The 54,641-nt window shown below is 33.5% G+C and carries 73 protein-coding genes and 3 tRNA genes (2 of these 76 running past the window's edge); 30 read left to right on the top strand and 46 right to left on the bottom strand.

Going from position 1 to position 54,641, the window contains the following annotated elements:
• The 6 genes from C6989_RS03395 to C6989_RS03375 form a co-directional block, all read right to left on the bottom strand.
• On the bottom strand, positions 1-391 hold the 5' end (the start) of the coding sequence (locus C6989_RS03395; RefSeq protein WP_182126353.1) for a metal ABC transporter solute-binding protein, Zn/Mn family. It extends 851 nt beyond the left edge of the window; 391 of the gene's 1,242 nt are visible here — the first part of the coding sequence; the start codon lies at positions 389-391; its stop codon lies beyond the left edge, outside the window.
• A gap of 429 nt (positions 392-820) precedes the next feature.
• Positions 821-1,924 carry a nucleotidyl transferase AbiEii/AbiGii toxin family protein gene (locus tag C6989_RS03390; RefSeq protein ID WP_182126352.1) on the bottom strand — a complete coding sequence of 368 codons (1,104 nt, stop codon included), beginning with the start codon at positions 1,922-1,924 and terminating at the stop codon, positions 821-823.
• The gene (locus tag C6989_RS03385; RefSeq protein ID WP_182126351.1) at positions 1,921-2,556 is read right to left on the bottom strand and encodes a type IV toxin-antitoxin system AbiEi family antitoxin domain-containing protein; all 636 of its coding nucleotides are present in this window, start codon (positions 2,554-2,556) and stop codon (positions 1,921-1,923) included. Before C6989_RS03385 ends, C6989_RS03390 begins: the two co-directional genes overlap by 4 nt.
• 237 nt (positions 2,557-2,793) lie before the next feature.
• Positions 2,794-2,916 (bottom strand): hypothetical protein, encoded by a 123-nt coding sequence (locus tag C6989_RS10175; protein WP_255464624.1) that lies wholly within the window; start codon positions 2,914-2,916, stop codon positions 2,794-2,796.
• Between the two features lie 30 nt (positions 2,917-2,946).
• A complete protein-coding gene (locus C6989_RS03380) occupies positions 2,947-3,273 on the bottom strand; it encodes a hypothetical protein (protein ID WP_182126350.1) in 327 nt (108 codons plus the stop codon).
• 16 nt (positions 3,274-3,289) lie between these two features.
• On the bottom strand, positions 3,290-3,850 hold the full coding sequence (locus tag C6989_RS03375) for a hypothetical protein (protein WP_182126349.1): 561 nt from the start codon (positions 3,848-3,850) through the stop codon (positions 3,290-3,292).
• Between the two features lie 134 nt (positions 3,851-3,984).
• On the opposite strand from C6989_RS03375, the gene C6989_RS03370 reads away from it, so the two are divergent.
• Positions 3,985-4,134 carry an AbrB/MazE/SpoVT family DNA-binding domain-containing protein gene (locus tag C6989_RS03370; RefSeq protein ID WP_182126348.1) on the top strand — a complete coding sequence of 50 codons (150 nt, stop codon included), beginning with the start codon at positions 3,985-3,987 and terminating at the stop codon, positions 4,132-4,134.
• 12 nt (positions 4,135-4,146) lie between these two features.
• Here C6989_RS03370 and C6989_RS03365 read toward each other — a convergent pair whose 3' ends face one another.
• Positions 4,147-4,665 carry a hypothetical protein gene (locus C6989_RS03365; protein WP_182126347.1) on the bottom strand — a complete coding sequence of 173 codons (519 nt, stop codon included), beginning with the start codon at positions 4,663-4,665 and terminating at the stop codon, positions 4,147-4,149.
• Positions 4,666-5,241: a hypothetical protein gene (locus tag C6989_RS03360; protein ID WP_220462856.1), complete on the bottom strand. Its 576-nt coding sequence runs from the start codon at positions 5,239-5,241 to the stop codon at positions 4,666-4,668. It abuts the gene before it with no gap.
• 463 nt (positions 5,242-5,704) lie between these two features.
• Between C6989_RS03360 and C6989_RS03355 the strand changes: the two genes are divergently transcribed.
• Positions 5,705-6,535, top strand: a complete 831-nt coding sequence (locus C6989_RS03355; protein WP_182126345.1) for a hypothetical protein — start codon at positions 5,705-5,707, stop codon at positions 6,533-6,535.
• Here the strand turns inward: C6989_RS03355 and C6989_RS03350 are convergent.
• Together C6989_RS03350 and C6989_RS03345 are read right to left on the bottom strand one after the other, a co-directional pair.
• The gene (locus tag C6989_RS03350) at positions 6,532-7,695 is read right to left on the bottom strand and encodes a site-specific integrase (RefSeq protein ID WP_182126344.1); all 1,164 of its coding nucleotides are present in this window, start codon (positions 7,693-7,695) and stop codon (positions 6,532-6,534) included. The genes C6989_RS03355 and C6989_RS03350 overlap by 4 nt on opposite strands.
• 44 nt (positions 7,696-7,739) lie before the next feature.
• A tRNA-Val gene (locus C6989_RS03345) sits at positions 7,740-7,814 on the bottom strand.
• A 79-nt stretch (positions 7,815-7,893) separates the two neighbouring features.
• On the opposite strand from C6989_RS03345, the gene C6989_RS03340 reads away from it, so the two are divergent.
• Entirely contained in the window at positions 7,894-8,916 is a 1,023-nt protein-coding gene (locus tag C6989_RS03340; protein ID WP_182126343.1) for a glycosyltransferase, read from the top strand.
• A gap of 16 nt (positions 8,917-8,932) precedes the next feature.
• Entirely contained in the window at positions 8,933-10,348 is a 1,416-nt protein-coding gene (locus tag C6989_RS03335) for an amino acid kinase family protein (RefSeq protein ID WP_182126342.1), read from the top strand.
• Positions 10,349-10,496: 148 nt separating this feature from the next.
• On the opposite strand, the gene C6989_RS03330 is transcribed toward C6989_RS03335, so the two are convergent.
• Positions 10,497-10,703, bottom strand: coding sequence for a hypothetical protein (locus C6989_RS03330; RefSeq protein ID WP_182126341.1), 207 nt, complete (start codon positions 10,701-10,703; stop codon positions 10,497-10,499).
• Positions 10,704-10,798: 95 nt separating this feature from the next.
• Here C6989_RS03330 and C6989_RS03325 point away from each other — a divergent pair, with 95 nt between their 5' ends.
• The 3 genes from C6989_RS03325 to C6989_RS03315 are packed head-to-tail and all read left to right on the top strand — an operon-like array spanning position 10,799 to position 12,508.
• Entirely contained in the window at positions 10,799-11,713 is a 915-nt protein-coding gene (locus C6989_RS03325) for a branched-chain amino acid transaminase (protein WP_182126340.1), read from the top strand.
• 40 nt (positions 11,714-11,753) lie between these two features.
• Positions 11,754-11,915, top strand: coding sequence for a hypothetical protein (locus C6989_RS03320; protein ID WP_182126339.1), 162 nt, complete (start codon positions 11,754-11,756; stop codon positions 11,913-11,915).
• 38 nt (positions 11,916-11,953) lie between these two features.
• On the top strand, positions 11,954-12,508 hold the full coding sequence (locus C6989_RS03315; RefSeq protein ID WP_182126338.1) for a class I SAM-dependent methyltransferase: 555 nt from the start codon (positions 11,954-11,956) through the stop codon (positions 12,506-12,508).
• A gap of 43 nt (positions 12,509-12,551) precedes the next feature.
• On the opposite strand, the gene C6989_RS03310 is transcribed toward C6989_RS03315, so the two are convergent.
• Together C6989_RS03310 and C6989_RS03305 are read right to left on the bottom strand one after the other, a co-directional pair.
• A tRNA-Lys gene (locus tag C6989_RS03310) sits at positions 12,552-12,625 on the bottom strand.
• Between the two features lie 65 nt (positions 12,626-12,690).
• Positions 12,691-13,287, bottom strand: coding sequence for an SRPBCC family protein (locus C6989_RS03305; RefSeq protein WP_148702717.1), 597 nt, complete (start codon positions 13,285-13,287; stop codon positions 12,691-12,693).
• Between the two features lie 95 nt (positions 13,288-13,382).
• Here C6989_RS03305 and C6989_RS03300 point away from each other — a divergent pair, with 95 nt between their 5' ends.
• Entirely contained in the window at positions 13,383-13,904 is a 522-nt protein-coding gene (locus tag C6989_RS03300; protein ID WP_182126337.1) for a hypothetical protein, read from the top strand.
• On the opposite strand, the gene C6989_RS03295 is transcribed toward C6989_RS03300, so the two are convergent.
• Genes C6989_RS03295 through C6989_RS03270 form a run of 6 tightly spaced genes read right to left on the bottom strand, consistent with a single transcriptional unit; the run spans position 13,894 to position 18,252 of the window.
• Positions 13,894-14,337, bottom strand: coding sequence for a COX15/CtaA family protein (locus C6989_RS03295; RefSeq protein WP_182126336.1), 444 nt, complete (start codon positions 14,335-14,337; stop codon positions 13,894-13,896). The two genes, C6989_RS03300 and C6989_RS03295, sit on opposite strands and share 11 nt — an antisense overlap.
• A 2-nt stretch (positions 14,338-14,339) precedes the next feature.
• On the bottom strand, positions 14,340-15,302 hold the full coding sequence (locus tag C6989_RS03290) for a plastocyanin/azurin family copper-binding protein (protein ID WP_148702714.1): 963 nt from the start codon (positions 15,300-15,302) through the stop codon (positions 14,340-14,342).
• 12 nt (positions 15,303-15,314) lie between these two features.
• Positions 15,315-16,841: a cytochrome c oxidase subunit I gene (locus C6989_RS03285; protein ID WP_148702713.1), complete on the bottom strand. Its 1,527-nt coding sequence runs from the start codon at positions 16,839-16,841 to the stop codon at positions 15,315-15,317.
• 37 nt (positions 16,842-16,878) lie between these two features.
• Positions 16,879-17,310 (bottom strand): cupredoxin domain-containing protein, encoded by a 432-nt coding sequence (locus tag C6989_RS03280; RefSeq protein WP_148702712.1) that lies wholly within the window; start codon positions 17,308-17,310, stop codon positions 16,879-16,881.
• Positions 17,311-17,312: 2 nt separating this feature from the next.
• Entirely contained in the window at positions 17,313-17,573 is a 261-nt protein-coding gene (locus C6989_RS03275) for a cytochrome c oxidase subunit II (protein ID WP_148702711.1), read from the bottom strand.
• A gap of 55 nt (positions 17,574-17,628) precedes the next feature.
• Positions 17,629-18,252, bottom strand: a complete 624-nt coding sequence (locus C6989_RS03270) for a histidine phosphatase family protein (RefSeq protein WP_182126335.1) — start codon at positions 18,250-18,252, stop codon at positions 17,629-17,631.
• Between the two features lie 50 nt (positions 18,253-18,302).
• On the opposite strand from C6989_RS03270, the gene npdG reads away from it, so the two are divergent.
• The 3 genes from npdG to C6989_RS03255 are packed head-to-tail and all read left to right on the top strand — an operon-like array spanning position 18,303 to position 19,608.
• On the top strand, positions 18,303-18,974 hold the full coding sequence (gene npdG / locus C6989_RS03265) for an NADPH-dependent F420 reductase (protein WP_182126334.1): 672 nt from the start codon (positions 18,303-18,305) through the stop codon (positions 18,972-18,974).
• 15 nt (positions 18,975-18,989) lie between these two features.
• Complete coding sequence (locus tag C6989_RS03260; RefSeq protein ID WP_182126599.1) at positions 18,990-19,223, top strand: hypothetical protein; 234 nt, start codon at positions 18,990-18,992, stop codon at positions 19,221-19,223.
• Positions 19,207-19,608 carry a pyridoxamine 5'-phosphate oxidase family protein gene (locus tag C6989_RS03255; protein WP_148702707.1) on the top strand — a complete coding sequence of 134 codons (402 nt, stop codon included), beginning with the start codon at positions 19,207-19,209 and terminating at the stop codon, positions 19,606-19,608. The genes C6989_RS03260 and C6989_RS03255 overlap by 17 nt, the downstream gene beginning before the upstream one ends.
• On the opposite strand, the gene C6989_RS03250 is transcribed toward C6989_RS03255, so the two are convergent.
• On the bottom strand, positions 19,602-20,777 hold the full coding sequence (locus C6989_RS03250) for an aminotransferase class I/II-fold pyridoxal phosphate-dependent enzyme (RefSeq protein WP_182126333.1): 1,176 nt from the start codon (positions 20,775-20,777) through the stop codon (positions 19,602-19,604). The two genes, C6989_RS03255 and C6989_RS03250, sit on opposite strands and share 7 nt — an antisense overlap.
• 44 nt (positions 20,778-20,821) lie before the next feature.
• Between C6989_RS03250 and C6989_RS03245 the strand changes: the two genes are divergently transcribed.
• Both C6989_RS03245 and C6989_RS03240 read left to right on the top strand, forming a co-directional pair.
• A tRNA-Arg gene (locus tag C6989_RS03245) sits at positions 20,822-20,896 on the top strand.
• Between the two features lie 42 nt (positions 20,897-20,938).
• Entirely contained in the window at positions 20,939-21,430 is a 492-nt protein-coding gene (locus C6989_RS03240) for a hypothetical protein (protein WP_148702705.1), read from the top strand.
• Here the strand turns inward: C6989_RS03240 and C6989_RS03235 are convergent.
• Positions 21,394-21,987, bottom strand: coding sequence for a hypothetical protein (locus C6989_RS03235; protein ID WP_182126332.1), 594 nt, complete (start codon positions 21,985-21,987; stop codon positions 21,394-21,396). The two genes, C6989_RS03240 and C6989_RS03235, sit on opposite strands and share 37 nt — an antisense overlap.
• A gap of 120 nt (positions 21,988-22,107) precedes the next feature.
• Here C6989_RS03235 and C6989_RS03230 point away from each other — a divergent pair, with 120 nt between their 5' ends.
• Positions 22,108-22,347, top strand: a complete 240-nt coding sequence (locus tag C6989_RS03230; RefSeq protein WP_148702703.1) for a hypothetical protein — start codon at positions 22,108-22,110, stop codon at positions 22,345-22,347.
• Between the two features lie 85 nt (positions 22,348-22,432).
• Here the strand turns inward: C6989_RS03230 and C6989_RS03225 are convergent, their stop codons facing one another.
• The 7 genes from C6989_RS03225 to C6989_RS03195 form a co-directional block, all read right to left on the bottom strand.
• Complete coding sequence (locus tag C6989_RS03225; protein ID WP_182126331.1) at positions 22,433-22,954, bottom strand: hypothetical protein; 522 nt, start codon at positions 22,952-22,954, stop codon at positions 22,433-22,435.
• Positions 22,951-23,220: a hypothetical protein gene (locus C6989_RS03220; protein ID WP_182126330.1), complete on the bottom strand. Its 270-nt coding sequence runs from the start codon at positions 23,218-23,220 to the stop codon at positions 22,951-22,953. Before C6989_RS03220 ends, C6989_RS03225 begins: the two co-directional genes overlap by 4 nt.
• Entirely contained in the window at positions 23,217-23,471 is a 255-nt protein-coding gene (locus C6989_RS03215) for a hypothetical protein (protein WP_182126329.1), read from the bottom strand. Before C6989_RS03215 ends, C6989_RS03220 begins: the two co-directional genes overlap by 4 nt.
• A gap of 272 nt (positions 23,472-23,743) precedes the next feature.
• Positions 23,744-24,799, bottom strand: coding sequence for a hypothetical protein (locus tag C6989_RS03210; protein WP_182126328.1), 1,056 nt, complete (start codon positions 24,797-24,799; stop codon positions 23,744-23,746).
• Positions 24,796-25,644, bottom strand: a complete 849-nt coding sequence (locus tag C6989_RS03205) for an ammonium transporter (RefSeq protein ID WP_182126327.1) — start codon at positions 25,642-25,644, stop codon at positions 24,796-24,798. Before C6989_RS03205 ends, C6989_RS03210 begins: the two co-directional genes overlap by 4 nt.
• 47 nt (positions 25,645-25,691) lie before the next feature.
• Positions 25,692-25,913 carry a hypothetical protein gene (locus C6989_RS03200; RefSeq protein ID WP_182126326.1) on the bottom strand — a complete coding sequence of 74 codons (222 nt, stop codon included), beginning with the start codon at positions 25,911-25,913 and terminating at the stop codon, positions 25,692-25,694.
• Positions 25,914-25,984: 71 nt separating this feature from the next.
• On the bottom strand, positions 25,985-27,343 hold the full coding sequence (locus C6989_RS03195) for a hypothetical protein (RefSeq protein WP_182126325.1): 1,359 nt from the start codon (positions 27,341-27,343) through the stop codon (positions 25,985-25,987).
• A gap of 128 nt (positions 27,344-27,471) precedes the next feature.
• Between C6989_RS03195 and C6989_RS03190 the strand changes: the two genes are divergently transcribed.
• Positions 27,472-28,119, top strand: a complete 648-nt coding sequence (locus C6989_RS03190) for an SDR family NAD(P)-dependent oxidoreductase (RefSeq protein WP_148702681.1) — start codon at positions 27,472-27,474, stop codon at positions 28,117-28,119.
• A gap of 2 nt (positions 28,120-28,121) precedes the next feature.
• Here C6989_RS03190 and C6989_RS03185 read toward each other — a convergent pair whose 3' ends face one another.
• From C6989_RS03185 to C6989_RS03175, 3 genes are all read right to left on the bottom strand, one after another.
• Positions 28,122-28,760: a PqqD family peptide modification chaperone gene (locus C6989_RS03185; RefSeq protein ID WP_148702680.1), complete on the bottom strand. Its 639-nt coding sequence runs from the start codon at positions 28,758-28,760 to the stop codon at positions 28,122-28,124.
• Between the two features lie 39 nt (positions 28,761-28,799).
• Positions 28,800-29,855: an S-methyl-5-thioribose-1-phosphate isomerase gene (gene mtnA / locus C6989_RS03180; RefSeq protein WP_182126324.1), complete on the bottom strand. Its 1,056-nt coding sequence runs from the start codon at positions 29,853-29,855 to the stop codon at positions 28,800-28,802.
• An 83-nt stretch (positions 29,856-29,938) separates the two neighbouring features.
• Positions 29,939-31,291, bottom strand: a complete 1,353-nt coding sequence (locus tag C6989_RS03175) for a tRNA(Ile)(2)-agmatinylcytidine synthase (RefSeq protein WP_182126323.1) — start codon at positions 31,289-31,291, stop codon at positions 29,939-29,941.
• Between the two features lie 57 nt (positions 31,292-31,348).
• Here C6989_RS03175 and dph2 point away from each other — a divergent pair, with 57 nt between their 5' ends.
• The gene (gene dph2 / locus C6989_RS03170; protein WP_182126322.1) at positions 31,349-32,344 is read left to right on the top strand and encodes a diphthamide biosynthesis enzyme Dph2; all 996 of its coding nucleotides are present in this window, start codon (positions 31,349-31,351) and stop codon (positions 32,342-32,344) included.
• On the opposite strand, the gene C6989_RS03165 is transcribed toward dph2, so the two are convergent.
• Together C6989_RS03165 and C6989_RS03160 are read right to left on the bottom strand one after the other, a co-directional pair.
• Positions 32,339-32,947 (bottom strand): tetratricopeptide repeat protein, encoded by a 609-nt coding sequence (locus C6989_RS03165; protein WP_148702676.1) that lies wholly within the window; start codon positions 32,945-32,947, stop codon positions 32,339-32,341. The genes dph2 and C6989_RS03165 overlap by 6 nt on opposite strands.
• The gene (locus tag C6989_RS03160) at positions 32,944-34,017 is read right to left on the bottom strand and encodes a zinc-binding dehydrogenase (RefSeq protein WP_182126321.1); all 1,074 of its coding nucleotides are present in this window, start codon (positions 34,015-34,017) and stop codon (positions 32,944-32,946) included. Before C6989_RS03160 ends, C6989_RS03165 begins: the two co-directional genes overlap by 4 nt.
• Positions 34,018-34,104: 87 nt before the next feature.
• Here C6989_RS03160 and C6989_RS03155 point away from each other — a divergent pair, with 87 nt between their 5' ends.
• The gene (locus C6989_RS03155; protein WP_148702674.1) at positions 34,105-34,656 is read left to right on the top strand and encodes an exosome complex RNA-binding protein Csl4; all 552 of its coding nucleotides are present in this window, start codon (positions 34,105-34,107) and stop codon (positions 34,654-34,656) included.
• Between the two features lie 2 nt (positions 34,657-34,658).
• Positions 34,659-35,474 carry a prephenate dehydratase gene (gene pheA / locus C6989_RS03150; RefSeq protein WP_148702673.1) on the top strand — a complete coding sequence of 272 codons (816 nt, stop codon included), beginning with the start codon at positions 34,659-34,661 and terminating at the stop codon, positions 35,472-35,474.
• Here pheA and C6989_RS03145 read toward each other — a convergent pair.
• From C6989_RS03145 to folP, 3 genes are read right to left on the bottom strand one after another with little or no spacing between them, the layout of a single operon-like run.
• Complete coding sequence (locus C6989_RS03145; RefSeq protein ID WP_182126320.1) at positions 35,471-35,938, bottom strand: hypothetical protein; 468 nt, start codon at positions 35,936-35,938, stop codon at positions 35,471-35,473. The two genes, pheA and C6989_RS03145, sit on opposite strands and share 4 nt — an antisense overlap.
• 35 nt (positions 35,939-35,973) lie before the next feature.
• A complete protein-coding gene (guaB, locus tag C6989_RS03140) occupies positions 35,974-37,404 on the bottom strand; it encodes an IMP dehydrogenase (protein ID WP_148702671.1) in 1,431 nt (476 codons plus the stop codon).
• Positions 37,405-37,449: 45 nt separating this feature from the next.
• Positions 37,450-38,301, bottom strand: a complete 852-nt coding sequence (gene folP / locus C6989_RS03135; protein ID WP_148702670.1) for a dihydropteroate synthase — start codon at positions 38,299-38,301, stop codon at positions 37,450-37,452.
• Positions 38,302-38,335: 34 nt separating this feature from the next.
• Between folP and C6989_RS03130 the strand changes: the two genes are divergently transcribed.
• From C6989_RS03130 to C6989_RS03110, 5 genes are read left to right on the top strand one after another with little or no spacing between them, the layout of a single operon-like run.
• Positions 38,336-39,067 (top strand): 6-hydroxymethylpterin diphosphokinase MptE-like protein, encoded by a 732-nt coding sequence (locus C6989_RS03130; RefSeq protein ID WP_148702669.1) that lies wholly within the window; start codon positions 38,336-38,338, stop codon positions 39,065-39,067.
• Between the two features lie 35 nt (positions 39,068-39,102).
• Positions 39,103-39,675 (top strand): hypothetical protein, encoded by a 573-nt coding sequence (locus C6989_RS03125; protein WP_148702668.1) that lies wholly within the window; start codon positions 39,103-39,105, stop codon positions 39,673-39,675.
• Positions 39,676-39,679: 4 nt separating this feature from the next.
• Positions 39,680-41,203: a glutamine-hydrolyzing GMP synthase gene (gene guaA, locus C6989_RS03120; RefSeq protein ID WP_182126319.1), complete on the top strand. Its 1,524-nt coding sequence runs from the start codon at positions 39,680-39,682 to the stop codon at positions 41,201-41,203.
• Entirely contained in the window at positions 41,204-41,566 is a 363-nt protein-coding gene (locus C6989_RS03115; RefSeq protein ID WP_182126318.1) for a hypothetical protein, read from the top strand.
• 15 nt (positions 41,567-41,581) lie between these two features.
• Positions 41,582-41,842, top strand: coding sequence for a DUF2024 family protein (locus C6989_RS03110; protein ID WP_148702665.1), 261 nt, complete (start codon positions 41,582-41,584; stop codon positions 41,840-41,842).
• Here the strand turns inward: C6989_RS03110 and C6989_RS03105 are convergent, their stop codons facing one another.
• Genes C6989_RS03105 through C6989_RS03095 form a run of 3 tightly spaced genes read right to left on the bottom strand, consistent with a single transcriptional unit; the run spans position 41,843 to position 46,138 of the window.
• Positions 41,843-42,712, bottom strand: coding sequence for an ROK family protein (locus tag C6989_RS03105; protein WP_220462855.1), 870 nt, complete (start codon positions 42,710-42,712; stop codon positions 41,843-41,845). It lies immediately after the preceding gene.
• Between the two features lie 37 nt (positions 42,713-42,749).
• Entirely contained in the window at positions 42,750-44,378 is a 1,629-nt protein-coding gene (gene thsB, locus C6989_RS03100) for a thermosome subunit beta (RefSeq protein ID WP_182126316.1), read from the bottom strand.
• A gap of 44 nt (positions 44,379-44,422) precedes the next feature.
• Complete coding sequence (locus C6989_RS03095) at positions 44,423-46,138, bottom strand: adenine deaminase (protein ID WP_182126586.1); 1,716 nt, start codon at positions 46,136-46,138, stop codon at positions 44,423-44,425.
• A gap of 118 nt (positions 46,139-46,256) precedes the next feature.
• Here C6989_RS03095 and C6989_RS03090 point away from each other — a divergent pair, with 118 nt between their 5' ends.
• Both C6989_RS03090 and C6989_RS03085 read left to right on the top strand, forming a co-directional pair.
• Positions 46,257-46,538, top strand: a complete 282-nt coding sequence (locus C6989_RS03090; RefSeq protein WP_012215962.1) for a 50S ribosomal protein L44e — start codon at positions 46,257-46,259, stop codon at positions 46,536-46,538.
• Positions 46,535-46,732 carry a 30S ribosomal protein S27e gene (locus C6989_RS03085; RefSeq protein WP_148702661.1) on the top strand — a complete coding sequence of 66 codons (198 nt, stop codon included), beginning with the start codon at positions 46,535-46,537 and terminating at the stop codon, positions 46,730-46,732. The genes C6989_RS03090 and C6989_RS03085 overlap by 4 nt, the downstream gene beginning before the upstream one ends.
• On the opposite strand, the gene C6989_RS03080 is transcribed toward C6989_RS03085, so the two are convergent.
• Genes C6989_RS03080 through cobD form a run of 5 tightly spaced genes read right to left on the bottom strand, consistent with a single transcriptional unit; the run spans position 46,715 to position 50,897 of the window.
• The gene (locus tag C6989_RS03080) at positions 46,715-47,299 is read right to left on the bottom strand and encodes an NTP transferase domain-containing protein (RefSeq protein ID WP_182126315.1); all 585 of its coding nucleotides are present in this window, start codon (positions 47,297-47,299) and stop codon (positions 46,715-46,717) included. The genes C6989_RS03085 and C6989_RS03080 overlap by 18 nt on opposite strands.
• Positions 47,296-48,021 (bottom strand): adenosylcobinamide-GDP ribazoletransferase, encoded by a 726-nt coding sequence (gene cobS, locus C6989_RS03075; RefSeq protein ID WP_148702659.1) that lies wholly within the window; start codon positions 48,019-48,021, stop codon positions 47,296-47,298. Before cobS ends, C6989_RS03080 begins: the two co-directional genes overlap by 4 nt.
• Complete coding sequence (locus C6989_RS03070) at positions 48,014-48,985, bottom strand: cobalamin biosynthesis protein (RefSeq protein ID WP_182126314.1); 972 nt, start codon at positions 48,983-48,985, stop codon at positions 48,014-48,016. The genes cobS and C6989_RS03070 overlap by 8 nt, the downstream gene beginning before the upstream one ends.
• Positions 48,982-49,821, bottom strand: coding sequence for a cobyric acid synthase (locus C6989_RS03065; RefSeq protein ID WP_182126313.1), 840 nt, complete (start codon positions 49,819-49,821; stop codon positions 48,982-48,984). Before C6989_RS03065 ends, C6989_RS03070 begins: the two co-directional genes overlap by 4 nt.
• Positions 49,818-50,897, bottom strand: coding sequence for a threonine-phosphate decarboxylase CobD (cobD, locus tag C6989_RS03060; protein WP_182126312.1), 1,080 nt, complete (start codon positions 50,895-50,897; stop codon positions 49,818-49,820). Before cobD ends, C6989_RS03065 begins: the two co-directional genes overlap by 4 nt.
• Before the next feature lie 83 nt (positions 50,898-50,980).
• Here cobD and asd point away from each other — a divergent pair, with 83 nt between their 5' ends.
• The 3 genes from asd (at position 50,981) to cyoE (ending at position 53,527) form a co-directional block, all read left to right on the top strand.
• The gene (asd, locus tag C6989_RS03055; RefSeq protein ID WP_148702656.1) at positions 50,981-52,057 is read left to right on the top strand and encodes an aspartate-semialdehyde dehydrogenase; all 1,077 of its coding nucleotides are present in this window, start codon (positions 50,981-50,983) and stop codon (positions 52,055-52,057) included.
• Between the two features lie 130 nt (positions 52,058-52,187).
• Positions 52,188-52,595 (top strand): Lrp/AsnC family transcriptional regulator, encoded by a 408-nt coding sequence (locus tag C6989_RS03050; protein ID WP_237087745.1) that lies wholly within the window; start codon positions 52,188-52,190, stop codon positions 52,593-52,595.
• Positions 52,595-53,527: a heme o synthase gene (gene cyoE, locus C6989_RS03045; RefSeq protein WP_237087700.1), complete on the top strand. Its 933-nt coding sequence runs from the start codon at positions 52,595-52,597 to the stop codon at positions 53,525-53,527. Before C6989_RS03050 ends, cyoE begins: the two co-directional genes overlap by 1 nt.
• Here cyoE and C6989_RS03040 read toward each other — a convergent pair.
• On the bottom strand, positions 53,522-53,731 hold the full coding sequence (locus C6989_RS03040; RefSeq protein WP_148702654.1) for a hypothetical protein: 210 nt from the start codon (positions 53,729-53,731) through the stop codon (positions 53,522-53,524). The two genes, cyoE and C6989_RS03040, sit on opposite strands and share 6 nt — an antisense overlap.
• A gap of 93 nt (positions 53,732-53,824) precedes the next feature.
• Here C6989_RS03040 and C6989_RS03035 point away from each other — a divergent pair, with 93 nt between their 5' ends.
• A complete protein-coding gene (locus tag C6989_RS03035) occupies positions 53,825-53,983 on the top strand; it encodes a hypothetical protein (RefSeq protein ID WP_182126311.1) in 159 nt (52 codons plus the stop codon).
• A 70-nt stretch (positions 53,984-54,053) separates the two neighbouring features.
• The gene (locus C6989_RS03030) at positions 54,054-54,542 is read left to right on the top strand and encodes a hypothetical protein (protein ID WP_148702653.1); all 489 of its coding nucleotides are present in this window, start codon (positions 54,054-54,056) and stop codon (positions 54,540-54,542) included.
• A 9-nt stretch (positions 54,543-54,551) separates the two neighbouring features.
• Here the strand turns inward: C6989_RS03030 and C6989_RS10300 are convergent, their stop codons facing one another.
• Positions 54,552-54,641: the 3' end of a DUF5679 domain-containing protein gene (locus C6989_RS10300; RefSeq protein WP_148704094.1), read on the bottom strand. 114 nt of this gene lie beyond the right edge of the window; the window shows 90 of its 204 coding nt (coding positions 115-204); its start codon lies off the right edge, out of view — the gene reads right to left on this strand; its stop codon occupies positions 54,552-54,554.

Raw genomic sequence — 54,641 nt, 5'->3', positions numbered from 1 at the left:
GTTTCTCTCCTTCAAGAAGGGTTATTCCCTCTGAGGAATCAACAAATATGATATGTGAAAAATCAGAGGATGATTTTATCTCATCAATGTATGGTTCAAAATCAGCACCATTGTAAATCAGCATATCTGCTTTTGTCAACTCTACAATTGTTTTTGGACTCAGATCAAATGCATGTGGATCTCCGTTTGTGGGAATAAGCGTCCTTACCTCTGCTGCATCTCCTGCAACGTTTTGAGCGAATTGTTGTAATGGATAAAATGTAGTGTATACTAGAAACTTGCCCTCAACTGGAACAACTTCATTTTGTGGTTCAGCAGAAACCAGAATCACCAAGATAATGACTGCAGCTGCAATTCCGCCTCCGATTGCTGCAATTTGTGGACCTTTCATGCCTGCAATGCTTGAAATGTTATTAATAAATCTGTAAATTCTTAATAACCCCTTATATTTCAAAAATAAAATTATTATTAAAAATTATTAAGAAGTTTAATAACTAATTTTTGCATATTAATAATAGTTGGAAATCCAATAAATACAGAAAATCTCAATACAATTCATGCCAAAGATTGTAAAATGTCCAAGCTGTGATTGCCACATTATTCTAAATGATCAGGGGCAAAAAGAGTTCTGCATCAAAGATTGTTCGAAGAAATAAAAAATCAGCTAACTAACCAAGTCTTCTAAATATTAGTTGAATCCAAAAAGACCTGAACCGTTTATGTAGCCAGAAAAAGATTTGAAAGAAGAATGGAGATGTAAAGAGAGAATAGTTTCTAAGTTATTTTATGATTTTAAAGATTAGATAATTACTGAAACAAACTAGAATGGAAACGCCTGCATCGTTCCTATCAATCCACACTTAGGACATTTCTCTTTACTCAAATCAATTTGATCAAATCTCTTATTTTCAGGATTTGGTAAATATACCGAGTGTGGAATATTGTATGCTCCATCGGCTCCACTACATACGGCAGAAATTGGAATAGAAAATTTGGGATCATGATATTCTTTTGGAATTACGGTATTGAGAAATTTTCCTAAATCTTTTGTAAAAGAATAAAATTTTTCTTTATCTATTTTTTGTAAAAGAAGATTTTCCTCTTCCCCTAATTCAAAGAAATTCTCACTTTCAAGCTGTTTCATTTTTTCTTTCATATTATCTCGGTATTTTTCATAATTTTCTAAAGCAAAATTGAATTTTTCAACAGACTCTTTTTTTACATCTTCAAGATTAACTGAAAATTTTTCACAGATGAAGAAAATATCTATAAAATCTCTTGCCTTAATTCCTTTTCTAGTCAAGATCGCTCTAATTTTTTCACATAAAATTTCTTTAGGATCATAAGTAGGAAATTCAATTTTTTTTAGATATTCAGAGTCCTCAAATAACGTTTTGAGACTTTCATTGGAATTAGTTCCCAAACTTTCTAATTCTTTAGAATGAGAAGAGAATAGGAGTTTTTCAACAAAATTAATCTGTACTTTCAAAAAAGATTCAATGTTTGTTATTTCTGAGGTATACCACAAATAAAAAGTACACATTTTGTTACTACCTCCTAATTCAACATAATGAGAATTGTCTTTTTCATATTTGAAATCCAAGCCTCTTTTTTGAGATATGTTTTCTAATATTTTGGCGGTTTTTGCTAGTAATTCAGATAAATTTTTTCGTATTTGTTTTCCAGATTTTCCTTGAAAAATACTTTGATCTTTCCAAGTAAAATCCATATCTTCAGAAAAACGGATGTAGTTAAGAAATGCCTTTACAAGACAGGTGCCCCCCTTAAACAAAAAATTTTGAATAAAAAATTCTTCGTTTGTTAAGTCTGTTAGTATTTCATGAAGGATTATGTCTTTTTCAATTAAAACTTGGTTTGTAATTTCGTAAGTTTGAGATATTTCTTGGATTAGTTGTTTTCTCAATTTTTTATTCTCCTTATTATGGCATGTACTGATTTTGGATAATGGATAGAGTATTTTTCTAATTTAGAATGAGATATTTCCTTGGACCATTCTGACACATCATAAGTAATTTTGTCAGATGATACTCCATTTGATTTCCATAGATATATGAAATCAAGAATCGTTTTTTCAGGATCAGAATATCTAACTCTTCTTCTATTTAGTATTCCAAAATTGAATAACGGTTTTGCTGTTTTAATGAATTTGAAATTATGTTCCATTATTTTCATGGGTTTCTCTCTAGATATCTTGTTGTTGATAACCTCATCAATTGTAAAGTGTTCATGAGTCATATTGTTTAGTTTTAATGCAGTATGTAATCCAAAATACCAATTTTTGATCTTTTTTAACTCTAATCCCTTTGCAACTAGTTCCAAGTGTGTATATCTAAGATAACCTTCTTTGATTTCTTCGGGGGTACGAATATGAAAAATTCCTTTGAAAATTCTTACAAAATATCCTCTTCTTTCATAATATCGGACTAGATTCTCATATTCAAAACCATGTTTTGTACAGTGTTTTTCTAGCTCTTCAGCAGTTATGAAATCCTTATTTTCCATTTTGAATTTTTTTAATAGGATTGTACTTTCCATGCTAATTATGACACATTATCGTATATAACATAATGTGTGCTATAATAGCACATTATCGTATATAATACAACGTGTTATGATAGAACAAAGGGGAAAAGTAAGCACCATCCACCTGGAGGAGGAGTTAGCAAATACATGTACAATACAGCAATAGATAGAATCTTTAGAGGCCTGAACCTTTCTTAGAGAATAAATTAGATTCAGAATAAAAGGGATTTGTTTTATTTTATTAATGATTTAATCTCCTGTTTTAAGTCCAACAAAATTCTCACAACTACAATACAAACATGGACGATGTCCTGAACCACTTTTAGGATGAGATTTTACATCATGAGGACATGCTTGACAAGTCATTGACATAATATTATCATATATTCAGCAAAATTATAACTATTTCTTTAAATTATTTTTTATAATTTCAATTAGTTCTTTTTTGTACTGCTCTCGTCCGGGTAATTTGTTTTCTTTACCCATTTTGTTTAGTCGTTTTTTCTCTTTTTCAAATAATCCTAACCTAACAAGATCTCGTCGTTTTCGCTTCAAAGCCCGATAATATGAAAAATATACAGAATCTAAAACCTCATTTTTTTTAAAGAATTTTACTACAGTCAACAAATCATAGATGTAGTCTTTACTTAATCCAAAATCACGAGATATAGCCTCAGTATAGTTTGTAATTTCATATTCATTCCATAATTTCTCATATTCAATAGACATGAATTAATTTTACACATCAATCATTAATTAGTTGTGTAAAGATAGCATTAATTTTATCTTCTAATTGTTTTGCCAATTCAGCATTATTTCCACTTTGTTCAGCATACACAAAATCACCAGTTTCCACATAAAGCGTAAAATTGCTAATAGATTTTTCCAAAACAGTCAAGTATTCTAACACATCATTACGTAATGGATGATATGTTTCATCCAAGTCAATATTTTGAATGTTTTCCTTATGACGCTTTGTGGCATCAAGATATTGTTCTAAATCATCTAGTACGATAATTTTTGTCTCTTCAAATAGGTTAGAATCAGAGTTAGCATCATCCAAGTATACGATACGCAAAAAATCAGAAGACGTATCTCCAAATTCCCGAGTATTTTCAAGAGCAAGTCCCCAATGCAACGACAACATAGTAAGATCAGCTATTTTTTCAGAATCCAAAGCATTGTGATTTTGAGCAAGATCAGAAATGACAGATTCAGATTCATCAGCAAGATAATTGGAGAAATTCACCAAAGCAAGGATTACAACAATTCCACTTAGAATTAATGTAAATTTTTGCACATTCATTCATGTACACCTTCAGATAGTGAATGATTTTTCAAATCAGGACTAGGAGTACGTCATGTCTATATAAGATCTATCTTGGTAATCTTGGTATTCATGGCTACATATAATGAATTGGTATCATGTTTATCTTATTTATGGGACAGATTCTTGGTGCAAGTAAAGTTACAGTTCGTTTCCAGGTTACAATTCCTGAAGATGCAAGAAAAATCATGAAGATAAAAGAAGGACAAACACTTGTCTTTGTTGAAGAAAACGGTAAGATAGTGGTCACAACGGAGATTTAGTTGCTTTACGGATTAATTATATTCTGAAGATTTTTGCAGAAAATGTTCCTCTGACATATCTCTCAGTATGTCTGCAAATGCACTTTGTGTAGGAAGCACTTTGGTTACCATAGAGTCTATGATGTGTTGTCTTTCCGAAGGATTCTTTGTTGCAAGAAGATTTTCTGCAGATAATTTGTGAAGGTATGCCAGTTCATGTTGGAATCCAATCATCATCTTAAGGAATCCCATCGATACAAAATCTCTCAAGTATTGGTAGAATTCAGACAGTTCTTGTGTTTCTTTTTTGTATCTATAGTATGTGCTTCTGCTTATTGTGATAGGAATTGCCTTTCCTGTGTTTTTATCAGTCATTGATACTCCTTTGGAATTTGTTTTGTTTCCCAATATGCCACTGTTGATGTATCTCAAAGACAGTTCAATTGGAAAATGAAATGATTCACATACCCAGATCATGTGCAGTATTCTTTGTTTTAGTTCGCTTTGTTTTTGTGTCTCATATTTCTTTGATTTTGGGCGTGATGATGACATTTATTGTATCATCTCCGTGTTGCCATTTCTCATACTTTCTAACAGTTTTAGAATATGGATTTTCTTGTTTCCAATTTCTTCTATACGCACGAATATGCTTCCATCTTGGAATTTCTTACTGTATGCTCTCGTTATTTTTCCTAATGCGTCCTCTAGAAGTATGTGGAACATTTCAGAGTTGTACGTTATTTTTCCGTCTTGGTTTTTGTGGTAATGCATTAGCATCCATTTTTCTATTGGGTCTATCTGTGCCCTATGTGATGATTGAATGCATAGAAAAGAGAGAATTTCTGAAATCAATTCAGACAGCCTTACAGCTCCTGCAGGTAGATAGGAAATTGGACAGTTACTGCATCCAATATCTATTGTGATTGTGTTTGGATATATGCTGAATTTTACTACGGAGGCGTAACCACTTTTCATCTCTAGTTTTATCATCTGGTTTTTTGTGTGTACAGGGTATCCTTGTTCTACTAGAAACTTGTGCAAGTTAGAAAATAAATGTATTTTTAGATCATGTAGAGATATTGGTGATTTTTCTGCATCTAGTATGTATTTTACTAGATTGACCCCCATACCCTTTGATTTGTTATCTTTGGATTTATGTAACATCTGATTTTTAATTGTGATAAAGATTGAAAAAAATATTGTACAAAATCTGTAGAGAATCATTGCAGAGGAACTCCTAATTTTTCATTTTGAGTTGTTGTGATTTTACTTATGATGTGTTTAGAGAAACAATCTAATCTTTCACAACTTTTACACACACTGTATGTTTTTTCCTTACCAGCTACTGAATACGTGATCAGGTATTCTGATTTTTTACCACAACATGAAAAATACTTAATCATTTTTTTCCACCCAAGAAATTTTTGATTATTCTTCTATAGTATAATGACCGAGGTATATCATCTCGTAATGTTTCAATTTTTTTGTACATAGTAATTGGGATTGAGATAGCAATTGTTATGGAATTTTTCATAAGAAGTATTGAGAATATTGGCTTTTATAGTCATAAGTTATAACTATTATAGAAATTATGCCTAAAAATCCAGATTGGATACCCAGTAGGCAGTCTACTAACATAATTTTAGACAGACTTCTACATGAAGGTCCATTATACACACCTGATCTAGATAAGCAATCAGAAAAAAACGAAATTGATTTTCAAGGTAATAGAGTAACAGGTAAAGAGACAAAAGAAAGAGTAAAGCATTCTACTTTACGAGGATTATTAGAGAAGTTAGAAAAAGAGATGAAAATTAAGCGTCTCAAATACAAAAAAAGAGCTAACAATAAAAAAGAAAGTGTCAAGTGGGATTTAACATTCATCGGGTTTTTGGATTGGATGGATAATGTCAATAAACAAACACATACTCGTGAAGAAATAAACAAGATCATACCATTGTGTGAAAAATGGATTCCATGGATTTATTCAAATTGGAATAATCTAATTGAGATATATGATGAAGTAAGTATGTTTGAATGCATAATTTCTAGTGCAAGACAGATCAATATAGATGATCAGTCATTTCTAGGAAAAAACATAACAGAGATAAAAATTCCAAATGACCATAGAATAGAAAAATCATCTGAGTTTGGTAATGTATTCATTCATTACAATTATGTATTAACTCTTAATTTCATTCATAAATTATTAGTTAGTTCAATACCACAGACAGAGCCAGAGGTAATGCCAAAACACAGAAATTCAATTATAAGATTATTACGATTAGTTAAGAAAAATGACAAATTGTGGTCATCATATAAAAAAAATATTAATACCACAATCAACATCTACACCCAAGAATTAATGGAATTGGAAAAAGTAGCAAACAAAATCAAAACAATAGAAACAAAACGGAATTAAGAATTTTGTTCCATTCTTTCTTTATCAGCCCATAATTCATCAATTTTTTGTTTGTATACTTCTAATTCGGATTTTTCTTTTTTCAATTTCTCATTTTCAAGCTTAATCTGTTCCTCTTCAGATATGGTGAGAAATGGTATAGCCTTTTGATATTCGGGAAATCGCTCAAAGTCTTCCTCTTGATATCTTTCATAGTGTTTTTCTAATCCTGTTTTGTGCCCCATCATGTCTTCTTTATCTAGATAATCTACTTTTGCACGCCTAAGCATGGTGTTGAAATATTTTCTAAATCCATGGTCAAGTTGCACTTCATGTCTTCTTTTTCCTGGAGGTAATGGGGGTCTAAGACCAATGTCAGTTACAATTTTGTCCATTCTTTTTCGAACTCCTTTCTGAGCAAGTCTACGAATCATAGGTGTTGCAACTGCTTTGATTAGAGGATCGTCAGGTTTTGGATATTCTCCAATGTCTGCTTTCCAGTTTTCCCGATAAATTTCTAGTGCTTTGCAAGCTTCTGGTGTGATGAATGTAAAATAACTTTCAGGATCTCCGCTATAGATTCTAAGGGCAGCACCTTTGTATGTTCCATTAGTGTTTTTGAAAAAGACAACATCTTTCCATGTAAAATAATCCCAAGATTCTAGTCTGAATCCACCTGATGAAAACATCAAAATCAAAACCTTGTCTGTAATGTTGTTAGAGACTTCAAGCATCTTTTGAATTTCTTCTTTAGTATATGCTCTGTCTTTTGATTTTGATTCCCTTCGTGGTAAAAGTTTGTTAAGAGATTTCCAATGAATTGGGACGGCATTTGCTTCAAGTAAAGCTTTGATTGGTTTGATATGGTTTGGAAGTGTCTGGGAACTAATCTCTCCCGATTCTACTCGTTTCTTGTCTTGTTTGATAAATTCAGCAATAATGTTTGAAGCTAATTCCATGTCTTTTCTTGCTAAATCTACAAAGTATTGAGCCAAAGTTTCAGGCTCTCGATTTTCAGGAGTTTTTCCAAGAGTTTCAGTGTAGAACTTGTTTGGAACAAGCTTGAGAAATGTGTAAAGTAGATTCTTGTATCTTCGCATTGTTGCAGGACTCCTGATAGAATCTAAGAATAATTGATAAGGTTCAGAACGAGATTTTACGTTATCCAAGGAAATTTCCATACTTTAGGTACAAGTGCGTCCTTTTTTAACCCCATGAAAGGATATGGGCCCACGGGGATTTGAACCCCGGATCTTCGCCGTGTAAGGGCGACGTCATAACCGACCTGGACTATGAGCCCAGAAACCAACGTAGTTAAAAACCATTTAAACTTTGAGAAAGGTCAGAATCTAGAAATTTGATAAAAAAATAGTAATTCCATGGTTCTTGTAGATTTTTTTTCTAGTCCAATAGGATTGGGTCATGTTACAAGAGATATTGCAATTGAAAATAATTTCCAAAACATTACAACAAATTTTGTTACAGGTAGCGGAGCAGCCAAAATTCTAAAAAAATTAGATATTCAAGTAGAAGATGTCTACAAACCACCTTCGTTTATTGTTGAAAATGGAACATTAAAAAATCCTGCAAAATGGCTTTGGAACTACTACAAATATTATAAAGATTGTAAAAGTATCTCAGAAAAAATTTTACAAAAAGATAATCCAAAATTGGTAATCAGCGATGAGGATTTTGCAGCATTGTCAATAGCTCAAGAAATGAAAATTCCAACTATTCTAATAACAGACATTTTAGAGACACATTTTACAAAAGGTTTGGCGTCATTGATTGAAAAAAAGATGAACAAATCAATGCAAGAAATTATAAAAAAATGTGAAATTGTGATTCTTCCTGAAATTGGGGATTCTAAAGATAACATACAAAGAGTGGGACCAATAGTAAGGAAAACAAATCACACTAGAGAACAATTAAGAGAAAAATTTTCTTTTGATAAAAAAACCATTGTAATTTCTATTGGAGGAACTGACGCAGGATTATTTTTAATTGAAAAGACATTAGAAGCCATTACAAAAATCAATTTCGATATAGAAGTTGTGCTAGTCTCTGGTCCATCTGTTAACAAAAATTATGAAAACATAAGAAATTTAGGATTCGTAGATAATTTACATGAGATAATTTACGCAGCTGATGTTTTAATTTCACTTGCAGGAAAATCAACAATTGATGAGGCTAATGCCTATGGCACGCCAGCAATATTCATTCCAATCAAAGGTCATTTTGAGCAAGAAGATAATGCCAGAGAGCAAGGTTTTACTTTTGAGGATATTAAAAGACTGGACAAACTAATTTTGGAGAAATTAGAGGAAAAAAGAAAACAGATCAATACTGAGGGTGCAAGAAAGGCTGCAAAAATCATTCAAAGCTTAATAGATAACTATTGATTTTTGATAAAGTGCTATGACAAAATTAGTAGTATCAAAGTTCGGGGGAAGTGCAATAGGCCCAGATGGAGAGTATATTCCAAAAATAATTCAAAGGATTGTTGATTTGAAAAAAGATTCCAAAGTAATTGCAGTTTTTTCAGCCCCACTAACAATGGACAATGGGAAAAAACGTTCTCTTACAGATGTAATATTAGAGCAAGGACGAAATGCCGCAAATGGCACTACACCGTCATTAGAAATTATCAGAACAACATATCAAAAAATTTTAGAATTAGTAAATTCAGAAAACAAAGAAAAATGTAAAGATGTAATTAATTTAAATTTAAAAAAAGCCCAAAAAGCATTAGATGAGGCACTTGAGAGCAAAGAATTCGTTGATGAGGTGCGTTCATGTGCTTTGGCTTTCTCAGGTGAGATTTTGATGTCTCATGTAATGAATTACATCCTAAGAAGTAATGGGATCAATGCTGAAACTGTAGATTTTGAAGATTGGCCTATCATCACAGATAATAATATTGAATCAACAAATTTTCTTACTTCAGAATCACGTACAAAAATGGAAAAAACTGGTGAACTAGTTGAACAAAATGAAGTAGTAACCATAGGAGGATTTATTGGGAAAACGGTAGATGGTGTCACCACCACTTATGAGCGTGGAGGTTCTGATCGTACTGCTGCAGATATAGGAATTTTATTTCATAAAAAATATGATACAAGCATAGATTTTGAAAAAGATAGTGCTGTAGTATCAGCTGATCCAAAAATTATAGAGTCGGGCCTAAGAGAAGTTCATCAATTATCATACAATGAAGCAAGACTTGCAGGAATGTTTGGAATGAAGATTTTAGATCCAATAGCAATCAAAGAAATTGTTGAAAATGGTGTAGATATGCCAATAACGGTTACTAACATGAATCATCCAAACAAAGTCACTACAATAAAAAGACTACTAGATGAGCAAAAAGGGCATCCTATCAAAATTGTTACAGGAAAAGAAAACTGTGCAATTTTTAGAATTGAGACTGCATCGATACAAAAATTGTTGACATCACTAGATAAGGATAAGCGCTACAGTGAATTCGTTATTTTGTCTCCATTTACAAAAGATGGAATAGAATTTTCAAGAATATTATTTTTAGATGGAGATTATGTAAAGAGAAATGAAAAATATTTACTTGGATTTGATTCTCTTGCAACAATAACATACAACAGAGGAGTTATCACACTAATTGGAGATGAGATGTGGCGTGTTCAACAAGTAGCATCTAGAACAAGTGCAAAGATTGGTGAAACAGGATTAAATATTTTGAACATGGATGCACAAGAAGAAACTTCACGAATAATTATTGTTGTAGAAGATGCTAAAGACAATATTAGAAAAGCAATAAGCGCAATACATCAAGAGATTTCAGAAATTAATTTTATTTAGTGTAAGTTTGGCGTACGGTTTTTACACCAGTAGCGCCATCGAGGGTTTGTTCTTGGACCATTATCTAGATTCAGTCCGGCGTTACCCTAAACACGCGATACTATATGTTGTATTTTCTAGTATTTAGAGCTGATCTATATAGATTAAATTACATACGCTCAGCAAAATACCATAGAATTATTCCAATTCCAAGAATTCCATACCACTTGAAGTTTTTCTTATTTGTGAAAATTGTTGGTGAGCCTAATTGTTCATCTCGGTATGTGGTTTGACGGATTTTTCTCATTTCAAATGCCTGACCAATTAATCCTATGATAAGCAGAGCAATTGCTATGTATCCCAAAGTCCATTCCATACCACAATTTCAAGTTAGTCAGATATGTAGTTTCTAATGCGAAAAATAGTATCAAAAAATAATTCTTTAAATTAGCATAGTTTTTTTCCTCTCCTATGAAGGAAGTTGGAAAAATATGGATGAATGGAAAATTAGTACCATTTAAGGATGCCAAAGTTCATGTTCTAACTCATGCATTACACTATTCTACATCAATTTTTGAGGGGATCAGATGTTATAACACACCAAATGGTTCTGCCATTTTTAGACTACCAGAACATGTAGATAGATTCTTCAAATCAGCAAAATTGTATTCAATGAAAATGCAGTTTTCAAAGAAAGAGATTTCTGATGGGATAATTAAAACAGTAAAAGCAAGTAAACTCAAAGAGTGTTACATTAGACCACTAGCATATTATGGCTATGGAACTATGGGTTTAACTCCAACACAAAATAAAGTAGATGCTTCTATTGCATGTTGGGAATGGAAGATGGGTGAATCAAAAGCTGGAAAGTTCTCAGGAGCAAAATGCAAGGTATCAAGTTGGATAAAAATTGATTCTAGATCCCAACCAATGCAAGCAAAAGCAGCATCAAATTATGCAAATGCTGCATTAGCAAGAATGGAAGCATTAGAAAATGGATATGATGAGGCAATTATGGTAAATAACCACGGAAAAATTGCGGAGGGCAGTGCAGAAAATATCTTTGTTGTAAAAGATGACATTATCCAAACTCCACCACTATCTGCTGGAGGGTTAGAGGGAATTACAAGAGATAGTGTAATACAAATTATTGAAGAAAATGGGGGATTCGTAATTGAGCGAGATCTAGAAAGAGATGATCTCTATACTGCTGATGAAATATTTATGACAGGCACTGCTGCGGAAGTAAAGTCTGTAACACAAATTGATAAAGTAAAAATTGGCAATGGTAGAATGGGACACATTACAAGAGCATTGCAAAAATCATTTACCGATGTAGTTATGGGTAAAGATGAAAGATTCTTACCTTGGTTGACGTATATCTAATTTCCACGAGGTTTTTTACCCACAAAAAAGCATAGATATTATGGATTCATGTGCTACAGGAGATACACAAGAAATCTGTTGGTTTTGCAGAAAAGGTCGTCATGAAGATTGTATGAAAGATATCCCAATGCAAGGAAAGTCAGACGGTCCTCATGACTGTACATTTGATACAAAACTAATTCCATGCAAATGTACTCACTAACAATTAGTATCAAATACAGCTATATCTCAAAAAATCTTATGAATTACGACGAAAATTTTTGGAAAAAATATGCAGATGAAAATGAGGTAAGGTATAATGAGGAATTTGCTAAATTCACAAAAGATCTTGCAATATCATTACGTTGTACAAGTGTTTTAGAGGTGGGGTGCGGAACTGGAATAGATTTAAGATTGTTTCCAGAGACTTTTCAAATTTACGGGGTGGATCCTAATGAATATGCATTAAATATTGCAAAAGAAAAATTACCAGTGGCCAATTTTAAAAAAGGAATCATTACAGATTTACCATTTGAAGATTCATCTATAGATTTTGTATTTACCCATGGATTATTGAATTATCTAGATGATGATACATTAGAGAAAGGAATTGCAGAGATGTACAGAGTTACTGGAAAATACATTATGAATTGTGAGACATTTAGTGATGTTGAAAAAGAGATCGATGAAAATCAAAAATCTCGTAATATGGTAAAGCGTTGGATGAATTACAAGGTACGAATCGTAAGTGATGTTGATATGCATGAGGAGATTGAACCTGAAAAAAAGCGATTTGTCTTGTTAAGAAAGATCTAGGAAGGGTAGTTTCGAGCTATTGAAACTCTTGTGATAGAACGAGCGGGTCTAGAGGGATTCGAACCCACGACAGCAGGATTAAGAGTCCTGTGCGCTACCTGGCTGCGCCATAGACCCACCAAAGATACTAAGCCCAGAGTTGTTATTAATCTTAAGATTGTAAAATAAAGGAAAATTATGTTTTATGCTTTGGCTTCAATTTCATTGTATTTTTCAATGATTGCAGTTAGTGCAGTTGAAACTGGAACATCATTCATCTTTTTCTTTTCGGTAAGAAGTTTTTGGTATGCTTCTAGTGTGATGTAAACTGGAATTGAACCATTTCCTTCTAACAAACCTCTAACGTTGTAAAGAGCAGTTTCCATTCCTCTCTCAGCAGATTTTGCAAATTTTGCTTTGTCCATAATTGCTCCTAGAGGACCAAATGGCATTTCATAATCTACTGACATTGTAACTCTTGTGAGGTTATTTCCTAATGATTTGAATTCATTAGTAATTTGCCATTTCTTAAATGGGCCTTCAATTTGTTTTGCAGTTATTTTCTCATTTCTAACAAATTCAGTTGTCTCACAATCCCACTCTAAACGTTTACCGCTAAAGTCACCGATAATTCTAAAGGTTGTACCTACACCCATGCCTTCCTTAATATCCATAGGAACAACAGTCATTCCTACAGCATCAGTCTTGATTTGATCAGAAACATGTTCTGGTCTTGCAAAGTAAGTAAAGACATTCTCAACAGGTGTCTTAATATCGATTGATTTTGTTACGAGGGTCAACGATTCAATGTCTTGCCAATAAGGATTTAAAGGTTTTGAAGATTTTCTGAAATAATCTAGTTACAATATATTCATCTAATTCTAGTATACTCTAAATGGAAAAAAAGCGATCTGTCATTTTCTCAGTTTTGGTATTGTTTTCAATAATTGGAGCAAATGATGTTTATGCTCATTCAATGTTTAACTCTGCTGAAAAGTTTGATTCAGGGTATAGAGTTCAAGTAGCAACAGCTCCTGAATTTCCACAAATTAATGAGCCATCTCAATTTATGATCAGAGTAACTGAGGGATTTGATTACGAAGAAGTCGACAGATTTACTATGGGAATTAAGATATTTTATAATGAAAAACAAGTGGATGCCATACCTCCCAAGTCAATAGAGGGATCACATTGGGATTTTGATTATGTTTGGAGAAATTCAGGAAATCATATTGTGGAATTATACTTGTATGATATGCCAAATAATCCAGAGGTTATTACCTACAAGTTCAACATGGGGACTCAAAGCCCATTTGGATATATTTTCTTTGCAGCAATTACTGTAGGAGCTTTGTCACTTACAGGTGTAGTCTTGTATATCTATGTGCCAAAAATTTTTAGAAAATCTAAACCTTAGATTCTAATGGAATTCTTGAGATTCTAAATGCAAATAATGTAGTTAGCAATACCATTGAGAAGAGCAATATGCCAATTCCTAAATGAATTGCGACTAGAACTGCATGTAGTTTTAAATCAATTACCAAAGCACCTAGAGTAATTTGTGTAATAACAAATACTGTTGCAAGGGAACTTGTAATTTTGATTTTTCTATCAGCCTTTTTGTTGATAAAGCTTGCAACCATAGTTGCAATAACCAAAGTACCAGTAGTAGCTGCTGCTAATCTATGAATCCACTCAATAAGATATTCTTCAGATGGCATTATACCATTTGGACATAATGGCCATTCAGGACATGTAAGACCTAGTCCGGCAGCTGAGATATATCCACCTAGAAACATTAGTGAATACAAAACTATCATTGTTGCTAATGCAAGATATTGAATTGCCAAAATTATTCTACTATGAAGTTACCTACCATGCCTTGTAATGCATGTCCAGGAACTGTGCAGATGTAATAGTATGTACCAGGTGCACCAGCAGTAAAAGTAGTACTTCCACTTTCACCAGGTTTTAGAGGGTTGGATGCTGCTGCAATTTCAGAATTCCAAAGTATATTGTTAAAGTCTTCAGGGTTTGCAACTACTCCAAATGCATGAAATGATTTTCCATTATTTGCAGATGTAATGGTAACCTCATCACCAGAGTTTACACGAATTTCAGGATTGTTACCATCTTCTCCTGGTAATGCATTAAATGCTAATGTTCTAAAATCATCAGATTCTACAAAGTCCAAAGTAAAGTCATGAGAAACTCCTGTTGGAGCTGCTGCAACACCAGAACTACTACCACCTTGAGCAGGTCCAACTATGATTTCACCAACCATTCCTTGTTCCCTATGACCAGGAACAGTACAGATGTAATAGTATGTACCTTCTTCACCTGCAACAAATTCTGAAGTTCCACTTTCACCTGCCTTTAGTGGATTTGATGGTGATGCAATTTCAGAGCCAGGGATAATTCCACCAAATCCTTCAGTGTCTTTTGTAACACCAAATGCGTGGAAGGAAACTCCGTCATTAACTACGTTAAAGATTACTTTATCACCAACATTCATGTTGATTGTTGGATTGTTATCAGGTTCCCCGGGTAATGCATTAAATGCCAAAGTCCTAAAGTCAGATGATTCAACAAACGAAAGATCAGATGTAATTGTCTTGCCTGTTGCAGCTACTGGTGCAGCATGATCTGCTTCACCTGCCATCATTGCAACAACTGGTGCAGGTTCTGAAATCCAATAATCCCAAAGTGAAAAGAAGATGGCACCACCAACAATACAAATTCCTAGCATTATTGCCATCATTTTTCCAGTTCTTGCTGGAGTTGTTCTGTAAACTGTTTGTGTATCGTGACTCATTTCATTTATCTCCTAATGGGATGGGTTCTTTGCCTCAAATGGATAGTAGTATTTACCTCCAACACCAAATGGATCCTCTGTGTTTGCAGGCTCTCCCTTTCCGGCGCTGTAAATCATGTTTATCAAAAATATCACCATACTGACCCCAATAATCATTGCACCAACTGATGCAATTTGGTTCATTGCAATCCATTCTGGGATTGGGGGATAGTCAAAGATTCTTCTTGGCATTCCGTATAACCCAAGTACGTGTTGAGTAAAGAATACCAAAACAGTTCCTATGAAGGACATGATAAAGTGAATCTTACCCATTGTTTCATTATACATTCTTCCTGTGACATATGGATACATGTAGTAAAGATAACCAATTGAACCAAATGCAATGGTTCCCATCACAAAGAGATGGAAGTGTCCAACTACCCAGTAAGTATCATGAGTTGTAAAGTCTAATGGCATAGCAGCATTTGCAACACCACCTGCACCTGCAGAGAAGAATAATGCAATTCCACCAACTGCCCACATCATAGGAGTTGAAAACTTGATTCTGCCATTCCACATTGTTGCAATGAAATTATAGACGTGCATTGCAGATGCTGGAACTGCTGCAAGTGTTCCAACCATAAATACAGTCTTTTCAGTAAATGACATTCCGGTTGCATACATGTGGTGTGCCCATGATGAGAATCCTACAATGGATAATAACACGAATGCAAAGATACCAGAGTTAAAACTATAGATTGGTTTTCTTGAGAATCTTGGAATAATCTCATACATCATACCAATAGCTGGAATGACAAGAACATACACTTCAGGATGGAATGTAAACCAGAACAAGTGTGCGTATGCAATTGGATCCCCACCCATTGCAGGATTAAAGAATCCAGTAACACCAAGTCTGTCAGTCAAAAGCATCAACAATGCTGCTGCAAATGTTGGGATTGCAACAAGAATAATCAATGAAGATGACAAGAATGACCATGCCAATAGTGGGACTTGACCAATTGACATGTCTGGATGTTTACATTTGAGAATTGTAACAACAAAATTAATTGAACCAAGAACAGAAGATATGCCTAAAATCTTTAGTCCAAATATCCACATGTCAGCAGCTGGTCCTGGGGCACTGATAATAGAGTAAGGAGGTGTAGCATACCAAGTAAAGTCTGCAAATCCCAACCAAATAAGGGCTCCAGAAGGAGGAATCATCCAAAATGCTATTGCGTTGAGTTTTGGATATGCCATGTCTTTGTATCTAACCATAATTGGAACAAAGTAGTTACCAACAGCTGATGCAAATGGAATGATAAACAAGAAGATCAATGTGGTTCCGTGAACTGTGAAAATTCTGTTAAAGGTCATTGCATCGCCAATAATTTGTGCACCAGGCAAGAACAATTCAGCTCTGATTGCAAGTGCTAATGCACCACCCAAAAATAAGAACCCTAATGACATGATAAGATAAAGTAAACCAACATCAGTGTGGTGTGTTGAGAACATAATTTGCCAAATTGGGCGTGGTTTTTGTAATTCTAGAACCATGTGTTAATTCCCTCCAGCGATATGGATAAAAGCGTTATCAAGATTTTGGCTCCTCCACAATTAATGTTCCACGCATGTTATAGTGAATCAATCCACAATATTCTCTGCATTGAATATCATGTTCACCAACATCAGTAGGTGCAAACCATACGGTATTTACTCTACCAGGAATTGCATCCATCAAAACAACATAATCGTGAATGTTAAATGAGTGATTAACATCTTTGGAATGAATTTCAAATTTGTAGGCTTTGCCTTTTTCTACATGTAGTTCACCAATTTCTTTTGTTCCATCTTCATGTTCAAAAGTCCAGAACCATTGTTGTCCTGTGACTTTGATAATTTCAGCACCTTCTGGTACATGCTCTACAAGTCTTTCAGCTTCCCAAGCTTCTGCACCTACCCAACACATTAGAGCTATAACTACTCCAACGTAAATCCATTCAGGCCAGTTAGAATGTCCACCCATTTCTACCAGTCAGTCCCCTCATATGGAGTTGGTTTTGCTTTTGGATGGGATTCTCTGAATCTCCAAACTTGCCAAATAATAGTACCTGAAACAACGGCACCAACTACAAATGCAATAGTCATCATTCTAAAGAATAAATTCCAAATAATCACTCTACGATCAAGATATTCACCTGGTTCATCACCTGCAGCAAATGCATACTCTATAGCAGGAACCATTACTAAAACTGCCAATACTAAGAATAACCCGACTATACCCTTCATAGTGAATGACTGTCGTGACCTATGATTTCTATTTAAGGGTTTTCAAGATTATTAGCTACCAACCTTGATCGAAACGAGTTGGATGCATTACATTAAGTCCTGAAATTGAAAACTTGCGTTTATTTTCCCTAAAGAGATTCAATGATGCATTTGCTATAATTAACTCAAAGAGGTTTGTAGGAGACAAGTCAACTACTGTTGAAAGCATTGCTTTGATTGGGTCCATGTGAGTTACTAGTACAACATTTTCATCAGGATGTTTTTCAACCACATGATCTACTATTCCTAATACTCTCTTTCTAACCTGATCAAAAGTTTCTACGCCGTTGTGTGCAATTTCAAGATCACCTTCATAAAATTTCATAAAGACATTTCCATGATCATTGAATATCTCATCATAAGCCATACCAGTAAATTTTCCCATATCAAGTTCGATTAATCTTTCATCAATTTTGACATCAAGTGAGTTATGTTTTCCAACAATTTCTGCAGTGTGTTTTGCTCTTTGAATAGGACTTGAATAAATTGCAGAGATATTCATATGCTCAAGTAGTTCTGCAGTATGCTGTGCTTGTTGTTCCCCAACATCAGTTAACGGAACACCTTCGGTTCTACCTGCCAGGATTCGTTCAGTGTTATTTTTTGCCTGACCGTGTCTTAGAAAAATTATCTGTCCCAATTCAATCGAAATTCAAATAGAGATAATAATAACATTGTCTGTAGTTAATCATGAAAGTAGGAATTATTGGTGGAACCGGCGGAATGGGCAAAGGTTTTGCTCTAAGATGGTCACAAAATCATGATGTAATAGTTGGCTCTAGAGATGCTGCAAGAGCAGCAGAATCAGCTTCAGAATATACAAATTTAGCAAAAGAAGCATTTGGAGAAATTAAAGGAAGTATTTCAGGAAGCGATAATGTTTCAGTTGCAAAAGAAAGTGACGTATTGATTTTATCAATTCCCTACGAAAACATTGATTCAGTGTGTTCTGGAATATTGCCAGAAGTCAAAGATAATTGTGTTATAATATCACCAATTGTTCCAATGACTAAAACAGATGTGGGGTTTGAGTGTGTTTCAATTAAAGATAACAAACCATTCTCATACAAATTAGTATCAAACCACATGAAAAACAAATCAAAATTGGTTTCTGCATTTCATGTAATTTCAGAAAAGAAACTTGTAAATCCGACTTTGGAACTAGATTATGACATTTTTGTTTGTGGAGATGACAAAGAGGCAGTAGGTGTAGTCAATACCTTAATTGATGAAATTAAGGGATTAAGATCAATTTACTTGGGACCAATTGAATTGTCATATCTTGCAGAAATGTCAACACCATTGCTACTTAATGCAATGATTCAAAACAAGATAAAAAATCCTGGAATCAAAATTATCTAAGTCAGTTCTTTTATCATGAGTCACGAATACTATAGGCAAGGTAGAAATTGGTATACGGCTATTGGAGTTTTATTTTCTGTAATGGCAGGAATAGTGCTAGTCAGACAGCTATTGATATGGGGACCAGAATTTGTTGAGGAATTTTTATTGAATGGAGATATTACTAATGAAAAAGTATCAATGGCAATGCTTGCATTTGGTATGTTTATGATAGCATTAGGATTTAGAAGACATGAGCAAAAAAGATGAATTTCTAAAAACACAAAAGATACTGCGTTTAGCTACTGTTGGAAAAAACAAGACACCACATATTGTTCCTGTTTGGTATAGATATAGCGCAAAAAAAATCTACATAGGCACAAACACTAGAACACAAAAGGCAAAAAACGCAAAGAAAAACAACAAAGTCTCTTTTTGTATAGATACAGGAATTAATGCACCTAACATCTATGGTGTCATGGGACAAGGAAAAGCAAATCTGATATTAAAAGAATCTAAAGTAAAATCAATTGCAAAAAATATTCTACTGCGATACTTTAAGACACTAGAAAATAAATCAGCAAAAGAATTACTTGATGATACTGACTGTATTATTGAGATTGTTCCTGAAAAGATTTCTGTGTGGAGTTATTGAGTAACAAATTCTTCAATCTTGTTCATTGCTGAATCTAAAATTTCAAGACTAGGAAGATATACCAATCGGAAATGACCACTGCCATATTTCTCTCCAAAGCCAGACCCATGTACAGTTAAAACTCCTTTTGATTCTAGTAATTTTGTAACAAATTCTTTGTCTGTCCTAAATCTATTGTCTTCAATTTTTGGAAATGCATAAAATGCACCTTTTGGATTTGGGCAAGAAAGTCCAGGCATCTCATTTAATCGTTTTACAACCAAGTCTCTACGCTTTTTAATTTCAGAAACAAAGTTAGAGATATAATTTTGAGGTCCTTTTAATGACTCTAATGCAGCATGTTGAACAGGCAAACTAGTTGCAATTCGTACTCGAGCTAGTTTTGGAAGATTCTCGCGTATTGCATCAAGTTTTGGTGAATTGTTAAATGCAATATAGCCAATTCTCCATCCAGACATCAAATGAACTTTGGAAAAACCATTTAGAACAATTACTGGAGAGTCTCCTGCAACTTTGCCAATTCCTACAAATTTTTCATCAAAGATAATTTGATCATAGATTTCATCACAAATAATGTAGAGATTATGCTGATTTGCAATCTCTACTAACTCTTTGAGGGATTTTTCATTAAATACAACTCCTGTTGGGTTGTTTGGACTAATCAAACAGATGGCAACAGTTTTTGAAGTAATTTTGGATTTTATATCATCAATATCAGGAGTAGAATTTTCCAAGTAAACTGCAAATTCTACAGGTACACCACCATGTAATCTGACATAGGATGCATAAGGTGGATAATATGGTCCTGGAAGTAATACTTCATCTCCTTCTTCAACAATTGATGAAATTACCATGTCTAGTCCTTCTGAGACTCCATTTGTTACTAGAATTTCATCAGCAGATATGGATAATCCTTTGGCATTTTCTTTTTTTGCAATCTCTTGTCTTAATTCCAAAAGACCTTCAGAAGTAGAATAGTAGTTTTCGCCTTTGTTGATTGCATCAATCAAAGCTTGTTTAACATTATCAGGTGGCTGAAAACCAAATTGCACAGGATCACCAATGTTAAGGTAATCTACTTTGATTCCTTTTTGTTGCACTTTTCTTGCAGCTAGAACAATATCTCTAATTGCATACTCTACACCTGCTACTTTTTTTGATACCTTCAAAGTATCTAGACAGATATTTAGGCCTGTTAAATTCTTACTTGTTTGGACTCGTTGCACAGCCTGGATAGTGCGGGCGGCTTCGAACCGCCAGGTCGAGGGATCGAAGCCCTCCGAGCCCTTTAGATTATCTTATTAAGCAAATAATTTTCCACAAGAACGAAGTGAAAGTATCACTATTAAAAATTGGACTGGCTTTGATAATTGTTGGAGCAGTTTGGATTTCAATAGTTTTTGCAGAGACTGAAAAGATTCAGGATGTAACAAATTTAAAACAATCAAGTTCTTTTGAAATAAAATTAGAGTTTTCAGGTACAGATATTGGATTTTACAAAGTTCACATGCCAGAATTTGCAGGTCAGGAGATATTTGTTCAGATTCTAGATGTTAATGATAATGTAATTCAAGAGCAAACTGTTCAGACAAGAATGTCAGTAGGATATTTTGATTTTAATGAAAGTGGGGCATATACTGTAAAAGTAACAAACTTGGCAAAAAATCAAGTTAGTTTGGAGATAGAGTTTGGTAATACAAATTCAAAAGAGATGATCCCTGCAGGAATAATGATTTTGGTTGGCTCAATTGCTATGATAGTAATGTCATATCTAAAAATTAAAAATTACAAAATGGCGCAACCTGATGAGAATATTTCATAAACAGGAATACATTGTATTATATGTCCAAAAATTAGAACTATGTTAAATCCCAACCATATTGTAAAGAACAAAAATGTTACAATTGAGAATGGCAGTAATATTTTGAGTTTTGTGTGTTCTTTATTTTTTAAAATTAACAATCCACCAAGTGAACCTAATACAAGTCCCAATTCAAGTGGTTGATGAGACCAAGATACTAGACCATCAATTCCAAATATTTCATGAGATAGTGAATCACCAAATCCTGAAATTATTTGAATAACAGAGCCGACCATTACTAGTTTTATTCCAGTTTTTAGAGAAGAGTTTATTGATTTTCTAATTATCAGTATCCCTCCCAATATTGCAGCAGCAGTGATCATTGAGACTCCAGTGTAAACAATCATGTGAGATGGACTCCAAAAGAATTCAGGTTCTTTTTGAAGGTGGGATATTGCATCCCAAAATCCTGCAGAAACTGTGATGACTGGACCAATAACAGATAGAATACATATGATACGTACAAGATTATCAGACTTTGTAAGTGTGTAATTTGAAATTCGTTGAATTAATCTCATTTTATTCAGACTGTATCAAAAGGGATATTTGAAATGTTGTAAGAATATCAATTTGAAAAAATTAACTTTGTGGCTAATTTTTAGAATTAACTATATTAGATGATATGATTTAGTAATTTTATGAGTCCTGGAATTGGATTAATGAAAAGAAGACTAGAAAAGGAAAAAGATGCCATAGCCCTTGCAGTATCAGGCATTGCAAAAAAATACAATGTTGTACCAGATTCGATTAAGACTTTGGAGACAAAGTATCACGATGATGCTGGAGATTGGTATGTAGCATTGGGTTGGGATGAAAAAAAGGCAATAATACAAATGGATTCGGTTCAGGGAACAATTACTGAAATTAAAGAAATCTAAGTAGTAAAATTATTCTAATTAAAGTCAAATTTTGGGCTAAAATCCAGAAAATATAGTAATTTTTAGTTCTGGTTTCACGTTACAATCATCTCAGAGGTAATACTAGTTGTTCATCTTCACATTGGAAAAATAGTTCGTTATCATTTAGTTGAATATCACTGCAAACAAAACCACGAAAGTCTTGTGGATCATTGTCTGTAGTTCCATCTTGTCTTAAATCAACATGGTATCGCAATAGACAGTCATCAACATCAATATATGCATAGTAAAATATTGGATCTCCCTCAACAGTGTACAATTTGTTTTTTATGCTTGCATGTTTGCACTCTTGAAAAGATTTTACAAAGCATTTGCCATCAGGTTTTCCCATAATGTCGTTGCATGTAGCAGGACTAGTGTCATATTGTCTTTGGCTTTCGTCTTTGCCTAAAACTTCATCTATTACAGGTCTAAAATTAGGAAGCAAAGAAATTGAATAAACTACACAGTCATCAGAGAGAATAGAATTGCAATAAAATGTGCTGCCAATGCTTATAGTTGCAGGAATTACAATTAATCCTGAAAACAAGATTATTCCAATTAAGATTACTTTGTTTCTAGTTTTCATTTTCTCATATCCTTCTTACCAATTCTTACTTTTAGAAAACCGATCAAAGAGTAAATTCCAGTTCCAATCAAGACCATAATGCTTCCAATAATCATATAATTTCCTACAGGAGTTGACGTCTTACCAACTTCAGGAGTAATCGGAGTCATTCCCTCAGGCAGATTTTTTGGAGGCTCTGACGTAATCGTCTCAAAGCTTAGAATAGTAATTGCAACACCTAACACAAGAAAGATTACAGCAATTATTGTAATGTATCTAGTTTTCACTTTCCAAACTCCTCATACTCTATTTTCTCACCACAATAAGGGCAATAGTTCATTGCAAAAAATGCAATATTGCCATCAATGCTCATATCTTTAAAGTGGAATTTTGCCCACTTTACATTCCACAGTTGAAAGTACTTGTCATGGTCCTTGAGCTGCTTGCAACACCACCAAGTCCTGTAAGTATCAACTCTATATTCTGTAAACTTTTCACAGGTAGGATCATCATAATGTCTAGTGAAAAATACTTTCAATGATTCAGGTTCAAATTATGAGACTCATAAAGTGTTCTAATCTTTTGTAAATAGATGGTGTGAGGTAAACGGTCTGGGAATTAGCCTCCAACCTATCTATTGTGATTTGAGTTCTTCATATTATGATAAAAGCAACACGAATGAATCGTTCATGCAAATTCTCAGCGTTTCCTAAATACTATTTTGAAGAACATGATGTAATTGAAACTCTCACCAAGCAACTAACCGTTGTTGGTCTTAAGTTTCAATTGTCAAGAGTCTAGTTTTCATTTTTAATTCCACTTTTCTATAATTATTGAAACATCAAAGGGAATCAGTTGTTGTGCTCTTTGTACATAGTATTCATCTGCATTGGGAATTGTATCGTATATTGCTCTGTTAAAACCAATCATAATTCCCTTGTCATTAGTCCACATTTCATTCCAAGGGATTTCAGAATTTTGCAAAATTGCTGCACCAGTTTCATGTTTGTCTTCAACAGTCATATCATCAACATTATTTGGTATGATAAAGATGGTACCACCACCCATATGATCTGACGCAATACTTCCAGGAGCAGGTAATGTTCTTGAGTGCCATTCGTATATTCCAGGCGAATCAAAAGTCATTGTTGCATCAGATAGTGGAAAAATTGTGGGGCCATACCAATCTGGATTCTGCCAATTCCCATCACCTTGAATTCTAATTGGTACTAGATGTTTATTTTCAAATTTAACTTTGATTTCCTCATCTCCTTGAACTAGGAAATTGTGCGGATAGACTCTAGGTTGATTATCTGTTTCCTCTCTTATGATAATTGTGTTATTGGTACTAAGAGATGATTTAGGTGGCAATTTTATGCTAGTGTCAAAAAAATCCACCTCGGAAATTCCTACAGGATAACTTGCTTGAGCCCTCATGGTCATTCCAGATAGTCGATAAGTATTCCCATCCGTGCCATTCACAAATGCCTCAAAGGATACATGTGGAGGCAATGATGTGAGAACCATCCCAGAATACACATTAAAATCGGGATTAGCGACCTCAATGTTTTGTTTATCTAGTTCAATCATCATTGCGTTTTTTATAACAAGAGCACCTAATTTGGTGAAAAATTCATCTCTGCCTTCTTTCTCATAATAATCCATCAAGCTTTCATTACTTTCATTTTGCCATTGGTTTACATTTTTGCCAAGATATGTATCAGAAATTACTTGTTCAGAGTTTTGGTAATTAAAACGCCCCGAAGTATTTTTGTTTGTAAATTGATCACTGGAAATTAAAAATGCAGATACGAAGACACATATCATTACAACAATACCAATAGTTATCAATAGTCTAGTTTTCATTTTCTAATTAATTTCCTAATGACTGAAGATCTATACAATAAGATTCCTGCAACAGAGAACATGATGATTGGGATCATCAATCCAATGAACCTAAAATCAAAAACCCATCTTATGATTTGTTCAGGTTGAGATAAGAATATCATTACGAGAGGATCTAAAGACGAAATAAGGTAAGGCATTCCGAAATACAACAACAGTCCTGCCAAGATCAAAGAAATGTAGGGTCTGCTTGGAATCTTTTTTCTTTTTAGGATAAAATAAGGTACTAAAAACAGTGCAGAGATTCCCACAGACAAAGCAGTTAGAGGTAAAATTGTATGATAAAACAAACCACCCATAAAATCCAAGGCATAACTTGGGGCCAAATCAGGATCCATATCCATGGTCCCACCACCGTATACCGTATCCCAGATATGGGGTGTAGGGTAGATTAAGAATATCACCACAAATAAAACAAGATAGGTAGCTGTAGCAATGCCCATGGCAATTATCAGGGATTTGTTGTCACTGTTTTTCAAATATTTTTGAACCATATGTGCCACGGATCCTGCAACTATCCCAATTACAATTGCAGCCATGGGTCCCAAAATGTCATGAAACGGAGCCACAAGAGCTGCTCCAGAAATTATGCTTAAAGAAATTCCAAATACTTTGAAAGTCTTGGATGCCCATGCAAACAAGAACCAAGAAAACATAGAGAAAATAATTGAAAGCAACAAAACGATGCTGCTACTTACTGTGATTCCGCCCACCATAATCTGATTTCCCATAGAATTTTGGATTAGTGAAATCAAAGAAAATAGTACGACTAGAGATGAAGTAATTATCAAAAATTTAATCTTCATTTTCTTTTATCTTCCCACATTTTCACGATTTATTTTTTGTTCATAAGTTAGACAAATCCTAGACCGTCTTTTATCCAACAAGAGATACTGATCGTTCCTGAATCAGGATAGCACGGGACAAAAATAAACTCAAAAATTCCGCCAATCATGCTAATGGCCTCATTGATTCCAAGCAAGGCAAAAATTATTGTAACCACAAAAAGTTTCGGATGCTTGTCATAGAATGCGTATAGTTCTTTTGGTTTTTTCTCTGGATCGTTGCTGTTCAACATCGGCCACAGATATTTGAAGAACAAATATCCAATAATGGCATAAATAATTAAGACAAACAAGACCTATCTCACGCCTCATTTGTCATGGACGTGTTTTGTTGGTTAATTGGAATTCTAAATGTCCAAGGTCCTTCTACAATCACTATCTTTGGAAGTGGCATGTTCTCTATTGGAGTCATATGTGGAGGCGGCCTTGGTGGTGGCGGGGGTGCATTCATACTCGTTTTGTTTTGCCTTACCCACTGTATCTCTTTGATGGTCAGAATGATTTCTTTGGCATGTGTGTCAAGAGTTGGTAAAAAGATATGATGCCATGAGTAATCGGATATTATTTCCATTGTTGTAGGATCTGGTCCGCTGGAGCCTCCACCGCCTCCGCTTCTGTTTGTACTAACATACTGATTCCCCAGATCATCTTCCAAGGTGATAATTAATCTTGGATGTTCATTATACATCATCCTATTCATGTGATTCATTTTGCGAATATCTGCAAAATCAGACTCTGAAATTTTTATGCGTTGATGCGAATACCAGATAAGCTTCATCATGTCAGAGTAGACTTCTAGCGAAGGTATTGTAAATTCCGTATCATCTACAAGAATCTGTTTTGATATTGAGACTACATTGACAAGTTTTTTTGGTGTAAATCCATGCGGGTCAAAAATTTTTGCAAGATCTGCATCTTTAAACTCAAATCTTGTGTTTTCAGTAATTTTCCAGAATGATTTTCCTTCAGGTTTCACATCAACAATTGCAGATTGAAACGACTTTGGAAACGAAGGGGTGCGTGAACGATGCCTGTTTCCTCGAGCATTATCCATGTCAGAGTATGTCTCTTGATTTTCTTTTTCCTGCATCTCCTGTTGTTTTTTTTCGTGCCATTCATTCTGGAAAGGAATGTCAATTCTGTCATTTTCTGTCACAATAAAACCTAGGATTTCAGAATAATCTAGATGTGAGTGGTATCCAGGCATCGTTTTCTCAGCTATGTTAACAGTAGCTAGAGTGACAAGTTCTGCTTCTGGAATATTCTCAGATTTTATTTGTGATTCTGGAAACTTGCTGAGCTTGACTGTTTGCTGCCACTCTCCTAAAATATCCACATTGCACGATACAGGACCATAAAGAATGATTTTAGGATACTGCGGTGCTTTTTTTTCAGGATTGTTTAGATATTCCACTTCTATTTCACGTGTATCTATTTCCTGCAAATCAGAATCAGACATGAGCAAGCATATTGCAGCAGTACTTTTGGTGTTGCCGCTTATCCTGACTATATCCCCTTCTCTGATTCCGAATTTCTGCATGTATTGTGGTTCAATCTTTACAATTGTTTTGCATTGGTAAGGATCAACATTATTCTCAAGTCTATTTCTTCTTTTATGCACTACCCTAAATTCGATTGAATTGTCATTATTATTAGTCATGGTAATACTTGTAGATTTGATTTCTTAATAGGACATTCATAAAGTATGCTATTAACTTGAACTTAATTCAGAGGTCAAATCATTTGTCTGCTAAAGAAATTTAATTATCAATCTTATTTTAAAATGATATGACTAGTGCAATTGTTCTAGGCGGTTCAAGAGGAATAGGAAAGGCAATCTCAGAATCACTAAAAACATTAGAAATTGATGTTTTTGCAGCATCAAAAAATGATGTAGATACATCAGATTTGTCTAGTGTAAGAGAATTTGTAAAAGATCATAATCAAGTAGATATTTTGGTGCTAAATACAGGAGGACCTGCCCCAAAACCATTTAAAACAATTACAGAAGAAGATTGGAAATTATATCACAATCAATTATTCTTAGGATTTTGCACAATATTACAAAATATCAAAATAAATGACAACGGGTACATCTTTCTTATCAGTTCAAATGTAATCAAAGAGCCAAATTCAAAATTGATAATTTCATCAGCATATCGTGCAGCGTTTGCAGAAGTATTCAAAGTATTAAGTAAAGAATTTGCTGAAAATCAAATTAGTTGTATCAATATTGCACCAGGACCAATAAACACTGATAGAACTCAAGAACTAATAGAAAATGTTGAAGAATTCAAAAAATCACTACCTATGAAAAGACTAGGAGAACCAGAAGAGATAGGGAATTTTGTAAAGTCAATTATTCAAAATAAGATAAAGTATTTGTCAGGTGTCACAATAAACTTTGATGGTGCAAATTCGAATTATATTTTCTAAAACTATTTTTTAAATTCAACATTTGGGGTATCAGGTTGACCTGCAATTGCAATTAGGCCACCATCACGCAGTTGTTGTAACAATTGCATTACTTCTTTTTCTACTTGATTTCGTTGTAGCCCTGTTTGTTGTGCAAAAATTTCTACCAAGTCTGTAACTTTACGTTGTCCATTACATGATTTCCAAAAATCAACAATTGCTTGATTTACCATAAATCCTTGATCATGTTCATTTGCCAACACCATTGAACCATCTTCTTGTTGAACTAGTTTTCCAACTCCTTGAGGTAATGCTGTTTCATAATTGATTGGTGCAGGGGTATTCATACCAGCCCCCATATTTTTGATTTTGATTTTTGCCTCCTCAGACATTTTATCCATAGACCAAGGGGGGTCCCATACAATATCGATATTTACATTATTTACTCCAGGAACTTTTTTGACAAATCTTGTTGCATCAGAAACTAGAGTTTCATGTAGTGGGCAACCTTGTGTAGTCATTGTCATTTTAATATTGACATCATTATTTTCAGCCACATCAATTCCATAGATTAAACCCATTTCTACAATATTTAGAGGAACTTCAGGATCCATACATTGTTTCAAAGAATCTTCAATTGCTTGTGGAGAAATTGTACTCATATTTCTTAAAGCAATTTGAAAAACAATAAAAACTTTCTATTAATTAGCTTCAAATAATTTTGGAATAGATTCCTCATATGGTGCAGTAGCCACGCCTTTTTCAGTAATTATTCCAGAAATTAGTTCTGGTGGAGTCATATCAAATGCAGGATTGATTACTCCTATATCATCAGGAGCAGTTTTTTTATCACCTATTCCAGTAACTTCACTGCCTTTACGCATCTCAATTATTACATCTTCAGATTTTGTTTCCAAGTCAATTGTAGATAATGGTGCTGCAACATAAAATGGGATTCCATGCTGTTTTGCCATCGTAGCTACTTGATAAGTACCAATTTTGTTGAAAACATGACCTGTTTTTACAATTCGATCTGCACCAACTACAACTTTGTTAACTAGACCATTTGCCATGGAGTAACCTACAGCAGTATCAGGAACTAAACTGACATCAAATCCATCATGTTTTAATTCAAATGCAGTTAGTCTTGAACCTTGTTGAATAGGTCTAGTTTCAGTCGCTATAACTTTGATATTTTTTCCACTCTCTCTTGTTGCTCTAATTACGCCAAGTGCTGTTCCATATGCAACAGTTGCTAAGGCACCAGCATTACAATGAGTCATTATAGTATCATTATCATCAAAAAGAGCAGAACCATTTTTTCCCATAGCTTTGTTTATTTCGATATCTTCATCTGCCATTTTTTTGGCAGTAGAAATTACCAATTCCTTAATTTGTTCAATTGAATCTCCTGTTTTTGCAATAGTCATTATTTTTTCTAATCCCCAACCAAGATTTACGGCAGTAGGTCTAGTAGCAAAAAGAATTTTTCTTGCTTCTTCAAGATCAGAAATAAGTTCATCCTTTGTAGTGGCTTTACTTTGTAAAACAGCCAATGCCAAACCAAAAGCTCCAGAAACTCCTATTGCAGGGGCTCCTCTAACAATCAGGGTTTTGATGGCATTTGCAATTTGATTAAAATCATCATATTCTACAAATACAAGTTCATTTGGGAGTTTTGTTTGATCAATCATTACAACTTTGTTATTTTTCCATTCAACAGTTCTAAGTGATGAATCGATCAAATTTTCAGTCATAGATAATCTCAAAAATAGCTTTTTAAAAACTAATGGCACATCAATGTGCAAAAAAATAAGCAAAATAAGATTAAAAGAATTCACTAGTTATCATAAACACAAAACCAAGGTCGTGAATTTTTAAAATTATTTGATTTATTTGTAATACCAAATCTTTGTTGAGGGCGTGTGAGGTGTCTATGAGCAGAAACTTTTGGCAGATAAAATTGCCGGTGAAGGGGTCTAGAGATTTTCTCAGTAATTTTTTTCAAGGATTTTTTTCCACAACGTATACATTGAAATCTCTGCCCTTTACCTTTAGATTTCATTTTTTTATTACATTTTTTACATATTGGATTTGATGTTTTAATTTGATTTTTAAGAGAAATGATTTCAATAAATTCAAGATTTATAACTCTAGGGAAATTTTTTGAAGCTTTTCTTACTCCCCCGCCCACAGAAATTTTATCACCTTGGATCAAATTAGATGCAACAACAAACATGCCTGTTGGTTTGTAAACTGCACACCAAAATTCATTATTGTTTGAAAGTATTTTGAAAAAAACATGACCTCCCTTAACAATTTTAGGAGAATTTGATACAATGCCAGTTAGTTTTCCAGAGGCATATGGCTTCATAGTTTCAGCAGTGAGTTCATTTTTCAAATGATCACCCGTACCTTGATTTGACTTGAAGATCATATAACCATCTAATTTTTCTTTACTTTTCAAAAGCTTAGAAGCATAAACTAATGAATCTACATTCTCTCCACGGATTCCAAAAAAAACAGGATCAGGACCATGAGGAGTAATCAAAACTCGTCCTTTTTTTGTATCAAAACTGTTGAATGTATCAGGATATGTTTTTTCTTGCATCTCCTTGACACTGTTAATTGAAATCTTTCTTTCTTTTCCAAATTTTTGTTTCTTACGATAACTCAATAATTCTAGTGTATGATCATGAAAAGAATATCCTATTGCACCAATTGCGCCAACAAGTCCTTGTCCATTTCCTTTGTAAAAATACTCAAGATTATTTTTTTGAGCAAATTTTTTTGCACTATCTCGATTAATCAATTGCCATAAAGCTAAATTGCTAAATTTTGTAAATTCAAAAGGAATAGACTCACTTTCAAAAAAAACCAATCCAGGATTTGCACCATTTTTAGTATCAGAGTATTTTGAGACAAGATTTTTGATTTGGTGTTTTATTTTTGATGGATTACTAGTCTTAATTCTAATAGAGACAGCACCATTTCCCCGAGTTTTCCATGGGATATTTGGATTAAATCGTATTAATTTTGGAAAATCAAGAAATTCTATTTTTTGTTTTTTAAGCAAATTAACTACTTTGTATGCTAAAAAAGTAGTACACATCCCTTTTGGAGAATCAGTATCATCAAAGCCGATATTAAGAACAGTTTTTTGTGTCATAATTTCTTTAATTAATTCAGACATTTTTAGTTGTTGTAAATGCAGTTGGTTTAAATTAATAAAATAATATTTCAAGCTAAATTGATAGTTATAGATGAGGAAAGAATTTTTCAGGAAATTAAAGCAAAAAATCCTGCATCAGTTTCATTAAATGGTCCAGATGGTATTTTGCCACAAGTGCAAGAAGCTGCAAAAAATATAACTAAAAAATTTGGGATTCCCGCATATGTTTTAGCTGATACCACTTGGGGAACATGTGATTTGAACTCAAATGGTTCCAAAGTACTTGGAGCAGAAATTCAATTCAATATTGGTCATACAATAAATACTGAGACATATGAAAAGAATTTGATTCTTATTGATGCATATGATGATGTAGAATTTGACAGTGTTGCAAAAAAATGTATCAACATACTAAAAGGAAAAATAATTTCGTTGGTTACAGACAGTCAGCATTTACATCAAGTAGACAAAGTTGAAAAGATTCTAACAGAAAATGGAATTACAGTAAAGATCGGGAAAGGCAAGGGACAATTAAATGACGGACAAGTATTTGGCTGTGAATTTTATCCTGCAACAGATCTCAAGAGGGAAGTTGATGCATATATCTTCCTAGGACAAAGTAACTTCCATGCTTCTGGAATTGCATTATCTACTAATTTACCAACATATGTTTTGGATCCTTACTTTAATGAGGTAAGGGAGGTAACAGACTTTGCGCAGAAATTAAAAAAGAAGGCAACTCTTGCAATCTACAAAGCAGCTGAAGCAAAAAGCTTTGGAGTAATAGTTGGATTAAAGGAAGGTCAGCTATCAAAGGTGTTTGCATTAAAAATTAAAGAAGAATTAGAAGCAGAAGGAAAAGAAGTTCAATTATTTGCACTTACTGACATTACAAATGACAGATTAAGGAATCTAAAAGGAATTGATGCCTTTATTCAAGTAGCATGCCCACGAATTTCTACAGATAATCAATTTGACAAGCCTGTTCTGTCTTCACCTCAGGCAAATGCATTACTAAAAATTCTTCGAAATGAAAGTATTGAAGGATATTTAGAAATTCCACATTGGCTATGATATCAATTTTTGGAATAGAGGATCATTAGAAAAATTTTCAAAAGATTTAGATGTTTTTGCTTTAATTTTGTATTGAGCTCCCTGAGAAATTGCCTTTGCAAGTACAAGTAAGGAGTCATTAATTTTCGAAAGCATTGCAAGGTTACAGGATTTATCAAATAAAACATCACCATTGTTAGGATAATCTTTTAAAATTTCATCACAACATAGTATAGAATCAACATATTGACTCATAGAAAATAATATTCTTTCTTTATGATATAATGCAATGTTATATTTTGGATTTTGCTCTAAAATTTTATTACATAATGATAATCCCTCATCAAATTTACCAAGTTTTCGAAAAGAAGAAATTTTGTTTATTAATACAGAAAGATCTTCAGGATGATTTTCAAGGGCAGCATCATAGCATTTTAAGGCATTAGCAAAATCCTTTAGTTTACTTAAAGCATATCCTTTATTATTAAGGGAACTAAGATGTGTTGGATTTTCATCAAGAATTTGATCATAATATAAAATCGCTTCTTTGAATTTTCCTTTTAAGAATAATCTATTTCCTTCATCTAAAATAGAATTTATTTTAGGATCATCTGTTTTAGTCAACTTGGCTTCATTATGATTTTTCCAAAAAGTCCTTTACCTTTTAGCATTTTAGTATGTGCTTCTGCTGCTCTCTCAAGTGGAAAAACTGAATCTATTATAGATTTTATTTTTCCTTGAGACATCCAATAGAATCCTTGTTCAAGTTCGGCTCTTGTTCCTTGAGTTGAGCCTAAAATGTTGACTCCTTTAAAGAAAATGTGTCGCAGATCAGTTTTGGCATCATATCCTGTTGTAGCACCGGTAGTAACAATAGTTCCACCATAATTTAGAAGAGTTAGTTCTTTGTTCCAATGTGAACCTCCAATGTGTTCAAAAATAACATCAACTCCAGGAACGTCTCCATGTTGTTTTGGTATTTTTTTTGCAATTGATCTTACTTCTTTATGCCAATCATCTTTTCTGTGATCAATTGCATAATCAGCACCAAGTTCCAATAATTGGTCTAATTTTTCAGGACTAGCAGTTGCAATTACTGTGCAACCAAAAAGTTTTGCAATTTGAATTCCATAGTTCCCAACACCTGAGCTCCCACCCATTATCAAAACTAATTGTCCTGGTTGAATTTTTGCTCTACCAACCAACATATGCCATGACGTTAACATAGTCATTGATGCAGCTGCTGCCTCATTGTATGAAACACTGTCAGGAATTTTTACAACGTTTACTTCTGGAAGATGCGTGTATTCACAATATCCACCCCAAAGAGGACCTGTTTCAAATCCCCAAATGGTTCGTTTTTTACAATCATATTCTCTGCCATCAGTACATACTTTACAAACTCTACAAGACATGTTTCCATGAGAAACTACTCTATCACCTACTTTGATATTTTTTACATCACTTCCAATTGCAGTTACTTCACCTGCCGCATCAGTTCCAGAAATATGAGGCAGAGGAATAGCCAAAGGTTTGCCCCTCATTCCCCAGATATCATCATAATTTAGAGATGCAGCCTTTACTTTGAAAACTACTTCATTTGATTTAGGCTCAGGGATTGGAATATCTTTGATTTTTAAAATTTTTGAAAAATCATCATCTGTAGTATATTCATCATAAACCAAGGCTTTCATGATTTTTTTCATATTTGAGGAGATATATGATTTATCAAGATCGTTTTTACCACAAACAATTATAATCATAAAAACAAAAATTTTAGCATGTCTGAGAATGCTACATTTCCAGGTGAAAAAATAGCAGCTATTGAAGAATATGAGGCTGGATACAATGCTTTTGATGATGGAGACATGGTCAGAGCAGCAACTATTGGCAAAAAAGACATTGATAAAACTACTAGAACTGCCAACATCAAGCATCCAAAAGATCTATCCATACCAAAAGTAGGAGATATTGTGATTGGAACTGTTGCAGCAGTAATGTCATCTATGATTGCAGTCTCAATTGATTACATAAATGGTAACCCTACCACATCAAAAGTGGAATGTGTGTGTTCAACAAGGAATATCAGAAAAAGAAATATTGCACTTGTAAATGATATAGCGAAATTAAAAATTTTAAATCATCTCAATGGTACTATTCATGCAACAATTAATGAGCCAAACTTAGGAATACTCTTTACAAAATGCCGAAAGTGTGGTGAAAAAGTGGTTCCAATGCGAGATGCTATAAAATGTACAGAATGTTCATGGATCGATGAGAGAAAACTATCTACAGACTTTGGCAAAAGTGATTTTGTTAAACTGAGAGAATAAAAATGATTAATGTATCGTTCCAAGGTGAACGAGGCGCATATAGTGAGGCAGCAGCAAGATCGTTTTTTGATGAAAACATTGAAACAGTACCATTTGCAACATTTGCCGAAGTTTTAGAAAATACATCTAAAGATAAAACAGAATACTCAGTTTTGCCTGTAGAGAATTCATTAGAAGGAAGTGTTGGGGAAAGTTATGATTTATTGTATTCAACATCTCTAAATGCAACAGGTGAAATATATCACAGGATAGAGCATTGCCTAATTGGAATTGGTAAAATTGATGAAGTAGATACAATTTATTCACATCCACAGGCTCTGGGTCAATGTAGAAAATTTATTGAACAACATAAAATGAAAACAATTCCTGCATATGATACTGCAGGTAGTGTAAAAATAATCAAGGAATTGAACAAGAAAAATTGTGCCTGCATTGCAAGCAAAACAGCCTCAACAATTTACCAAGTGCCTATAATTGAAGAAAACATTGCAAATAACTTGAATAATTACACAAGATTTTTGATATTATCAAAGAATGAATCACCAAGTACAGGAAATGATAAGACTTCAATAATTTTTTCAATAAAACATGAACCTGGATCATTGTACAGAATAATAGAGAATTTTCATAAAAACGAGGTAAATCTAACAAAGATTGAATCTAGACCTACTAGAACAAACACTTGGGAGTATAATTTCTATGTAGATTTTGAAGGACATCAAAAAGATTCTAAAATTTCAGAAATGTTAGAAAAAATTAAGCAAGATACATTATTTTTGAAAGTTTTGGGATCGTATCCTTCAGCAAAACTAAGCTAAAAGCCTTTAGGTTTTCTTAATGTAAAACCCATACTAAATCCAATAATTACCATACCAGAGATAATTACCATGAGATCAAAAGTAAACCAAATCGGATCAGAACTCCTAATCAAGGTACCTGTAATTTCTAATTCAGTATTTCCAGTATTTTGAATTTTGATTCTTGTTTCACCATCTGCTAAATGAATCCAATCTATGGCTAATTCCTTTTTGTATGATGTTTTAGGAATTTGTAATCCATCTACAGGACTGGTCATTTCTAAATCAAAAGAATCACCAATAATTTTCATCATTTGTGGAGTTCCATCAGGTGCAGGAATTGTATACACGGTAGAATCTCCAACATCAACAATATAATTTTCGTTTATTGTTATTGTTCCAATATGAGTGATTAATGAATATCCACCTATTCCAATAATTATGCTACCAACGACTAGTCCAATTATAGTTCGCTTTGATAACATGATTCAATCAATTCTGATACTGCTTAAAAAATTATCTACATTAGAGAAACGTCATGAGGCTGACTTTCTGCAAACCCAGCTCTTGACATTTTGATAAATTCTGCATTTTCTTGCATTTGTGTAATTGTGTGGGCCCCACAATAACTCAAACCTGAGCGTACGCCACCTGAAAGTTGTTTTAGAATGTCAACAACTGTTCCCTTGTAAGGAACCATAGCCTCAACTCCTTCTGCAACATAATCATTCAAATCATCATCAAGCGAAATTGAACCCGTTTCTTTTGATTTTCTTCCAATAGAAGCAGCAAGAGAAGCCATACCACGATAAACTTTGAATCGTTTACCATTTTTTGTCAAAACTGTTCCAGGGGATTCATCAGTTCCACCAAGCATACTTCCTACCATTACAGATGAAGCACCAGCAGCTAATGCTTTTGTTGCATCACCAGAGGTTCTTGTTCCACCATCAGAAATAATTGGAACTCCATGATCATTGCCAATTTTTGCACAATCCATCACTGCAGTCAGCTGTGGAACACCAGAACCTGTAATCACTCTAGTGATACAAATCGAGCCAGAACCTACACCAACTTTAACTGCATCAACACCAGCTTTAATCAAATCTTCAGCACCTTGAGCAGTTGCAATGTTACCTGCAATTAATTCACAATCAGGAAATGCTTTTTTAATATTACGAACAGTACTGATTGCATTTTCACTATGACCATGTGCAATATCAACAACAAGAACATCAGTTCCTGCATCCAATAAAGATTCACTTCTCTCTAAAAAGTCACCTTTGACGCCAACTGCAGCACCAACCAAAGGTCTGCCTTTTTTATCTTTTGATGCATTTGGATAATCAGTATTATTTGTAATGTCTTTACTTGTAATCAATCCTTTGATAATTCCAGAGTCATCAACAATTGGGAGTTTTTCAATTCTATGTTTATGCAAAATTTCTTTTGCTTCATCCAAAGTAACTCCAGGTTTTGCAGTAACAACATCTTTTGTCATTACATCAGAAATTTTTCCATTCGGATTAGCAAAAAGTAAATCTCTTTCAGTAACAATTCCTACCAATTTAGAGTTTGAATCAACAACTAACAAGCCAGAAATTTCTTTATCTTCAGCATAATCCAAAGCATCTTGAATGGATTTATCTGATGGAATAGAATACGGGTTCTCTATCATAACACTACCTGAACGTTTCACCTTTAGCACCTCATTTGCCTGCTCTTGAATGGTCAAGAATCTGTGAATAATTCCTATACCTCCAGCACGAGCCATTGCTACTGCCATAGATGACTCAGTTACAGTATCCATATTTGCACTGACAAAAGGGATGTTAATTGTGATATTTCGAGATAATTTTGTGCTAAGATCGGTCTGACTTCTACTTGTAATATCTGAATATTTGGGTACAAGAAGAACGTCATCAAAAGTTAATCCTTCTTTGAATTCCAATGAAACCTTGTTAAGAAAGTTGAATATTGATTATAAGCCTTTGTGTTATTTTTTCAGATTTGATGCAATAGTCACTACATCTTTTGTAGCCTTTACATTATGAGTGCGTATAATATCAACACCATTAATCACACAAATTGCCTCAGTTGCAATTGAACCATATAGTCGATCAGACGGATCTTTTTGTTGTAAAAGATTCCCAAGAAAAGACTTGTTTGAAACTGAGATCAAAACAGGATAATTTCCCTTTATAGAATTCAAATTTTGGATAATTGTCAGATCTCTTTTTATCCAATCAGATTTGATTTTTGTAAAAAATGGTCCTTTTCCATCTTTTCTAAAAAATCCAATAGAGGGATCTAATACAATTTTGTTGGGCAAGACATGTGATTTTTTTGCAATTTTCAAACTGTCTTGAAGTAATTTTTTTGTTACCGTTACTGTGTTACCAATCACAGTTTTTGAGTCAAAAGCACATAAAATTAGAGATGGTAAAAACTCTGCAACAACATCTTTCATTTTTTTATCATATTTTAATCCAGAAATGTCATTAATGATTTCAACACCGTGCTCTAAAGCATCTTTAGCAGGTTTTGCTCTACAAGTATCAACAGATATTGGAATATTAGATACGCTTTGAATAATTTTTACTGCTTCAAGAATTCTTTTTGATTCAGTTTTTTCAGATATGACAGTAGATAAGTAGGGTGCAGTAGACATGCCACCTACATCAATAAAATCAGCGCCATCATTTTCCATTTCTTTTATAGAGTTCTTTATCTGAGTTTTGGTAGTGCGAATAGATTTTTTGTAAAAGGATTCAGGACTAGTATTCAAAATACCCATGATTCGAACAGGATTTTTCCCACCTACACCAACATTTGCAATTTTAGTCACATGGTTTATCAAAAACTAATACAATTTGAGTCATATGATGATTTCAGGTTGGAAAATCAAGTATTCTGATATTTTAAAAGAATTCAACTATAATGAGAATAAAGACAAAAAATCAGCTATATTGTTAAACTCGATTCTAAAAAAATCCAGTGTTGATAAAAAAATTCATAGTTTAGTTCATGATAAAACAGTATTTGTAATAGGTTCTGGACCCTCACTGTCATTTGCAATCCCAAAAATAAAGAAACTAAAAGGAATCAAAATTGCAGCAGACAGTTCACTTAAACCATTATTAGAAAACGGAATTGTTCCAGAAATTGTTGTAACTGATTTAGATGGGGACAAAGATTCATTTAAAAAAATTTCAAAAAAAGCTATCTTTGTTGTTCATGCACATGGAGACAACATTGAAAAATTGAATATGATAAAAGAATTTAAAAATTGTATTGGAACTACACAAACAAAACCATTTAACAAAATACAAAACTTTGGAGGGTTTACTGATGGTGATAGAGGTGTGTTTCTAGCAAGTCATTATGGTGCAAAGAAAATCATTCTATTTGGAATGGATTTTGGAAATAGAATAGGCAAGTTCTCAAATACAAAAAAGTCAGAAAGAAAAATAAAGTTGATGAAATTAAAAAAAGGAAAATCACTCTTAGAATGGTTAGCCACTAAAACAAAATCTGAATTATTTACAACTTCAATGCAAATTAAGGGATTTAAAAAAATAGCATACAAAGACCTGGATATTATAATTACCTAGAATGCATTTAATACCCATTCCTCATTTATCAAATTATGAAATTTTCAGAGGAACAGATGAAGGGGATTGTTACTTTGAGAGAAAGTTTAATCGAGCAAATAGATAAGCATCATGAATCAATAGAGAATTTAGAAAAAGATATTACAATTTTGGATCTGTTCTTAAAAGAATCTAGTTTTACCAAGGCATCACAATTAACACCATCAAAAAAAATTGAACCTCAGGAAGCTACAGAGACAATCAAAGAAGTAAAAAATTCAATTCCAATTAAACAAGGAAAAGATGGAAAGATCATTGCCAAGGCATTTGTTACGCCTGAACAAGTCTCAATAGTATTAGACGACAATGTTGAGATTAACGCCGATACACCACCTTTCAAATCATTTTTTCTAGATAGAATTATTGGAGAAATGAAAAAGAAAGATTCAGCAGACGTAGAAAATGGAAAAATACAAAGAGAATCAATAATTGATTATATAATTAATAAAAACGGTTCCGATATTAGAGAAATTATCATCAAAAACTATAGGCAAAAAGAAAGAGTTAATGAACTAATCAATACAGCAGGATGGTCATTATCAAGAATGCTAGAAAATATCAACAAGTGATAACATGGATAAAATTGTAGTTTTAGATTTTGGGTCGCAGTACAGCCATTTGATTTGTAGAAGAATCAGAGAATTTTCAGTATATGCAGAATTGGTTCCATTTGATATTAGTTATGAAGAATTACAAAAACATAATCCTAAAGGGATTATTTTTTCAGGAGGTCCATCTAGTGTGTATAATTCAGATGCGCCAGTTCCAGAAAATAAAATTTTTGAGATGAATTTACCATTGCTTGGAATTTGTTATGGCCATCAGTTAATTGTTAACAAGTATGGAGGTAAGGTAAAAAGGGCAAATAAAGAATATGGTTCATCACTACTAACAATTGACAATGATAAAGATTTGCTAAGTGGTGTAGGTGAATCAGTAAGAGCATGGATGAGTCATGGAGATGAAGCAGAAGAAATTCCTCCTGGTTTTCAAATCATAGGACATACTGAGAGTGCAAAAGCAGCAGCAATAGCTTCACATGAAAAGTCAGTATATGGAATTCAATTTCATCCAGAAGTAGTTCATACTGAACAAGGTACAGAAATACTCAAGAATTTTGTTTTGAAGGTTTGTGGAGCAAAGCAAGATTGGACTATGGAGGGTTTTATTGATTCAGCAGTTGAAAAAATCTCAAAAATTGATGGAAATGTGCTTTGTGGTGTCAGTGGAGGCATAGATTCTACTGTTGCCGCATTATTGATTCACAAAGCTATTGGAGACCGACTCAAATGTGTTTTTGTAAATAATGGACTATTGAGATTAAATGAAGAAACAGAAATTGAGACTATGTTCAAAGAAAATTTCAATGTAAATTTTACATCAATTAATGCAGTAGACAAGTTTCTTGGAAAACTCAAGGGAGTAGAAGATCCTGAGAAAAAACGAATGATTGTAGGTGAGGAATTCATCAATGTATTTACAGAATTTGCTGAAAAAAATGGTCCATTCAAATGGTTGGCACAAGGAACTCTTTATCCAGATGTAATTGAGAGCGGTGTTTCAAAAGGACCTGCAGATGTTATAAAATCACATCATAATGTAGGAGGATTACCTGACTGGCTTAATTTAGAAATTTTAGAGCCATTAAGAGAATTATACAAAGATGAAGTTAGAATGATTGCAAAAATTCTCAAAGTTCCAGAAAAACTTTTCATGAGACATCCATTTCCAGGTCCGGGATTAGCTGTTAGAATTATCGGCGAAGTTGCACCAACAAAGCTACAGATTGCAAAAGTTGCAAGTAAAATTGTGGAAGATGAATTAGTAGAAGCTGGACTATATGGAAAAGTATGGCAGGCTTATGCAGCAGTGGGAGATGATAGAGCAGTTGGAGTTGTAGGGGATGAACGCAGATACGGAAATATAGTGATGATTAGAGTTGTAGATTCAATTGATGCAATGACTGCTGACTGGACAAGATTACCACATGGGATTTTAGAAAAGATGAGCAATAGAATAACAAATGAAATTGAAGATGTCACTTGGGTCACATATACAATTTCAAGCAAGCCTCCAGCAACAATTGAGCCCCAATAGGTGAGAAATTTGGAATATGAAAAAATTTGTGATGAAGTTTTAGAAAGCGATAAAAAAATTAGATATGTTGGAGTATATGATTACGGAGAATTATATGATAAAATGCGTGCTGACGCAGAAAATTATCTATCAAGGGAAGAAACAGAATTATCATTATCTCAAGCAGTTTATCGTTGGTCTACACGCAAAAAGACATCAAATAAAATTGGAAAGCCAATTTTTGCACTAGCAAAATATGAAAAAATCTATAGAGTGACCATTCCAATCGGTGGTGCTGGATTAATTTTGATCAGTACAGAACTAGATGCAGATGTTAATGAAATAGTAGAAAAAGTTTTGAAAATCAAAAATAAATACTCGTAATTATTTGTGATGAATATGGATTTTCATGTTTTTGACACATATGTTAAAGCAAAAGATGGCCATACAATGCATTTTGATGTAGTCACTGATAACAGTGATGTACAAAAAGCAATTTCCTATGCAAAGGAGTGGCTCAATACAATTGGAGAAGGAGATTCCAAAGTAACAACTGAAGAATGTAAATTCTGTCATACTCAATCAGTTCCAGAAGATATGGAAATTGAGATAATGACTAATGGTTATTTCATTTCAAAGATGGAAGGATGCCCTGAGTAATTAATTTAGTAAAGCAGCACCATAAACACCAGCAGAATCACCTAATTCGTTTTTTAAGATAGGCGTACCAACTAAATCTGAAAACACTTTATCATAAACTGATTTTTTTCCTTCTGAATACAAGAAATTAATATTTGACAGGCCACCGCCAAGAACAATTGCATCAGGATCTAAGATATCAATTACATTTGCCAAACCAAATCCAAAATTCTCTAAAAATTCGTTTTTCCATTTTTTCCCAGCATCACTATCAATTTCAGAGAGAATCTCAGGCATGGATTTTGTTTGTCCCGTAAGCAATGTCCATTTTTTCTCTAATGCAGGACCGCTAATATAGGTCTCAACACAACCAGTTTTTCCACAATAACATAGATTTCCATTACGATATAACATATGATGTCCCCATTCTCCTGCAATGTTAGTTCTTCCTGAATGTAGTTTTCCATTGATAACAATCCCTCCACCAACGCCAGTTCCCAAAATTACACCAAAAACAAAATCAAATTCTTTTGTAGCGCCCAGTTTTGATTCAGCCATTACAAAACAATTTGCATCATTTTCTATAGAGATTTTTTTATGTAATTTTTCTTCTAGATCTTCTTTTAATGGTTTTCCAATAAGACATTGAGTATTGCTATTTTTTATCAGACCAGTTTGTTTTGAAATTGTACCAGGTGTACAAACTCCCACAGAAAAATCCGAAACATCTCGTGAAATTTCTGAGACTAGGTTTGAAATTGTATCAACTATTTTAGAATAATTTTCTTTTGGAGTGGCAACTCTCTTTCTTTCTAAAACGTTTAACGAATCATCCAATAGAATTGCTTCAGTTTTTGTTCCACCTAAATCAATACCTAGCTTGTACAACAATAACGTATGAAAAGTAGAATGCTTAAGTTTTAATTAATTATCCCATTGGAGGCATGCCACCGCCGGCACCACCTGGACCACCAGAGACAGCAATTACATCATCAATTCTAAGAATCATACATGCAGCTTCTGTTGCAGATTTAATAATTTGTTCTTTAACAGCAACAGGTTCTACAACATCAATTGAAAGCATGTCTGCAATCTTTGTATTTCTAGCATCAATACCAGTCCATTTACGACCTTGATTTTGTTTTGCTCGTAGATTTGCCATGGTATCAATTGGATCCATTCCTGCATTTTCTGCAATTGTTAATGGAATTACCTCTAATGCTTCAGCATATTTCTTAATTGCAAGTTGTTCTCGTCCATCAAAATTATCAGCCCAATCTTTGAGTTGTGAGGCTGCATAAGCTTCTGGCGCACCTCCACCTGCAACAATTTCAGGCTTTTCGATTACATCTTTTACTACCATAAGGGAGTCATGAATGGAACGGTCAACTTCATCAATTACTCTCTGAGAGCCACCACGAATTAACATTGTAACGGATTGTGGATTTTTACATCCTTCAATGAATACCCATTTATCAGATTCAACTTTCTTTTGGTGAACTAAATTAGCAGAACCAAGATCTTTTTCAGATAGATCATCTAGGTTAGTAATTACGCGACCTCCAGTAGCCTTTGCTAGTTTAATCATATCACTTTCTTTTACACGACGTACTGCCATGATTCCATTTTTTGCAAGATAGTGTTGTGCAATATCATCAATTCCTTTTTGGCAGATTAGGACATTGACTCCAATATCATGTAATTTATCAACCATTGTCTTTAGCATTCTATTTTCTTCTTCTAAGAACATCTGCATTTGAGTTGGATCTGAAATTCTTATTTCAGAACTCATTTCAGTTTTTTCAATTTCAAGTGCTGAATTAAGCAAAGCAATATGGGCTCCATCTATTTTTGTAGGCATTCCACTATGAACAATTTCTTTATCTAAAACAATTCCTTTAACAATTTGAGTATCTTGGATTGATGCACCAGCTTTCTTTTCAACCTTGATATTTTCAAGGTCAACAAAATAGTCTTCGCCCTTCTTAGTAACAATACTAAGAATAGCATCAACCACAACTTTTGACAATATGCCACTATCTTCTGAGATTAATTTTGATTGCATACTTGTTGTAGCGATTTTTATGAGTGATTCTTTATCATCAGGTTTGATTTTCTTTGATAATTCAGAGTAAATTTCAAGAGTTTTTTCTGCTGCAATTTGATAGCCATCAACAATTGTAGAAGAATGAACATCCTTTTTGAGAAGCTCTTCTGCTTTTGCTAATAGTGTACCTCCAAAAACTACAGAAGAAGTTGTACCATCCCCAACTTCATTATCTACAGTTTTAGAAATCTCAACCATCATTTTGGCTGCTGGATGTTGGACATCAATTTCTTTGAGAATTGTTGCTCCATCGTTCGTAATAGTAACGTCACCTAAAGAATCAACTAACATTTTATCAAGACCTCTTGGTCCGAGACTAGTTTTTACTAATTCTGCAACTAATTTTGCTGCTGCAATGTTATTTTGTTGAGCGTCTTTACCTTTTTGTTGTAACGCACTCTCTTTGAGTACTAAAACAGGTCCATTTGGTCCTTGTTGAATTGATGCCATTTAGATTCAGCTTCAATCCCTTGAATCCCCCTTTTTAACATTACTTAGTTGATCGGTGAGATGTAACTCCGTTTTTTTACATCAACAATACCACCTGAAAGGATTCTAACAGAAGGTAAAGCCAAAAAAGGCAAAAACAAAGGAATTAGATGAGGTCTGGAAAATTTACATCCAGAATCAACAATTGAGTTATTGATTTTTTCAAAATTAGATGATACTTTGTCAAATGAATCTGTTGAAACGATCCCTGCAAACTGTAGAGGTAAAGAAGCAAGAACTTCGCCAGATTTTACTACAACAAGTCCACCCTGATTTTTGATTAAGTGATTTGATGCAAACGCCATATCAGAGTCATTTGAACCAATAACTATCATATCGTTTTCATGAAAACTCCACGTAGAAGCAAATGCCCCAATATCTGCACCAAAATTTTCAAGAAATCCTATAGCATGCCTATTCGTTCCATGGGTTCTATCAAAAGCAGCAACTTTCCATACATCTGAATCCAAAGATGCAGAAACAAGATCATTTTTTGACTGAAGTTGAGCTGAACCTATCTTTGTAATTATTTCTGTTTGCATAAAAATAGTATTTGCCACAACATCTTTCTTTTTAGACTTTACTTGAAAATCATCTTTTGAGAATTTTTGTAGTTTGACAGTATTTTTGATCCAAGGAGATATTGTTTTTTTCTTTATTAGAAAAACAATTTTTCCATTAGATACTGCAAGTTTTCCTCCTACAAATACAGTTTTAGGTTTAAATGATTTCAAATCATTAAAAATTAGAATATCAGCTAATTTACCAGGTGCAATTCCACCAAGATCTTTTCCCATGTTATAGTAATCAAAATTATTTTTTGATGCCATAGTTACTGCATCAATTGGCTCTAAGCCAAGTTTGATTGATTCACGAATACAATGATCAATATGACCAAATTTTGAGATATCCTTTGGATCAAGACCATCTGAGCAAAACATTAATCGGTTGAGATATGTGCCATGAGACAAAACTCTTGGAATGATTTCTTTCAAATCACGTCTTATAGAGCCTTCTCTAATCATAATCCACATTCCAAGACGTAATCTCTCCAATACTTGATCAAAATTGATTGGTTCATGACAAGAAAGAATTCCAGAAGAAACATAGGCATTCAATTTTTTTTCACTTGCGCCAGCAGTGTGTCCATTGATAATGCAATCACATTCTAGCATTGTTGAAAGAGATTTCATTGTTTTTGGTTCACGAAGAGTAACCTTTGTCCAAGAGAAAACCTCACCCAATCCAAGAACATGAGGATGTTTTACTGCAGATTTTTCTTGAGACAAAGTAAGAGTTTTACTGTTACTAAATTTTGCATCAACAGGTAGTCCACCAGGTACAACTTGAAAAATTCTTACTGGAAGATCTTCTCCTAATTTTAAAAATTCTTGAAATCCCTTGTACCCACCTACACTAACAACATCAATAGGATCAGAGAAAAGAGAAGTTACGCCGCAAAGAAGTGCTTGTTTTGCAAATTCTGAAGGAAGAACAAATTGATCAATATGTAAATGAGGATCTGCAAAACCAGGACCAACATAATTGTTTTTTACATCAACAATTTTGGTTTTAGGACCTTGTGCATGTATTGCATCTGGACCAACATATGCAATTCTATCACCAATTATTGCAATCTGAGTTTTTGGAATGATTTCACGAGTATAAACAGAAAGTAAATTACAATTTTTCAAAATTAGATCTGCTTTTTTTTCACCCATAGCTACTGAATTCAAGGAAGAGATCGAATTTGCTAGGCTCGAAGTCACGATTTTAAATTAGATTTTGCGCCTATTATAGATTCAATGCTTAAATTACGGTTGAGAAGGTTTTGTTGATATGAACATACCAAAGGTGATCCGCAAGTATTGTGCAAAATGTAAGACACATACTGAACAAAAGGTCTCCATTTACAAGGCTGGAAAAAGGCGTGGTTCTGCAAGGGGTGAACGAAGACATGCTGAACGTAAACATGGTTATGGTGGACAAAAATTCCCAAAATTAGCAAAACCAGCCAAAGTAACAAAAAAAGTTACTCCAATTATGACATGTACCGTGTGTAAAAAGAAATACAATAAACTAGGGGTTAGAATTAAGAAATTTGAGTTGGTGGCAGCATGAAAAAAGATCACGTTGAGATTCCAAAACCATCAAGTAAATTTCAAAAAGTTAATTGCAATGAATGTGGCGAACTACAAATTGTTTATTCACATGCATCAACACAAATTGCATGCAATTCATGTGGAAACACAATTGCAGAGGCAACAGGCTCTAAAGCAAAAATTAATGGGAAAATCTCAGGTAGTGCTGAGTAAATCATAATCTTGTGTAGTATTTAGATTAAGTGCAATTCTCTTATCATCAATTACAACATAATTTTCTTCTACATTTTCAAGTGAGTTAATTTTTTGGGAATTAATTAATGAAATTCCTGTAAAATGACATTTTTGTTGATTATGAATAATAGAATAATCAGACTTAATTCCAATAGACGTTAGCAGTCTATCGGTGACAAGAATACTTGTCCAGGTTTTTTGAGAGTCATAGTGGTTTACAATTGTTTGAATAATTTCATTATCCAATAAAGGCATATCACCAGATGCAACTAAAATTGAATCATTGAATTTCTGTAATACAGAATTTAGATCTTCTACATATCCTATTCCAGAAGTATCAAAAATTTCAATATTATTTTCTTCTAATAGTGTTTTTGTTTTAGGGGAGTTTGGACTAGTTATTGCAATAATTTTAGAAAAATAATTTGAATTTTTTAATGAATCAATTACGTGTAGAATAATCGGCTTTTTGTATTGTAATAGTAATTTTTCATCATCTAAATTCATACGAGAACCTTTGCCACCAGCCATAACAATACCAATCATATTGATACAAACACCATCAAAGAGGCTAATCTTGTAAGTTCATTGGTAGCACCAATTACATCACCAGTTATTCCACCAAAACTACGAGTAGATACTCCCAATAGGAATAGTGTCAAAGCGATAGTAACTCCTAGCATTATCAATCCAGTAGTCTCGCCTATCAAAGTCACAGGGATGAGCATGATGATAAAAGCTGCTGCTAATTTTTTCTTGTCTTTCATGACATGCACGAAAGGTGAATTTGAGCCTAGTGTAGCAGATTTTCCCAAGCTTGCCAAAAGCACCATTGAAAATTTAGCTAGAATTTCACTAATCAAAATTGCTTTAAACAAATCAAACCCACTAGTAAGTGAGATCGTAATTATCAAACCAACAAGATACAAAACAAGTCCAACAATTCCCGCTGAACCAGTAGAAAGATCTTTCATTGCTTTGAGTTTTTTTTCTTTTGTCCCCTTTACCATAAGTCCGTCTGCAAAATCTGCCAATCCATCTGCATGATGTATGCCAGTAACAATTGCAATAGATGCAACAACTAAGAGACTAACAAGCAGTGGATCAAAAAAGAAAGATAATCCAAATCCAAAAGAGCCAACTAAAAGTCCAATTGCAATTCCAACTATAGGAAAAATATACATGTATTTTGCAATATTTTCCAAAGTTGCATTTGATGATGGAAATATTGTCAAGAAAGAAAAAACAGAACCTATTTCCTTAAGCATGAATCCACCATCCAATTAATGTTAAAACAGAAATGATTGGAATAATTACAATTCCAAAGAAAAGAATTGAAGTTAATTTCATCATAGATATTGCAGAGATAACATGTTCTTTTGTGAGAGTAATTTCCCCATTACCTAATTTGTAATGATTTATTTTTTCAAATTTTGTACCAAGTGCTCCTGCTAATGCAGCCATAGGATATCCTGCATTAGGGCTCTCGGTTTTTTTCCCATCACGAATCATTATCTTGTAAGACGCTTTCCAATTATGTTGTAAAACAGCAGCCGAAATGATCATTATAAATCCAGTAAGTCTTGATGGAATGTAATTTAATACAGTATCACATATAGCTGCAAACCAGCCCAAATTTTTGAAAATATCTGTTTTATATCCTATCATAGAGTCAGCAGTATTAATTATTCTATACACAAATGCTCCAGGAAGTCCAAAAATTGCATAATAAAATAGAGGACCAGTAATCCCATCTACTGTATTTTCACTTACGCTTTCAAGTACGCCTGAAATTATGTGATTTTTATCTAAATTGGAAGTTTTTCGTTTAACAATCATAGAGAGATTTGTTCTGGCAGAATCTAGATTATCCATCTCAAGAGATTCAACTACGGCCATTGCATAGTGTTCCATCCCTTTTATTGCAATAGTAGTCTTTAGTAGCAAGATACCAATCAAAACTGAAACTATCAACGTTATCCAATCAGTTGTAAGAAATGAAATACCAAAATCTAATATCAATAGTAATGTAACAGTAATTCCTATAGGAATACTAACTACAAATATTCCACCTAGTCTTTCAATTTTTTGATTTGGATTTTGTCCAAGTGGGGTTAATTTGGCAACAAGTTCACCTATCCAAGCAGTTGGATGATATTTATTCTTGGGATCACCAAATACGAGATCAAGTATCAATGCAAATCCTACAACTATCAAAGATTCTAAAATCATTTTATCACCCTCTCAATTACTTTGATATCTAAGTTATTTTTTACAACTTTTGCAAGTTTATCTAATTCTTTATCAATTTTTGAAATATTGTTTTTGGTCCATGCAATTTGTTTTGCTTTAGCATTAAGTGAATCTTCTTCAGGTAGATTCATTTTCATCATAGGAATGGTTCCAATTACAGGAATTTTGGTAAGCTGTTTTATTTTTCTAAAACCTGGCTTTAGAACATCAATGTCTCCTCTGAATTTATTTAATATGAATCCCTTTACCAATTTTTGATATTTTTTTTCAATTAAGTCCATGGTCCCTATCAAACTTGCAAATGATCCACCTTTGTCAATATCTGAAACCAATAACACAGATGCATTTGCTTTTTGAGCAATTTGCATATTTGCAATGTCATATTTTTGTAAGTTGATTTCAGCGGGAGAACCTGCACCTTCTAAAATTACTAGCTCATAATTTTTTTGCAGTTTTGATAATGAAGTAGTAGCTGCTTGGATGCCTTTTGATTTTACAAATTTTGCATAGTAATCTTTTGCATGCATTTTCATGTAATATTTTCCATTAAGGTAGACTGCACTATAGTAATTTCCCAGTGGTTTAAGCATAATTGGGTTCAAATCAGGCTCGATTGGGCATCTTGCAGCAATGGCTTGGATTGCTTGGGCACGAGAAATCTCAAAATCAGGCGTGGCATAACCAAAATTCGACATGTTTTGAGATTTGAACGGAGCCACAAGGTATCCTTTTTGTTCAAAGATCCTACACAGTGCTGCAACCAATGTTGTTTTTCCAGCACCTGATGATGTACCCTGAATCATTAAAGACTTCATGCAATTGCCTCCATTGCATTTACAAGTTTTAGATTATCTTTATGAGACTTTATTGCAATTCTAATATAGTGATTGTTTAATCCACGAAAATTTTTACAATCACGAATCAATATTTTATGTTTTAGTAATTTTTTTTGAATTTTTGTTGAATCTTGTTTTGTTTTTATTAAAACAAAATTTGTTGCTGAATTATAGCATTCAAAACCAGGAATTTCAGCGATTTTCTTTTTTAGAAAATTTGATTCTTTCTTAATAATTGATTTTGATTTTATTAGATGAGATTTATTTTTAATTGCCATAATTCCTGCTTCTTGAGCTAATGCATTTACACTCCAAGGAATTTTTATTTTTTTTAGAATTTCAATAATTGTTTTCGAACCTATACCATACCCAATTCTAATTCCTGCCAATCCATATGATTTTGTTAGTGATCTTAGAACAAAGAGATTATCATATTTTTTTACTAAATTTATTATAGATTGATTTGATTCAGGAACTAATTCAATAAAGCATTCATCAACAAACACAAGACAAGATTTATTTTTTGCAGATGAAATTATTTTTATTAATTGTTTTTTTGGTAGTATAGTTCCAGTAGGATTATTTGGATTGCATACAAAGACACATCCATTAGTAGGGATTTGTAAAATAAATGAATCTAGGTTTTTAGAAAGATCCATTGTTTTAAAAAAAGTAAATTTACAATCAGCAAGTTTTGATGCAGATTCGTATTCACTAAAAGTCGGAGTTGGAATTAAAACACGTTTTTTAGACAAAAAGGTATTGCAAAAATTATAGAGTATCTCAATTGCGCCATTGCCAACAACTATGTGAGAGTCTGATAATCTAGTGTATTTTTTGAGGCTAGAGAGTAAATTGATGGAATCTGTATCAGGGTAATGTCCCATTTCATCCAGTCTTTTTTTCATAGCAGATTTTACAGAAGAGGGCATACCGGCAGGACTAGTATTTGAGCTAAAATCTAAGACATCAATATGGCGATTTCCTCCAGAAAATCTACCTCCATGAGATATTGGGTGATGCTCAGTAATGCTTGTTTTTGTCCGAATTTTCACATTACAAAATAGGAACAGGCGATATAGTATCTTTTGGTAATTTGAATAACGATTATTAATTGAAACCGATCAGTAGTTAATTCATGGAGAAGAAAAGAGTTGCAATAATAGGAGTCACAGGTTCTGTAGGACAAGAATTCGTACAGTCTTTGAATAACCACCCATGGTTTGAGGTAACCCAAATTGCAGCTTCTGAGCGCTCTGCAGGCAAAAAGTATCTTGATGCTATCAGAAACGAAGGTGGAATTATCATGTGGGATGTTGGCGGCGAGATCCCAGATTATATCAAAGAAATGACTGTTAAAAGAATTGACGAGCTTGATACATCACAGTTAGATCTAATATTTTCAGCAGTTGAATCTCAAGCTGCAAGAGACATTGAAACCAAAATGGCAGCAGAATTACCGGTAGTTTCAACTAGTTCTGCATACAGATACGAAGAAGATGTTCCAATTCTTATTCCAGGTGTAAACGATGAGCAGGCTGAACTGCTTGAGACTCAAAAGAAAAACCGTAACTGGAAAGGATTTGTAGCACCACTACCAAACTGTACAACTACAGGTTTAGCAATTACACTAAAACCATTACTTGAAAAATATGGTGCAAAAAAAGTCATGATGACTTCAATGCAAGCAATTTCAGGTGGTGGAAAGTCAGGGGTTTCTGCAATGGGAATTACAGATAATATCTTACCTTACATTCCAAAAGAGGAAGGCAAAGTAAGGTTAGAAACAAGAAAAATTCTTGGAAAACTCAAAGACGGTAAAATTGAAGATGCAGACATTAGAGTTAGCTGCACATGTACTAGAGTTCCAGTAATTGATGGACATACAGAATCAGTCTTTGTTGAAACTACTGAATATATTGACCCAGCAAAAGCAAAAGAGCTTTACAATAATTACAATAAAGAAATATCAGTAGAAGGGTTACCTTCAGCTCCAAAAGAATACTATGCATTCCATGAAGATCCAACAAGACCTCAACCAAGAATGGAAAGAGAAGTTGGTGATGGAATGACCACAACGATTGGTAGAGTTGAAAAAGAAGAATTGTTTGACAAGGGACTAAAATACATGCTGTTTTCACATAACAAAAAAATGGGTTCAGCAAAAGGCGCAGTGTTATTAGCTGAAATGTTATACAAAAAGGGCAAGATTTAGATTTTTTTTGCAATTTTTTCAATAATAACTTTATAAGAACCAGAAATCTAGAACGACTCAGGTGTTTTAGACGGCAAAAGTAGACGATCTAGATCTTCAGATTTTATCAGAATTATCTAACGATGCATCTATTTCAGTTCCACGTTTATCAAAAAAAATCAATGTAAACTCATCAGTAGTATATTCAAGAATCAAAAGATTAGTAAAAAGAAAATTAATTGAACGATTTACAATTGTTGTAAATGATGCTGAGTTGGGATACAATGTTAAAGCATTAACTGGAATCAATATGGACACAAAAAAACGTGATCATATAATTTCAGAATTATTCAAGATTGACGGAGTAAGAGAAGTGGCAGAAGTTACTGGAAGATTTGATATTCTTGTTACAATGTATTCAAAATCATTGGATCAGATGCATAAAATGGTCTCAGAGAGAATTGGAAGGATTGAAGGCATTCAGTCTTCAGAGTCGTTTATTGAGATGAAATCACGTGCCAAAGCAATGCCATATATGCCATCAAAGGATAGTGATTAATGTTGCAGAAACAAAAGTCAGAATCCAGGGTTGCAGTATACTATGAGTTAACAAAGCCCAAAATTTGGTACTTGTTGGTATTTACTGCATTTGGAGCTGCTTTAACAGCATCTAATATTTACGGGATTGAAATTGCCCCATCAACATGGGCACTAATGTTATTTTCAGTTGCTGCAGGTTCTGCTGCAGCTAATACTTTGACAAATTATCACGATAGAGATATCGATGCAATTATGGAAAGAACAAAAGGCAGACCACTTCCATCAAAAAGGATTTATCCTGCAGTCAAAGCACGAAATTTTGGATTAGCATTAGCTGGAATTTCACTGGTATTAGCATTTGGAATTTCATTTACAACCACATTAGAACAAGGAACATGGGCAACTGCATTCATAGCATTTGGATTACTAAACAATGTTCTTGTTTACTCTTATGCATTAAAACGAAATTCAAGGACTAACATAATTTTAGGAGGATTATGTGGTGGTTCACCACCAATGATTGGATGGGTTGCAGTAACAATGTCAGACTTGTGGACTATGGGACTTGCAATGGCAGGATTAGTTTTCATTTGGATTCCAATGCATATTTGGGCACTAACATTACATTTCAAAGATGATTACAATAAAGTAAATGTTCCAATGCTGACAGCAGTACAATCAGAAAAAACATCTGCAAGAGCAATAGCTGGATCAACAGTAGTTATGGTATTATTTTCAATTGCACCATTTTTCATAACCACTCAAAGTGGAGAGGAGATGGTAGGAGGAGTTTATCTATGGACTGCAATTGCATCAGGTGCTTTGATGATTGCATTATCAATATGGGTAATTGTAAAACCTATGGAAAAGGCATCATGGACTTTGTTTAAATTTTCTAGTCCATATTTGGCAGTATTGTTTATTGCATTAATGGTTGATTCTGCATTATAAGATACTACTATTTTCATCTAAACTATTAAGCTCTTTTGTGATTGTAGTGTGTTTGTTAACTAATTCCTCAAGTTCATTTTGTAATTCAGTTGAATTCCATTTTGATGAAATTAACGCAGACAGTTTTGCAACAATGTTCCATTGAACATTATTTTGCTCATCAATTAATTCTAAGAATCGTTTTCCTTTCTCATCGTCATTCATGATTTTTGTCACATAATTCAATGATAAAAATCTGTAGTAGGTAATTATATAATTTCAAAGTTTTATTAAGAAATTATCAATTATTTGATTATCATGCAGTGTAGTATTTCAGAATGTAAATCAAAAGCAATTCAGACAGTAAAGATTAGTTTTAGAGAAACTAGAAATCTTTGCAAAGAACACTTGAAATTGTTTCAAAATAAGGATAAAGAACACATGACATTTTTTACTAAGGCCTCAGAACTCAAATGAATTCAATCTGAATATTTTCAAATTTTAAAATTATTGAAAGATTTAACATCTACTATTTTTAAACTAACATATGGCTATTAAGAAAAAAACCAAAACAAAAAAGAAGCCAGTCAAAAAAACAATTTCCAAACCAAAAACTACAAAATCTAAAACTACAACAAAATCTTCTTCAAAAAAACCAGAGTTTGAAAAAGCCTGGAAAGAATATAATTCTGCATTAAATGGATGGAAAGAATCTCTAGCACAATGGCAAAAAGCCACCAATGAGACTTTAATGACATATCATGATGCATGTCAAAAAGCAGTTGAGTCAGATGCAGAACTTTTGAAAAAAGTTAGTTCAAGTTGGGAAAGTACTTGGGAAGAAATTGGTCCTGAATATATCAAACAGCAAACAAAAATGATTGAAAACATATTCAAAGAAACCAACATTGAATCAATCAAAAAATTTAATGATCAGTGGGAAAAATTCCTTAAAACCTCAGGAGATGATTCAATCACGGCATATCAAGAAGCCATAAAGAAATTCAACCAAGCATGGCAATCAGGTCAAATGTAGTTTTAAAAATTATGACTTTTTCATTTTTACAATACGAAATACTTTGCAATTACAAATAGAACAAAATCCTTTCATGGCAGGTCTTCCATTTTTCATAGT

This window comes from Nitrosopumilus sp. b2 (assembly GCF_014078535.1).
In the GTDB taxonomy this organism is placed as follows: domain Archaea; phylum Thermoproteota; class Nitrososphaeria; order Nitrososphaerales; family Nitrosopumilaceae; genus Nitrosopumilus; species Nitrosopumilus piranensis.
This window is presented reverse-complemented; position numbering and strand designations above follow the sequence as displayed.

What these genes read in the sequence shown, in the direction of transcription:
- C6989_RS03385 (WP_182126351.1), bottom strand. Translation starts at nt 2,556, where the DNA reads ATGGAAAGTACAATCCTATTAAAAAAATTCAAAATGGAAAATAAGGAT.
- C6989_RS10175 (WP_255464624.1), bottom strand. Translation starts at nt 2,916, where the DNA reads ATGTCAATGACTTGTCAAGCATGTCCTCATGATGTAAAATCTCATCCT.
- C6989_RS03380 (WP_182126350.1), bottom strand. Translation starts at nt 3,273, where the DNA reads ATGTCTATTGAATATGAGAAATTATGGAATGAATATGAAATTACAAAC.
- C6989_RS03375 (WP_182126349.1), bottom strand. Translation starts at nt 3,850, where the DNA reads ATGAATGTGCAAAAATTTACATTAATTCTAAGTGGAATTGTTGTAATC.
- C6989_RS03370 (WP_182126348.1), top strand. Translation starts at nt 3,985, where the DNA reads ATGGGACAGATTCTTGGTGCAAGTAAAGTTACAGTTCGTTTCCAGGTT.
- C6989_RS03365 (WP_182126347.1), bottom strand. Translation starts at nt 4,665, where the DNA reads ATGTCATCATCACGCCCAAAATCAAAGAAATATGAGACACAAAAACAA.
- C6989_RS03360 (WP_220462856.1), bottom strand. Translation starts at nt 5,241, where the DNA reads ATGGGGGTCAATCTAGTAAAATACATACTAGATGCAGAAAAATCACCA.
- C6989_RS03355 (WP_182126345.1), top strand. Translation starts at nt 5,705, where the DNA reads ATGCCTAAAAATCCAGATTGGATACCCAGTAGGCAGTCTACTAACATA.
- C6989_RS03350 (WP_182126344.1), bottom strand. Translation starts at nt 7,695, where the DNA reads ATGGAAATTTCCTTGGATAACGTAAAATCTCGTTCTGAACCTTATCAA.
- C6989_RS03340 (WP_182126343.1), top strand. Translation starts at nt 7,894, where the DNA reads ATGGTTCTTGTAGATTTTTTTTCTAGTCCAATAGGATTGGGTCATGTT.
- C6989_RS03335 (WP_182126342.1), top strand. Translation starts at nt 8,933, where the DNA reads ATGACAAAATTAGTAGTATCAAAGTTCGGGGGAAGTGCAATAGGCCCA.
- C6989_RS03330 (WP_182126341.1), bottom strand. Translation starts at nt 10,703, where the DNA reads ATGGAATGGACTTTGGGATACATAGCAATTGCTCTGCTTATCATAGGA.
- C6989_RS03325 (WP_182126340.1), top strand. Translation starts at nt 10,799, where the DNA reads ATGAAGGAAGTTGGAAAAATATGGATGAATGGAAAATTAGTACCATTT.
- C6989_RS03320 (WP_182126339.1), top strand. Translation starts at nt 11,754, where the DNA reads ATGGATTCATGTGCTACAGGAGATACACAAGAAATCTGTTGGTTTTGC.
- C6989_RS03315 (WP_182126338.1), top strand. Translation starts at nt 11,954, where the DNA reads ATGAATTACGACGAAAATTTTTGGAAAAAATATGCAGATGAAAATGAG.
- C6989_RS03300 (WP_182126337.1), top strand. Translation starts at nt 13,383, where the DNA reads ATGGAAAAAAAGCGATCTGTCATTTTCTCAGTTTTGGTATTGTTTTCA.
- C6989_RS03290 (WP_148702714.1), bottom strand. Translation starts at nt 15,302, where the DNA reads ATGAGTCACGATACACAAACAGTTTACAGAACAACTCCAGCAAGAACT.
- C6989_RS03285 (WP_148702713.1), bottom strand. Translation starts at nt 16,841, where the DNA reads ATGGTTCTAGAATTACAAAAACCACGCCCAATTTGGCAAATTATGTTC.
- C6989_RS03280 (WP_148702712.1), bottom strand. Translation starts at nt 17,310, where the DNA reads ATGGGTGGACATTCTAACTGGCCTGAATGGATTTACGTTGGAGTAGTT.
- C6989_RS03275 (WP_148702711.1), bottom strand. Translation starts at nt 17,573, where the DNA reads ATGAAGGGTATAGTCGGGTTATTCTTAGTATTGGCAGTTTTAGTAATG.
- npdG (WP_182126334.1), top strand. Translation starts at nt 18,303, where the DNA reads ATGAAAGTAGGAATTATTGGTGGAACCGGCGGAATGGGCAAAGGTTTT.
- C6989_RS03260 (WP_182126599.1), top strand. Translation starts at nt 18,990, where the DNA reads ATGAGTCACGAATACTATAGGCAAGGTAGAAATTGGTATACGGCTATT.
- C6989_RS03255 (WP_148702707.1), top strand. Translation starts at nt 19,207, where the DNA reads ATGAGCAAAAAAGATGAATTTCTAAAAACACAAAAGATACTGCGTTTA.
- C6989_RS03235 (WP_182126332.1), bottom strand. Translation starts at nt 21,987, where the DNA reads ATGAGATTAATTCAACGAATTTCAAATTACACACTTACAAAGTCTGAT.
- C6989_RS03230 (WP_148702703.1), top strand. Translation starts at nt 22,108, where the DNA reads ATGAGTCCTGGAATTGGATTAATGAAAAGAAGACTAGAAAAGGAAAAA.
- C6989_RS03225 (WP_182126331.1), bottom strand. Translation starts at nt 22,954, where the DNA reads ATGAAAACTAGAAACAAAGTAATCTTAATTGGAATAATCTTGTTTTCA.
- C6989_RS03210 (WP_182126328.1), bottom strand. Translation starts at nt 24,799, where the DNA reads ATGAAAACTAGACTATTGATAACTATTGGTATTGTTGTAATGATATGT.
- C6989_RS03205 (WP_182126327.1), bottom strand. Translation starts at nt 25,644, where the DNA reads ATGAAGATTAAATTTTTGATAATTACTTCATCTCTAGTCGTACTATTT.
- C6989_RS03195 (WP_182126325.1), bottom strand. Translation starts at nt 27,343, where the DNA reads ATGACTAATAATAATGACAATTCAATCGAATTTAGGGTAGTGCATAAA.
- C6989_RS03190 (WP_148702681.1), top strand. Translation starts at nt 27,472, where the DNA reads ATGACTAGTGCAATTGTTCTAGGCGGTTCAAGAGGAATAGGAAAGGCA.
- C6989_RS03185 (WP_148702680.1), bottom strand. Translation starts at nt 28,760, where the DNA reads ATGAGTACAATTTCTCCACAAGCAATTGAAGATTCTTTGAAACAATGT.
- mtnA (WP_182126324.1), bottom strand. Translation starts at nt 29,855, where the DNA reads ATGACTGAAAATTTGATCGATTCATCACTTAGAACTGTTGAATGGAAA.
- C6989_RS03175 (WP_182126323.1), bottom strand. Translation starts at nt 31,291, where the DNA reads ATGTCTGAATTAATTAAAGAAATTATGACACAAAAAACTGTTCTTAAT.
- C6989_RS03160 (WP_182126321.1), bottom strand. Translation starts at nt 34,017, where the DNA reads ATGAAAGCCTTGGTTTATGATGAATATACTACAGATGATGATTTTTCA.
- C6989_RS03155 (WP_148702674.1), top strand. Translation starts at nt 34,105, where the DNA reads ATGTCTGAGAATGCTACATTTCCAGGTGAAAAAATAGCAGCTATTGAA.
- pheA (WP_148702673.1), top strand. Translation starts at nt 34,659, where the DNA reads ATGATTAATGTATCGTTCCAAGGTGAACGAGGCGCATATAGTGAGGCA.
- C6989_RS03145 (WP_182126320.1), bottom strand. Translation starts at nt 35,938, where the DNA reads ATGTTATCAAAGCGAACTATAATTGGACTAGTCGTTGGTAGCATAATT.
- C6989_RS03130 (WP_148702669.1), top strand. Translation starts at nt 38,336, where the DNA reads ATGATGATTTCAGGTTGGAAAATCAAGTATTCTGATATTTTAAAAGAA.
- C6989_RS03125 (WP_148702668.1), top strand. Translation starts at nt 39,103, where the DNA reads ATGAAATTTTCAGAGGAACAGATGAAGGGGATTGTTACTTTGAGAGAA.
- guaA (WP_182126319.1), top strand. Translation starts at nt 39,680, where the DNA reads ATGGATAAAATTGTAGTTTTAGATTTTGGGTCGCAGTACAGCCATTTG.
- C6989_RS03110 (WP_148702665.1), top strand. Translation starts at nt 41,582, where the DNA reads ATGGATTTTCATGTTTTTGACACATATGTTAAAGCAAAAGATGGCCAT.
- thsB (WP_182126316.1), bottom strand. Translation starts at nt 44,378, where the DNA reads ATGGCATCAATTCAACAAGGACCAAATGGACCTGTTTTAGTACTCAAA.
- C6989_RS03095 (WP_182126586.1), bottom strand. Translation starts at nt 46,138, where the DNA reads ATGGGTGAAAAAAAAGCAGATCTAATTTTGAAAAATTGTAATTTACTT.
- C6989_RS03090 (WP_012215962.1), top strand. Translation starts at nt 46,257, where the DNA reads ATGAACATACCAAAGGTGATCCGCAAGTATTGTGCAAAATGTAAGACA.
- C6989_RS03085 (WP_148702661.1), top strand. Translation starts at nt 46,535, where the DNA reads ATGAAAAAAGATCACGTTGAGATTCCAAAACCATCAAGTAAATTTCAA.
- C6989_RS03080 (WP_182126315.1), bottom strand. Translation starts at nt 47,299, where the DNA reads ATGATTGGTATTGTTATGGCTGGTGGCAAAGGTTCTCGTATGAATTTA.
- cobS (WP_148702659.1), bottom strand. Translation starts at nt 48,021, where the DNA reads ATGCTTAAGGAAATAGGTTCTGTTTTTTCTTTCTTGACAATATTTCCA.
- C6989_RS03070 (WP_182126314.1), bottom strand. Translation starts at nt 48,985, where the DNA reads ATGATTTTAGAATCTTTGATAGTTGTAGGATTTGCATTGATACTTGAT.
- C6989_RS03065 (WP_182126313.1), bottom strand. Translation starts at nt 49,821, where the DNA reads ATGAAGTCTTTAATGATTCAGGGTACATCATCAGGTGCTGGAAAAACA.
- asd (WP_148702656.1), top strand. Translation starts at nt 50,981, where the DNA reads ATGGAGAAGAAAAGAGTTGCAATAATAGGAGTCACAGGTTCTGTAGGA.
- cyoE (WP_237087700.1), top strand. Translation starts at nt 52,595, where the DNA reads ATGTTGCAGAAACAAAAGTCAGAATCCAGGGTTGCAGTATACTATGAG.
- C6989_RS03040 (WP_148702654.1), bottom strand. Translation starts at nt 53,731, where the DNA reads ATGAATGACGATGAGAAAGGAAAACGATTCTTAGAATTAATTGATGAG.
- C6989_RS03035 (WP_182126311.1), top strand. Translation starts at nt 53,825, where the DNA reads ATGCAGTGTAGTATTTCAGAATGTAAATCAAAAGCAATTCAGACAGTA.
- C6989_RS03030 (WP_148702653.1), top strand. Translation starts at nt 54,054, where the DNA reads ATGGCTATTAAGAAAAAAACCAAAACAAAAAAGAAGCCAGTCAAAAAA.